Source organism: Streptomyces sp. NPDC058457, from assembly GCF_042720695.1.
Lineage (GTDB): Bacteria > Actinomycetota > Actinomycetes > Streptomycetales > Streptomycetaceae > Streptomyces.
The window spans coordinates 6330-57305 of the sequence record NZ_JBHXLU010000079.1 but is presented as its reverse complement, the minus strand read 5'-3'; the positions used below and the strand labels follow the sequence as shown (position 1 = coordinate 57305).

Annotated in this window: 40 protein-coding genes and 1 pseudogene; 19 read left to right on the top strand and 22 right to left on the bottom strand. The window is 71.2% G+C overall.

Features of this window, described 5'->3' with window-relative positions; translation table 11 throughout:
- A partial coding sequence (locus ACFWPS_RS41015; RefSeq protein ID WP_383715543.1) for a hypothetical protein occupies window positions 1-262 on the bottom strand: 262 nt, incomplete at its 3' end.
- A 120-nt stretch (window positions 263-382) separates the two neighbouring features.
- Between ACFWPS_RS41015 and ACFWPS_RS41010 the strand changes: the two genes are divergently transcribed.
- Window positions 383-832 carry an Lrp/AsnC family transcriptional regulator gene (locus ACFWPS_RS41010; protein WP_383715540.1) on the top strand — a complete coding sequence of 150 codons (450 nt, stop codon included), beginning with the start codon at window positions 383-385 and terminating at the stop codon, window positions 830-832.
- A 343-nt stretch (window positions 833-1175) separates the two neighbouring features.
- The gene (locus ACFWPS_RS41005) at window positions 1176-2603 is read left to right on the top strand and encodes an arabinofuranosidase catalytic domain-containing protein (RefSeq protein ID WP_383715538.1); all 1428 of its coding nucleotides are present in this window, start codon (window positions 1176-1178) and stop codon (window positions 2601-2603) included.
- Window positions 2604-2611: 8 nt separating this feature from the next.
- On the opposite strand, the gene ACFWPS_RS41000 is transcribed toward ACFWPS_RS41005, so the two are convergent.
- A complete protein-coding gene (locus ACFWPS_RS41000; protein ID WP_383715536.1) occupies window positions 2612-4657 on the bottom strand; it encodes an ATP-binding protein in 2046 nt (681 codons plus the stop codon).
- Window positions 4658-4809: 152 nt separating this feature from the next.
- On the bottom strand, window positions 4810-5334 hold the full coding sequence (locus ACFWPS_RS40995; protein ID WP_383715534.1) for a MarR family winged helix-turn-helix transcriptional regulator: 525 nt from the start codon (window positions 5332-5334) through the stop codon (window positions 4810-4812).
- A gap of 48 nt (window positions 5335-5382) precedes the next feature.
- Between ACFWPS_RS40995 and ACFWPS_RS40990 the strand changes: the two genes are divergently transcribed.
- The gene (locus ACFWPS_RS40990; protein WP_383715532.1) at window positions 5383-6303 is read left to right on the top strand and encodes an EamA family transporter; all 921 of its coding nucleotides are present in this window, start codon (window positions 5383-5385) and stop codon (window positions 6301-6303) included.
- On the opposite strand, the gene ACFWPS_RS40985 is transcribed toward ACFWPS_RS40990, so the two are convergent.
- The 5 genes from ACFWPS_RS40985 to ACFWPS_RS40965 form a co-directional block, all read right to left on the bottom strand.
- Window positions 6274-7212, bottom strand: a complete 939-nt coding sequence (locus ACFWPS_RS40985) for an Ig-like domain-containing protein (RefSeq protein ID WP_383715549.1) — start codon at window positions 7210-7212, stop codon at window positions 6274-6276. The two genes, ACFWPS_RS40990 and ACFWPS_RS40985, sit on opposite strands and share 30 nt — an antisense overlap.
- A 529-nt stretch (window positions 7213-7741) precedes the next feature.
- Window positions 7742-8755, bottom strand: a complete 1014-nt coding sequence (locus ACFWPS_RS40980) for an NAD(P)H-dependent flavin oxidoreductase (protein WP_383715530.1) — start codon at window positions 8753-8755, stop codon at window positions 7742-7744.
- A gap of 41 nt (window positions 8756-8796) precedes the next feature.
- Complete coding sequence (locus ACFWPS_RS40975) at window positions 8797-9945, bottom strand: acyl-CoA dehydrogenase family protein (RefSeq protein ID WP_383715527.1); 1149 nt, start codon at window positions 9943-9945, stop codon at window positions 8797-8799.
- On the bottom strand, window positions 9935-12103 hold the full coding sequence (locus ACFWPS_RS40970) for an acetate--CoA ligase family protein (RefSeq protein WP_383715524.1): 2169 nt from the start codon (window positions 12101-12103) through the stop codon (window positions 9935-9937). Before ACFWPS_RS40970 ends, ACFWPS_RS40975 begins: the two co-directional genes overlap by 11 nt.
- 46 nt (window positions 12104-12149) lie before the next feature.
- Entirely contained in the window at window positions 12150-13688 is a 1539-nt protein-coding gene (locus ACFWPS_RS40965; RefSeq protein WP_383715521.1) for an APC family permease, read from the bottom strand.
- A 158-nt stretch (window positions 13689-13846) separates the two neighbouring features.
- On the opposite strand from ACFWPS_RS40965, the gene ACFWPS_RS40960 reads away from it, so the two are divergent.
- The 3 genes from ACFWPS_RS40960 (at window position 13847) to ACFWPS_RS40950 (ending at window position 17995) form a co-directional block, all read left to right on the top strand.
- Window positions 13847-15241 carry a flavin monoamine oxidase family protein gene (locus ACFWPS_RS40960; RefSeq protein WP_383715518.1) on the top strand — a complete coding sequence of 465 codons (1395 nt, stop codon included), beginning with the start codon at window positions 13847-13849 and terminating at the stop codon, window positions 15239-15241.
- Window positions 15242-15270: 29 nt separating this feature from the next.
- A complete protein-coding gene (locus tag ACFWPS_RS40955; protein ID WP_383715515.1) occupies window positions 15271-16158 on the top strand; it encodes a TetR family transcriptional regulator C-terminal domain-containing protein in 888 nt (295 codons plus the stop codon).
- 409 nt (window positions 16159-16567) lie between these two features.
- Window positions 16568-17995: an alkaline phosphatase family protein gene (locus ACFWPS_RS40950; protein ID WP_383715512.1), complete on the top strand. Its 1428-nt coding sequence runs from the start codon at window positions 16568-16570 to the stop codon at window positions 17993-17995.
- 87 nt (window positions 17996-18082) lie between these two features.
- On the opposite strand, the gene ACFWPS_RS40945 is transcribed toward ACFWPS_RS40950, so the two are convergent.
- Together ACFWPS_RS40945 and ACFWPS_RS40940 are read right to left on the bottom strand one after the other, a co-directional pair.
- Window positions 18083-19990 carry an FHA domain-containing protein gene (locus ACFWPS_RS40945; RefSeq protein ID WP_383715510.1) on the bottom strand — a complete coding sequence of 636 codons (1908 nt, stop codon included), beginning with the start codon at window positions 19988-19990 and terminating at the stop codon, window positions 18083-18085.
- Window positions 19991-20480: 490 nt separating this feature from the next.
- On the bottom strand, window positions 20481-21503 hold the full coding sequence (locus ACFWPS_RS40940) for a LacI family DNA-binding transcriptional regulator (protein ID WP_383715507.1): 1023 nt from the start codon (window positions 21501-21503) through the stop codon (window positions 20481-20483).
- 167 nt (window positions 21504-21670) lie between these two features.
- Between ACFWPS_RS40940 and ACFWPS_RS40935 the strand changes: the two genes are divergently transcribed.
- From ACFWPS_RS40935 to ACFWPS_RS40915, 5 genes are all read left to right on the top strand, one after another.
- Complete coding sequence (locus ACFWPS_RS40935; RefSeq protein ID WP_383715504.1) at window positions 21671-22942, top strand: ABC transporter substrate-binding protein; 1272 nt, start codon at window positions 21671-21673, stop codon at window positions 22940-22942.
- Between the two features lie 67 nt (window positions 22943-23009).
- Complete coding sequence (locus tag ACFWPS_RS40930; protein ID WP_383715502.1) at window positions 23010-23915, top strand: carbohydrate ABC transporter permease; 906 nt, start codon at window positions 23010-23012, stop codon at window positions 23913-23915.
- Complete coding sequence (locus ACFWPS_RS40925; RefSeq protein ID WP_383715499.1) at window positions 23912-24823, top strand: carbohydrate ABC transporter permease; 912 nt, start codon at window positions 23912-23914, stop codon at window positions 24821-24823. The genes ACFWPS_RS40930 and ACFWPS_RS40925 overlap by 4 nt, the downstream gene beginning before the upstream one ends.
- Window positions 24824-24825: 2 nt before the next feature.
- Window positions 24826-27474, top strand: a complete 2649-nt coding sequence (locus ACFWPS_RS40920; protein ID WP_383715546.1) for a hypothetical protein — start codon at window positions 24826-24828, stop codon at window positions 27472-27474.
- A 262-nt stretch (window positions 27475-27736) separates the two neighbouring features.
- Window positions 27737-30565: a hypothetical protein gene (locus ACFWPS_RS40915; protein ID WP_383715497.1), complete on the top strand. Its 2829-nt coding sequence runs from the start codon at window positions 27737-27739 to the stop codon at window positions 30563-30565.
- 62 nt (window positions 30566-30627) lie between these two features.
- On the opposite strand, the gene ACFWPS_RS40910 is transcribed toward ACFWPS_RS40915, so the two are convergent.
- The gene (locus ACFWPS_RS40910) at window positions 30628-32091 is read right to left on the bottom strand and encodes an aldehyde dehydrogenase family protein (RefSeq protein WP_383715495.1); all 1464 of its coding nucleotides are present in this window, start codon (window positions 32089-32091) and stop codon (window positions 30628-30630) included.
- Between the two features lie 594 nt (window positions 32092-32685).
- Entirely contained in the window at window positions 32686-34299 is a 1614-nt protein-coding gene (locus tag ACFWPS_RS40905; RefSeq protein WP_383715492.1) for a purple acid phosphatase family protein, read from the bottom strand.
- Window positions 34300-34554: 255 nt separating this feature from the next.
- Here ACFWPS_RS40905 and ACFWPS_RS40900 point away from each other — a divergent pair, with 255 nt between their 5' ends.
- Window positions 34555-35451 carry an RNA polymerase sigma-70 factor gene (locus tag ACFWPS_RS40900; RefSeq protein WP_383715490.1) on the top strand — a complete coding sequence of 299 codons (897 nt, stop codon included), beginning with the start codon at window positions 34555-34557 and terminating at the stop codon, window positions 35449-35451.
- A 102-nt stretch (window positions 35452-35553) separates the two neighbouring features.
- Complete coding sequence (locus ACFWPS_RS40895; protein ID WP_383715488.1) at window positions 35554-36300, top strand: SDR family oxidoreductase; 747 nt, start codon at window positions 35554-35556, stop codon at window positions 36298-36300.
- A 75-nt stretch (window positions 36301-36375) separates the two neighbouring features.
- Here the strand turns inward: ACFWPS_RS40895 and ACFWPS_RS40890 are convergent, their stop codons facing one another.
- Complete coding sequence (locus ACFWPS_RS40890; RefSeq protein ID WP_383715486.1) at window positions 36376-36717, bottom strand: hypothetical protein; 342 nt, start codon at window positions 36715-36717, stop codon at window positions 36376-36378.
- A gap of 473 nt (window positions 36718-37190) precedes the next feature.
- On the opposite strand from ACFWPS_RS40890, the gene ACFWPS_RS40885 reads away from it, so the two are divergent.
- From ACFWPS_RS40885 to ACFWPS_RS40875, 3 genes are all read left to right on the top strand, one after another.
- Window positions 37191-38981, top strand: a complete 1791-nt coding sequence (locus ACFWPS_RS40885; RefSeq protein ID WP_383715483.1) for a CocE/NonD family hydrolase — start codon at window positions 37191-37193, stop codon at window positions 38979-38981.
- Between the two features lie 156 nt (window positions 38982-39137).
- Complete coding sequence (locus ACFWPS_RS40880; RefSeq protein WP_383715480.1) at window positions 39138-39962, top strand: DUF1684 domain-containing protein; 825 nt, start codon at window positions 39138-39140, stop codon at window positions 39960-39962.
- A gap of 96 nt (window positions 39963-40058) precedes the next feature.
- A complete protein-coding gene (locus tag ACFWPS_RS40875; RefSeq protein ID WP_383715478.1) occupies window positions 40059-40745 on the top strand; it encodes a TetR/AcrR family transcriptional regulator in 687 nt (228 codons plus the stop codon).
- Here ACFWPS_RS40875 and ACFWPS_RS40870 read toward each other — a convergent pair.
- The 9 genes and pseudogenes from ACFWPS_RS40870 to ACFWPS_RS40830 form a co-directional block, all read right to left on the bottom strand.
- A pseudogene (locus tag ACFWPS_RS40870) lies at window positions 40742-41444 on the bottom strand (DinB family protein). The gene ACFWPS_RS40875 and the pseudogene ACFWPS_RS40870 sit on opposite strands and share 4 nt — an antisense overlap.
- A gap of 111 nt (window positions 41445-41555) precedes the next feature.
- A complete protein-coding gene (gene paaE, locus ACFWPS_RS40865; RefSeq protein ID WP_383715475.1) occupies window positions 41556-42668 on the bottom strand; it encodes a 1,2-phenylacetyl-CoA epoxidase subunit PaaE in 1113 nt (370 codons plus the stop codon).
- The gene (gene paaD / locus ACFWPS_RS40860; RefSeq protein ID WP_383715472.1) at window positions 42668-43183 is read right to left on the bottom strand and encodes a 1,2-phenylacetyl-CoA epoxidase subunit PaaD; all 516 of its coding nucleotides are present in this window, start codon (window positions 43181-43183) and stop codon (window positions 42668-42670) included. The genes paaE and paaD overlap by 1 nt, the downstream gene beginning before the upstream one ends.
- Window positions 43177-44007: a 1,2-phenylacetyl-CoA epoxidase subunit PaaC gene (gene paaC / locus ACFWPS_RS40855; RefSeq protein ID WP_383715470.1), complete on the bottom strand. Its 831-nt coding sequence runs from the start codon at window positions 44005-44007 to the stop codon at window positions 43177-43179. Before paaC ends, paaD begins: the two co-directional genes overlap by 7 nt.
- 9 nt (window positions 44008-44016) lie before the next feature.
- Complete coding sequence (paaB, locus tag ACFWPS_RS40850; RefSeq protein ID WP_383715468.1) at window positions 44017-44307, bottom strand: 1,2-phenylacetyl-CoA epoxidase subunit PaaB; 291 nt, start codon at window positions 44305-44307, stop codon at window positions 44017-44019.
- Window positions 44304-45275 (bottom strand): 1,2-phenylacetyl-CoA epoxidase subunit PaaA, encoded by a 972-nt coding sequence (paaA, locus tag ACFWPS_RS40845; RefSeq protein WP_383715465.1) that lies wholly within the window; start codon window positions 45273-45275, stop codon window positions 44304-44306. Before paaA ends, paaB begins: the two co-directional genes overlap by 4 nt.
- A 148-nt stretch (window positions 45276-45423) precedes the next feature.
- Window positions 45424-46275, bottom strand: coding sequence for a 3-hydroxyacyl-CoA dehydrogenase family protein (locus ACFWPS_RS40840; RefSeq protein ID WP_383715463.1), 852 nt, complete (start codon window positions 46273-46275; stop codon window positions 45424-45426).
- Window positions 46272-47123, bottom strand: a complete 852-nt coding sequence (locus ACFWPS_RS40835; RefSeq protein ID WP_383715460.1) for an enoyl-CoA hydratase/isomerase family protein — start codon at window positions 47121-47123, stop codon at window positions 46272-46274. The genes ACFWPS_RS40840 and ACFWPS_RS40835 overlap by 4 nt, the downstream gene beginning before the upstream one ends.
- Before the next feature lie 2 nt (window positions 47124-47125).
- Window positions 47126-48346: a thiolase family protein gene (locus ACFWPS_RS40830; protein WP_383715457.1), complete on the bottom strand. Its 1221-nt coding sequence runs from the start codon at window positions 48344-48346 to the stop codon at window positions 47126-47128.
- A gap of 203 nt (window positions 48347-48549) precedes the next feature.
- Here ACFWPS_RS40830 and paaI point away from each other — a divergent pair, with 203 nt between their 5' ends.
- Genes paaI through ACFWPS_RS40815 form a run of 3 tightly spaced genes read left to right on the top strand, consistent with a single transcriptional unit; the run spans window position 48550 to window position 50852 of the window.
- Window positions 48550-48981: a hydroxyphenylacetyl-CoA thioesterase PaaI gene (gene paaI / locus ACFWPS_RS40825; RefSeq protein ID WP_383715454.1), complete on the top strand. Its 432-nt coding sequence runs from the start codon at window positions 48550-48552 to the stop codon at window positions 48979-48981.
- Window positions 48978-50324, top strand: a complete 1347-nt coding sequence (gene paaK / locus ACFWPS_RS40820) for a phenylacetate--CoA ligase PaaK (RefSeq protein ID WP_383715452.1) — start codon at window positions 48978-48980, stop codon at window positions 50322-50324. Before paaI ends, paaK begins: the two co-directional genes overlap by 4 nt.
- Before the next feature lie 42 nt (window positions 50325-50366).
- A complete protein-coding gene (locus ACFWPS_RS40815; RefSeq protein WP_383715450.1) occupies window positions 50367-50852 on the top strand; it encodes a GNAT family N-acetyltransferase in 486 nt (161 codons plus the stop codon).
- Window positions 50853-50976 lie beyond the last annotated feature (124 nt).

Sequence of the window (50976 nt, the reverse complement as noted above, 5' to 3'; positions counted from 1 at the left end):
CGCGGGCCGGCCGGAGCGCGGGTGTTAGGCGCCCGTTCGACAATCTGATGCCGGCGTCGTGGTGTTGCGCCGCGAGGAGGCCCCGCGCGGCACGGGGGGCGGCCTCGCTCCCGGCGTCCAGCCACAGCAGCATGACGAACGGCACCGAGGTCATCGGCAGACCCAGCAGCAGCCCGCCCAGGCGTGGGCCCGAGCGGCGTGCGACGACGGAGACGAGCAGGACGAGACAGGGGGCGAGAGCGGTCCGCAGAAGGATCTCCATGCCTGGAGCCTGGCACCGAATGCGCCGATATTGGCTCGGACTTCGCGGCACTCGACGGCCTGGTGCTGTGGAAAAATCGGCGACATCGTCTGATCACCGAGTTTTCCTGAGGTGGGACCTGTGGACCGTATCGACCGGCAGATCCTGACCGTCCTGCTCACGGACGGCCGGGCGACCTACCAGGACCTGGGCCGCCGGGTGCGGCTGTCGGCCAACACGGTCGCCGACCGCGTGCGCCGGCTGCAGGCGGACGGGTTCGTCCGGGGCTACCGGGCCGAGGTGGACCTCGCGGCGCTGGGCCACGGCATGGAGTTGCTCAGCGACATCCGCCTGCGCGAGGGCACCGACCGCACGGTCTTCGAGAACCAGCTGCACGACGTCCCACAGGTCGTAGCCGCGATGCGGCTGACAGGGGACTACGACTACCAGCTGCGCGTCGCCTGCGCCGACGCCCGCGAGTTCGAGACCGTCGTCGACCGCCTCAAGGCCGACCTCGGAGTGCGGGAGGCCCACAGCCGTCTGCTCCTCCACGAGGTCCCACTCGGCCCGGACCGCCTGGTGAGCTCCTGACGGCGCGCACGGGACCGGCCGCGAGCGGTGCGGGGCGGGGCGGGGCGGGGCGGACATGAACGCCTCGTAGAGGAACCGTTGGTTCGAATTCCACACGCCCCGACACCAGTTCACATCCGGAGCTTGGTCTGAACCAAAAAGGAAACAAATATTGACGCGGCCGAACAGCGTGCGTAGGTTCCCGGCCGAGCCGATCGAAGAGCTGTGTCGCCGCACCCTGAGCGCGGCCCCCACCCCAGCTTCGAAGGGACGTGCCATGCGTGGTTCCCCGTCCGCCTGGATTGTCATGAGCTCGCCAAGCAGTGCATCACGCACAAGAGCGCGCAGATCTCGGGTGGTGGCCGTGCTGGCCTCCCTCGGTCTCGCTCTCGGGCTGCTGCTCGGGTTTCCGGCCGCCTCACAGGCCGCCGGTTCGCTGCCGTGCGACATCTACGCCGCCGCCGGTACCCCGTGCGTGGCCGCGCACAGCGTCACCCGGGCGCTGCTCTCCTCCTACGACGGCCCGCTTTATCAGGTGACGCGTGTCTCGGACGGGGCCACCGCCGACATCAGGCCGTCGGCGCAGGGCGGTTACGCGGACGCGGCGGCCCAGGACGCCTTCTGTGCCGGCGGAGACGGCGGCTGCCGGATCACGAGGATCTACGACCAGAGCGGCCGGCACAACGACCTCACGCCCGGGCCGGCCGGCACCTCCGGGATGGGTGCGGACCGGGGTGCCGACGCGTCCGAGATCGCCGTCACGGCGGGCGGCCACAAGGTGTACGGGCTGTGGGTCTCGCCCGGAGTGGGTTACCGCTACACCGGCGTCGCCTCAGGTGTCGCGGTCAACGGCCAGGCCGAGGGCGCGTACATGGTGGCCAGCGGCACCCATGTCGGGTCCGCCTGCTGCTTCGACTACGGCAATGCCGAGAGCACCCCGGCCGACACCGGCAACGGGCACATGGACGCCGTGTCGATCGCCACCACCTGCTATTTCGCGCCGTGCACCGGGAACGGCCCGTGGGTGGAGGCCGATCTGGAGAACGGCATGTTCCAGGGCGACAACGGCTCCAACACCGCCAACCTGGGCAACGGCAGCACCTTCGTCACCGCCGTGCTGAAGAACAACGGGCAGACCCGGTACGCGCTCAGGGGCGGGGACTCCCGGTCCGGCGGGCTGACCACGTGGTGGGACGGGGCGTTGCCGACCCGGGGCGGCTATCAGCCCATGCAGCAGGAGGGCGGCATCATCCTGGGCATCGGCGGCGACAACAGCAACTGGAACCGGGGCACCTTCTTCGAGGGCGTCATGGTCTCCGGCTATCCCACCGACGCCGCCGAGAACGCCGTCCAGGCGAACATCGTCTCCGTCGGCTACAGCGGCGGGACAAACGTGCCGAACGGTCCGCAGGGGACGATCACCGGGCCGGGCGGCAAGTGCGTGGACGTCGCCGCCGACGACACCGGCACCGACGGCGCCGCCGTACAGCTGTGGGACTGCCAGTCGTACGCCGAGGACCAGTACTGGACGCACAACCCGGACGGTTCGCTGTCCACTCTCGGGCGGTGCCTCGACATCGAGAACAACGGCACGGCCGGCGGAGCCAAGCTCGAACTGTGGGACTGCAACGGCGTCGGCGGCCAGAAATGGGTGCAGCAGGCCGACGGCTCCCTCCTCAACCCCCAGTCCGGACGCTGCCTCGACTCCCCCAGCGGCGCCACCGCCAACGGCACCCGCCTGCAGATCTGGGACTGCAACGGTTCCTCCGCGCAGACCTTCAGGCTGAGCTGAACGGCATGTCATTCCTCGGGCACCGGTCCTCCGTGCGCTCCCCAGGACACGAGTGAGCGCGCGTCGCTCGCGGCCGCTCGCCGGAAGGTCTGGCCGTACCGCCGCAGTCCCATGCGGCGTACGAGCCTGTCCTCACACTCGTTGCGCAGCGCGGCCATCTCCGGTGTGCCGCGCTGCGGGTGGCCGACCGTCTCCCAGAAGCGCGCCGCCGCGCCGAAGGCGTACGCGGCGGCGGGCTCCTCTCCCGCGTCGGCGAGGGCGATGGCGAGGAGATCCATGACCATGGCGACCCCGAAGGAGTCCCCGATGTGCTGCTTGGCGTCGAGGGCGGCCCGCGCGTGGCGTACGGCGTCGTGCGGCCGCCCCGTGAGGAAGGCGATGAGGGCCAATTGGTGTTCCGCGTAGGAGCGGGTCCAGTGCTCGTCCAACGCCGCGCAGAGGTCGCGGAGTTCGAGTGCCTCGTGGCGGGCCTGGTCAAGACGGCCGGAGCCGGTGAGCCCGAAGACGTGGACCAGACGGCACAGTACGGCCGGTGCGGTCAGGTGTTCCGGGCGGGCGAGGGGGGCGGCGGCTTCCGTCGTCTCGACACCGTTCACCGCGGCGAGGGGGCGCCCTTCCAGCAGGTGCAGCAGGCCGTCCAGGTAGGCGGCCCGGCCGAGCCCTTCGGTGTCGAGGACCGCCATGGCGGTGCGCCGGCACGCGGCGGCCATTTCGCGTGCCGCGGCCTGCTCGCCCTGGAGGGTCAGGGTCAGCCCCAGGCTCCACAGTCCCTGTACCCACGTCTCGTTCTGCACCCGGACGGCCGGCACGGTCGCCTTCTCCAGGTACTGGCGGGCCTCGTACAGGTAGCCGGAGCAGACCCAGAAGAAGGTGACGTTGCCGATCATCTCCAGCGCGGCGGCCGGGTCGGTCGCCAGGAGGTGATCGGCCGCCAGCCGGATGTCCGCGTGCAGGAACCCGATCCGCCGGTACCAGCCGCGCTGCGCCGGACCGAACCACTCACGATGGGCCTGCCGGGTCTGGGCGAGCACGTACTGGGCGTGGCGGTCTGCCAGTTCCCGCTCGGTCCCGAGTTCGGCCAGCCACATCCGGCCGTACTCACGCACGGCGTCCAGCATCCGGTACGTTCCGCCCTTCCGGATGACGACGGACTTGTCGCACAGCGAGACGAGAGCCCAGCCGGCGCTGCCCGGCGAGAGCGGGCCGCCGCCGGCCAGCTGTCCCGCGAGCTCGTCGTCGAAGGACGCGGGCAGATAGGAGAGCCGCGCCCACAGCAGCCGCTCCTGCGGGGTGCACAGCTCGTGACTCCAGCCGATGGTGGTGCGCAGGGCCGCGTGCCGGGGCGGCCATCTGCGCTCCGGCGCCCGGGGCAGGTCGACCGCCGCGTACGGGCCCGCGCAGAGCTCCGCGAGCGACATGCTCCGTAACTGCCCGGCCGCGAGCTCCAACGCCAGCGGCAGTCGTTGCAGCTGGTCGCACAGGCTCGCGGCCAGGTGGAGATCGGTGTCGTCCTTGAGCGGGCTTCCGGCCGCCGCGGCCCGGTCGGCGAACAGGGCGACCGCTTCCGCCGCGGAGGCGAACGGCTCGATCTCGATGACCCTCTCGCCGCGGACACGCAGCGGCTCCCGGCTGGTGGCCAGGATGCTCAGGTTCGGGCAGGCCGTCAGCAGGTCGCCGGCCAGGCTGCGGCACTCGGCCGGCAGGTGCTCGCACGAGTCGAGGACCAGCAGTGTCCTGCGGTCGCCGATCCACGCGCAGACGGCGTCCGCCGGCAGCCGTGGGGTGTGGTCGGACAGTCCCAGCGCGTCCGCGACGGTGGCCGCCAGGAGGTGTGCGTTGTACAGCGGGGAGAGATCCGCCCGGGCGACTGCCGCACTCCCAGGGGCCGGCGCCTCGTCCAGGGACACGATCCGCTGGGCGAGCCGGGTCTTGCCGACCCCGCCCGCGCCGCTGAGGGTGACCAGTCTGCTCTCGCCCATCGCGGAGGCGATCAGGCCGAGTTCGGCTGCCCGGCCGACGAAGGAGGTTTCCGCGTCCCACATCATCCACACCATGCCCACATCCTCGTGGGCGCGCTGACGCGCGATGAGCCGGTCAAAGCATTGCCGTGTGACCCGTGCCCCCGGCCCCTACCCTGGAACGAGCACTGCCGTACGCGCGCGAGAATCACCCACCCGGGTGAACCGGCCTCGGCGGGCGGGGCGGGTCACTCGCCGCCGGGAGTGCGTGCATCCTCCAGGCGGGAGAGCCAGTTGGTGAGGAGCGTTTCGAGCTCCCCGGCCTCGGTGGGCGTCAGCAGGTCCACCAGGTGGCGTTCGTTGCGCATGTGGTCGGTGAAGGCGCGGTCGATGAGGTCGCGCCCCGGTGTGGTGAGGGCGACGATGCGGCCGCGCTGGTCGTCGTCGGAACGGCGGCGGGTGACGAGTCCGGCCCGCTCCAGGCGATCGATCCGCTTCGTCATCGCGCCGGTGGTGACCATGGTGTGCGCGGCGAGCTCGCCGGGCGCCCGCTCGTAGGGCTCCCCGGCACGGCGCAGGGCGCACAGGACGTCGAACTCCCCCTCGCTGAGGCCGTAGCGGCCGTAGACCAGGCAGAGCTCCTCGGTGAGCCGGCCGGCCAGGCGGTGCAGTCGGCCGATCACCCCCTGCGGCGTGATGTCGACGTCGGGCCGCTCGCGGCGCCAGTCGGCCTGGATGCGGGCCACGCGGTCGGTCGGTTCACCGTGATTCATGTACCCAGGATAGCCAATATAGCTTCCCAGGAAGCTATATTGGCTTCCATGGAAGCTAATTGGCGTTGGGTGGCGCTCACCGCGGTGGCGCCGGTCGCCTGGGGAGCCAACTACTACGTGACCCACGAGTTCCTGCCGGCCGACCGGCCGCTCTACGGGGCTGCCCTGCGGGCGCTGCCGGCCGGCCTCGTCCTGCTGGCCCTGCGCAGGCAGCGGCCACGCGGCTCGTGGTGGTGGCGGTCGGCGGTGCTCGGGCTGCTCAACATGAGCGTGTTCTTCGTCCTCGTCTACGCCGCCTCGCAGCTGCTTCCGACGAGCGTCGCCTCGACCGTCATGGCCGCGTCCCCGCTGACGATGATGCTCATGGCCTGGCCCCTGGTGTCCGAGCGGCCCCGGGCCGCGCAGCTGGCCTGTGCCGTGGTCGGGCTCGGCGGGGTCTGTCTGATGCTGCTCACGGGGGTGCGGGGCACGAGCGTGCCGGGAGTCCTGGCCTCGGCCGCCGCCATGCTGGTGTCGGCGTTCGGGCACGTCCTCACGAAGCGGTGGAGCGCGGGTGCCGACGTGCTCGCCTCGACGGCCTGGCAGCTAACGGCCGGAGGTCTCTTCCTGCTCCCGGTCGCCGCGGTGGTCGAGGGCGCTCCGCCCGCGCTCTCCGCACCGGCGCTCCTCGCGTTCGGCTACGCCTCCCTCATCGCCACCGCGCTGGCCTTCGTCGCCTGGTTCACGGGTCTTCGGCACCTGTCCGCCGGGACGGTCGGGCTGATAGGCCTGCTCAACCCCGTCACAGGCGTCCTGCTCGGCACGGCGGTCGCCGGAGAGGTGCTGACCGTTCAGCAACTGTGCGGACTGGTCCTCGTCCTGGCCGGAGTCGTCCTGGGCCGAACCAGGCGGGCGGGCGCCCCCTCCGCGGCGGAGAGCCGGCGCCCGTCCCGCCGCGGGTCACAGCGCAGCGGACGTCTGCTGTCCTGACGCGCTGCCGGTGAGCCACTGGTCCCAGCCCAGGTTGAAGTCGGCGTAGCCGTTGTCGGCCGGGGCCTTGCCCCGGGGCGAGCCCGTGATGGTGACGGGGTCGCCCTGCTTGACCTGGCCGTAGAACCACTTGGCGTCCGACAGGGACAGGTGGACGCAGCCGTGCGAGCCGCGGGCGCTGCCGCTGCCCGGATACGGGTCGCCGGTCGAGTAGTGCACGTACGTACCGGACTGGGTCAGGTGGACGTCCCAGGGCAGCGTCAGGTCGTAGAAGTTGGGGCTGCCCTTGTCGCAGCTGATGCCGACGCTGCAGGAGGTCATGTGGACCTTCTCCTGCTTGTCGATGACGGCCATCGTGCCGTCCCACGTCGGGTACTGGGCGCTGCCCGCATTGATCGACAGGGTGCGCACCGCCTGGCCGTTGCGGGTCACCTTCATGGTGTGGCCGGTCACCGAGACGTCCGCCCGCACGTCGTCGCCGATCGTGAAGGTGTGCGTGTAGCCGTGCACGCCGTAGCGTCCGTTGCCGTTGCTGACGCCGGTCATGTCGGCGTCGATCTTCACCTTGGTACCGGAGGGCCAGTACGTCTTCGGCCGCCAGTCGGCGCGCCGGTCGCCCATCCAGTGCCAGGCGCCGACCACCGGCTGCGAGGTGCTTACCTTCATGTGCTTCTCGACCGTGGCCTGTGCCTTCGCCGCCACCGGGTTCGTGAAGATGACCGAGATCGGCATGGCGACGCCGACCGTGGTGCCCGTCTGCGGGGTGATCGTGTCCAGCAGCATCGGCGGACCCGCGGGCTTCGTGGGACTGGGCGAGGCGCTCGCGCTCGGCTTCCCCGACGCCTTCGCGTCGTCCCCGCTCGCCTTGTCGCTGCCGCCCCCGCCGCAGGCTGTCACGCCCACCAGCATTGCGACCGTACCGACTGCGATGCCTATGCCGCCCTTGCGCCGTCCCACGCCTGCCCCACTCATCTCGCTCCGCGGCCTCGACAGGCCCCACTGTCCGTCAGACACCTTCAGCAGGGCATCCAGTTCCGCAGCGGACGTAAAACTTGGATCAAGACGCGGTACGCGGCACCGGACGGGAACCGCGAGGAGCCCGACGCCGGCCGGCCTCTCTCGCTGCCCGCCCCACGTCACGCGAGTCCCGTGTTCGCGATCCCCTCCTGCGTGCGGCCGTCGCCGCGCACGATCTCGGCACGTCCGAGGCCATGCCCACGACGGCCGCCGCGGTTCTGGTTGGCACCCGGGACCCTGGACCCGGGCGACGAGTCCAGCTGCCCGAACGGCGGTCCCGAAGAGCCGGTGCCGGACCTTTTCCCGTCCGGTCCCGTTCGACTCGGCCCAGCCGCACCGCGGCCACGGCGCCGCGGACCTCGGCACCGCGACACGGCCGTCGTCGAGTAGATCTTCGGCCGGCCTGCGCGGTGTGCACCGGTCAGCCGGCCGCGGCCGGGGTCATGTCGGGTGCCGGTGCGAGCTGGCGGTGGAGGCGGCCCCGGATGATGCTCTCGGCATCCGCCACTATGGTGCGGACCACCGTCTCGCAGCTCTCCACGCTGTCGATGAGGCCTTGTGCCTGACCGGCCCACCACATTCCGCCCTCGACATCGCCCTCACGCAGCACCCGCTGCCTGCCGCGTTTCCCGGAGGCGAGTTCGGCGACGTCGGAGAAGACGGCCCCTGGGCGCGCGCCCAGGCGGGCGATGTCCTGCGAGACCGAGTTCCGCGCCACCCGGGCGGTGTTGCCGAACTCCCGGAACACGATCTGGGTGCCGCGCTCGTCGTTCGCGACGATCCGCGCCTTCACGCTGGGGTGGACCGGCGCCTCCTCGGTCGCCTCGAAGCGGGTTCCCATGTTGATCGCGCACGCCCCGAGCGCGAGGGCCGCGACGAGGCCGGCGCCGGTGGCGAAGCCGCCCGACGCGATGACCGGGATGCGCAGCCTGCGGGCGGCGGCCGGGATCAGGACGAGGCCGGGGACGTCGTCCTGGCCGGGATGCCCGGCACACTCGAATCCGTCGATGCTGACGGCGTCGACGCCGAGCGCCTCGGCCTTGAGCGCGTGCCGGACGGCGACGGCCTTGTGCACGACCTTCACCCCGGCCTGTCTGAACGCCGGCAGGTGCGGTGCGGGGTTGCTGCCGGCCGTCTCCACGACCTTCACGCCCGAGTCGATGATGACCGCCCGGTAGTCGTCGTACGGCACCGGTTCGATGGTGGGCAGGATGGTGAGGTTGACGCCGAACGGCCTGTCGGTCAGTTCGCGGCAGCGCGCGATCTCCCGGGCGAGCGCCTCCGGGGTGGGCTGGGTCAGCGCGCTGAGGAACCCCAGCGCGCCGGCGTTCGCGACGGCCGAGATCAGCTCCGCGGTGCCCACCGCGAGCATTCCGCCGCACACGATGGGGTGTTCGACCCCGAACATCTCGGTGAACCCGTTGTGGAAACTCATGTCACTCCTGTTGCCAGAGCAGGATCAGAGGGGCCGTGTGGTCAGAGGCGGCGCGAGATGATCAGCCGCATGATGTCCGAGGTGCCCTCCTCGATCTCCTCGAGCTTGGCGTCGCGCATCCACTGCTCCACCGGGAACTCGCGCGAGTAGCCCCAGCCACCGAGGGTCTGGACGGCACCCCAGGTCACGGCCATCGCGGTCTCCGAGGCCTGCAGCTTGGCCATGGCGGCGAGCTTGGTGGCGTCCGCTCCGGCGTCCATCCGGCGGGCCGCGTGCAGGGTGAGCAGCCACGCGGACTCGATACGGGTCGCCATGTCGGCCAGCCGGAACGCGACGGCCTGGTGCTCGATGATCGGCTTGCCGAACTGGTTGCGCTCCCGGGCGTACTGGAGCGCGTACTCGTAGGCCGCGCGCGCCGCTCCGGTCGCCGCGGCGGCCAGCACGATGCGCGAGATGTCGAACGTCCTCATCAGGCCGCGGAAGCCCTGCCCCTCGTCACCGAGGCGGTCGGACTCGGGGACGAAGACCTCGTCGAAGAAGATCTCGCGGCAGACGATGGCGCGCTGGCCCATCTTGCGCATGGGCTCGCCGAACGTCATCCCCTCGGCACCCTTGCGCAGCAGGAAGGCGGTGACCCCCGAGGCCCTCCGGGTGGGGTCGGTCTTGGCGAAGACCACGTACTGGTCGGCCAGGCCGGCGTTGGAGATCCACGCCTTCTGTCCGCTGATCGAGTAGCCGGCGTCGACCCGGACGGCGGTGGTCGCGATGGACGCGGCGTCCGAACCCGCGCCCGGTTCGGTCGTCGCCAGCGCGGTGTAGAGCGGGTTCGCACCGGCGAGCGGACGCAGCCACTGCGACTTCTGCCGGTCGGTGCCCAGTGCGAGCAGCGGGTCGGCGAAGAACCCGTTGGAGCAGACGAAGTTGCCGATGCCCGGGTCGCCCCAGCACATCTGCTCCTGGACCAGGCACTGGGTCACGACATCGGTGAATCCGCCCCCGCCGTACTCCTCGGGCAGCATGAAGTCGGTGATGCCGACCTTGGCCGCGGCCCGGAAGATGTCCAGCGGCGACTCGACGTCACGCTCGTCGACCTCGCGTCCACGGGGCCGGATCTCGTTCGCGGCGAACTCCCGGCACAGCTCGACGATCGCCCGCTGCTCATCGGTCAGCGGCCAGGGTTCAGTGGACATGCTCACTCGTCTTCTCCTGCTTCTCGGTGGTTTCCCGGTGGCCGTTCACCCCGGAGACTTCCGGTGCGGCTTCTGGTGCGGCTTCGGCTACGACTTCTGGTGCGGAACGGGAGACGACGAGTGCGTCCACGGCCAGGGCGCCCTCGGGCCCGACCCGGATCGGGTTCACCTCGATGTCCACCACCCCGGTGGTGACCGCGATCGCCTCGGACACGGCGACGATCGCGTCGACCAGCGACCCGACGTCGACCGCCGGCTGTCCCCGCCAGCCGTCGAGCAGCCGACGCGAGCGCAGCCGGTCGAGCATCCCGGCCGCCGTGTGCCGGTCGACCGGTGCCAGCTCGACGGACACGTCCCGCCAGAGTTCGGCGTGGACCCCGCCATGGCCCACGGCCACGGTCGGACCGAAGTCACGGTCCCGGCGGGCGCCGATCAGCATCTCGACGACGCCGGGCCGGGTGTCCTGCTCCTCCACGACATACTCGCCCGGGCCGAGCCGCTCGTACATCTCGCGGAACACCGGCGCGGCGGTGTCCGGGTCCAGTCCGGTCCTGACGGCCTGATGTTCGCTCTTGTGCTCGATCCAGCCGGCCTTGAGCACCAGAGGCGGCCGCAGCGACGCACAGGCCTCCGCGAACCCGGCCGCGTCGGTGACCCGTCTCGCCTCGGGCATCGCGATGCCGAGTGCCGTCAGGAACGCGCGAGCCGCCCAGTAGCCGGGCTCCGGGACGGCCGCTACGACCGGCTCGACCGCCGGGGCGGCCGGTCCGATCCGCTCGGTCGCCGGGGCGGGGCGGGGCTGCCCGCCCAGCCGGGTCGCGCGGTGCAGCGCGCCCAGGGCCGCGTCGATGGTGTCGAAGACCGGGACGTGGTGCTCCCGTAGCCGGGTGACCGCGGGCGAGGCGGCGCTCATGCTGTGCACGATCAGGGGCACGCGCGCCGTGTCCGTCCGGTGGAGGCGGCCGAGGCGGTCGATCACGGCGGACTCGGCGTCCACGAGGCTCGGTGAGTCCTCGCCGTAGCAGCCGAGGTATCCCGACAGGACGATCGAGTCGACCTCGCCGGAGGCGGCCACCAGCTCGGCGACCTTCGCGTAGACCTGGAGATCCGCCTCTCCCGCGCCCGCGAGGTCCACCGGGTTGGACACCGCCGCCGCGGCGGGGAGCAGGGCACGCAGGGCGGCTTGCAGCCGGCCGGTGAAGACCTGCGCGCGCAGTCCGTGGGCGGCGGCGAGGTCGGCGGCGATCCCGCCCTGACCGCCGCTGTCGCTGATGACCGCGACCCGGCGCCCGTCCGGCGGATCGGTCGCGTCGAGCACGCGGGCCACGTCGACGAGTTCGCGCGGCGTCGCCACCCGGAGGGCTCCGGCGGCGCGGCAGGCCGCGTCGACGACGTCGAGCGCCGAGGTCATCGACCCGGTGTGGGACCGCGCGAGCCGACGGCTTGCCTCGCTGGCACCGGTGGCGAGCACCAGCACGTGCTTGCCGGCCCGGCGCAGGGCTTCGAGGACGGTGACGATCCGGGTGCCGCCGGCGAAGCTCTCCAGATAGAGCGCCACCGTGGTGGTGTGCTCGTCGGCGACGAGGGATTCGAGTACGTCGGCTGCTCCCACGTCGAGCTGGTTGCCGACCGAGTAGAACCGCGACACGCCCAGAGCGGCCCGTGCGCCGAGGCCGGCGATCTCGGAGCCGAGCTGACCGCTCTGCGAGACGATCGCCAGGCTCCCGGGCGCGAAGTTCCCCCAGGCGAGCCGGAGGTTCGTGGCGGCGTTGAACAGCCCGAGGCTGTTCGGCCCGATCATCCGAGCGCCGGCCCGGCGCAGCATGGCGGCGAGTTCGGCCTCGTCGGCGCCGAGTCCCGCGGTGATCCCGAGGAAGGCGCGGCATCCTTTGGTGAGGGCGTCCCGGACGACCGGGCGGACGTGTTCCGGCGGCACGCACAGGACGACTAGGTCCGGGGTCTCCGGCAGGTCGCCCACCGTCGCGTGGCAGGGCCGGCCGAGGACCTGTGCGGCGCGGCGGTTGACCAGCCGCACCTCCCGCCGGCCGGCTCCCGCGAGGGCACCGGTGGCGAGCCAGTAGCCCCATTTGGCGCGGTCCTCGGTGGCACCGACGACGGCGATGGACGAGGGGTCGACGAAGGCCTGGGGAATGGACACGGGTGGTCTCCCGGATGCGGAGGGTCGTGCGGAAGAGGGTCCGGACTCAGGTGTGGGCCGCGGCGGTCGGCCGGCGTTCGAAGAAGGCGGGGTACCGGCGCCGGCAGATCAGCAGGGCGAGCAGGCCCAGCAGGATCGTCCCGGTGCCGATCGCGAACGTGCCGCCGACGCGGGCGCCCGAGGAGAACGGGAGCGACCAGCTCGTACCGCTGTTGGCGGGATCCCATGCCTGGATCAGGCTCCAGGCTCCCGCGGCGAGCAGGACCGCCCCGCCGATCGCGGGGAACACCACGCTCAGCCAGAGGTCCGCCGCTCCGGCGCGCCGCTCGGTGCGGTGCACCCAGGCCGAGGTGAGCCCGGTGAGGCCGTAGTAGAACGCGATCAGTACCCCGCAGGCGGACACCGCGTCGCCGATGACGAGACCGTGGCCGAGGAAGTTCATCGCGACGTACACCACCGCGCCGATGACCCCGACCGCGATCGTGCCCACGTGCGGGATGCGGAAGCGCGGGTGCACCCGGGCCAGTGCGCGAGGGAGCGCGCCCTGGTCTCCCATCGACAGCATGGTGCGGCTCAGGGTCAGCACGGTCGTCTCGGTCGAGGCGGCCGCCGAGGTGAGGACCATGAGGATCAGCAGGTGCCACAGCACCGAGCCGAGACCGCTCGACCCGAACACCGCGGTGCCGAAGCCGTAGAGAACGTCCCCGGAGTTGTCCGGGTTGTTCAGGCCGATCCCGGTGTCGCCGGTGCCGGCGAAGGAGATCGCGGCGAACGTGGCGACGAGGTACAGCGCCACCAGCAGCACCGTGGACCAGATCGCGGCACGGCCGGGGATGCGGTGCCGGTCGGTGGTCTCCTCGTTGACGGTGAGCGCCGTCTCCCATCCCCAGTAGATGAACAGCATCAGCACCAGCCCGCTGACGAACGCGCTCATGGACGCGCCCTCGAACGGGTTGAGCCAGGACAGGCTCGGCCGCCGGGTCCCGGCCGGCGCGGTGCCGGCGTACACCCGGACGAGGGCCACGACGGACAGCGCCACGAGCATGCCGAACTCCAGGAACAGCAGGGCCCGTTGTACCGCGGTCGCGATCTCGATGCCGCGGTAGCAGACGAGGGTCATCAGTGCGAGCCAGCCGAGTCCGGCGAGCAGCACGCGCCAGTCCGCCGGTGCGGAACCGATGCCTTCCGCACCCGCCAGCAGGAACACGTACTGCCCGGCGACCTGCGCGAGGCTGCCGATCACGAGGACGAAGGAGGCGATGATCGCCCAGCCGCCCAGGAAACCGAGGCTGGGATTCAGTGCCCGCGTGGCCCAGGTGAAGATCGTGCCGCAGTCCGGATCACGCCGGTTGAGCGCGGCATAGCCGAAGGAGACGAACAGGATCGGGACGAAGGCCAGCACCACCACGGCCGGGGCCTGGAAGCCGACGTATCCGACGACGAAGGCCAGCGTCGCGGTGAGGCTGTAGGCGGGCGCCGCGGAGGCCACGGCCAGGATCAGGCTGGTTGCCATTCCGAGCGCGCCGGAGCGCAGGCCCTTGTCCGAGCAGGTCTCGCGCACATGAAGTTGCGAATCTGAGGCCATTGCCACTCCCGATCTAGTCGTCTACGGGTATCGACAACAAAACGCAATGCCTGATTGGCGAGTCAGCCTGACCGTGGCCCGAGTTGCTGTCAAGGTCCGGATCGCAATTTTGTAGGGCCTCTTGACTGAAGAGTCAGCATTGCGACACGGTGGCCGGCGTGACAACACGAGAAACTTCTGCCGTCGACACCGAGGTCGTGGTCGTGGGCGCCGGATACGCGGGGCTGACCACCGCTTGGCGGCTGGCCGACGCCGGGGTCGACGTGGTCGTCCTGGAGGCCGCCGGCCGGGTGGGCGGCCGCGTGTTCAGCCAGGTGAGCCGGTCAGGGGTGCGCCTCGACCTCGGAGGTCAGTGGATCGGGCCGAGCCAGCGGCGGTTCCACGCGCTGGCGGACCGGTTCGGCTGCCGGACGTTCCCGACCTGGGAGACCGGGCGGCACGTCGAGATCCGCGCCGACGGCACCCGCGTGGACTACGCGGGCGGCGCACCGGACGCCGGACCGGGCATCGAGGAGTACGAACGCGTCACCGCCCTGCTGGACGCTCTCGCCCGTACCGTCGACCTCGAACGGCCTTGGTCCACCCCGCGGTTCGCGGAGTTCGACGCCCTGTCGGCCGAGGACTTCTTCCGCGCGGAGACCGCCGACGAGGACGCCCGGCTGCGGCTGGCGCTCACGGTGCAGGGCGTGTGGTGCGCCGAGCCGCGCGAGATCTCCTTCTTCCACGTGCTGTTCTACCTGGCCTCGGGCGGCGGGTACGAACAGCTGATGGAGACCCGCGGCTGCGCACAGGACGCCCGGTTCTCCGACGGGGCGGACGCGGTGGCCCACGCACTGGCGAAGTCGCTGGACGGCAGGATCCGGCTGGGCGATCCGGTGCTGTCGATCCGGCAGACCGCGCACGGGGTGGCGGTGACCACCGGCCACACCGTCGTCCGCGCGAGGCGGGCTGTCGTCGCCGTGCCCCCGGCGGCGGTCGAACGGATCACGTTCGACCCGGTGCTGCCCCCGGGGCGGCGCGGCTGGGTGCGCCACTCGCCGATGGGACGGGTCGCGAAGGTGCACGCCGTCTACGAGGAACCCTTCTGGCGCGCGGCGGGACGCTCCGGGATCGCGACGCTCTACGGCGACAGCCCGGTCGGCGTGGTCTTCGACAACTCTCCCGAGGACGCCTCGCGCGGTGTCCTCGTCGCGTTCGTCTACGGCGACCGGCTCGACCGCTGGGCCGCCGGGACCGACAGCGGGCGTCGCCGCGAGGTGCTGGCCGCGCTGTCCGCGGTGGCCGGTACCCGGGCGGACCGGCCGGTCGACTACGTCGAGAAGATCTGGCCGCGGGTGGGCTGGACCATCGGGGGCTACGAGTGTTTCGTGACCCCCGGTGGCTGGACCCGGTACGGGAGGGACGGGTGGCGGGAGCCGTCCGGACTCGTCCACTGGGCGGGGACCGAGACCGCCTCGGTGTGGAACGGCTACATCGACGGGGCGATCTCTTCGGGTGAGCGCGCCGCAGCCGAGGTCGTCGGCGCGCTGGCGGCTGTCCGGCAACCGGGGTGAACCGCCTTGCCTGACATACTGGCCGGGTTATGACCAGCATCGAGGACCGGCCGGCTGCGGCGACCGCCGATCTGCCGGGGCGCGTCCGGACCGCGATCCGGGCGGCCGCGATCTCCCAGCGCGAACTCGCCCACCGGATCGGAATGGACCCCACCGCCCTGTCCAAGGCGCTGCGCGGGACCCGGCGGCTGCGCGACGAGGAGGTCGCCGCCATCGCCAAGGCCTGTGGAGTCTCCACGGCCTATCTGGTCGAGGGAACCGGTCCGGAGCCCGTACTCCCGCCCGAGAGCGGGCGGGACCGGGCGCAGCCGGTGACGGCGCAGGAGCGGCGGGACCAGATCCTCGAGGCCGCGACCGTGCTCATCGCACGCCGCGGCTATCACAACGTGCGTGTCTCGGACATCGCCCGCTACTGCGGAACCAGTACCGCGACGGTGCACTACCACTTCCCGAGCAAGGAAGCCGCGCTGCACGCCGCGCTCGAGTACTACGCCCAGCGGTTCCGCACCCGGCTCGACGAGGAGTTCGGCCGGGCGAGTTCCGCGCGGGACAAACTGCGCCGCCTGATCGAGGTGCAACTGCCTCTCGCCGCCGACGACATCGACGAATGGTCGGTGTGGATCCAGTTCTGGAACCAGGCGATGCTCGAACCGCGGCTGCGGCCCGCGCAGCGGCGGATCTACTCGGGCTGGTACCGGGTCGTGGTGGAACTGCTGCACGAGTGCCGGTCCGAGGGCCTGGCACCGGAGGCGGACGTCGAGGCACTCGCCGACCGGTTCACCGCGATGGTCGACGGCCTGGCGATCCAGATTCTCGCCAGCTCGACCGAGATGCAGCCGGACCGTATGCGCTCGCTCCTGCTGCGCGCCTTCGAACCGCACCTCGACCTGACTGACCGGCCGTCACCGTCCCCCTGAGGCACCCGATGCCGAGCCGTCGAAGTGCCGGCGGTCTCACCGAGGCCGGCCACACACGACGGGCCGGTGGCAGAGGGAGCAGGAGGAGGCGTCAGCTGGACGCGTGACGTGGCTTCACCTTCGCATGGCGTTCGGGAGAGTGACCAGGCGTGAGGAGTGGAGTGCCGGTCGCGCGAGATTCATGTAGCGGCCACCGTTCCTCAACGCTCGGCAACACCCGTGCAACGAGCAGGTGTTGGGCGTGACGGCTCGGCCAACTCCTTCCGTGCGTTGGCCCGGAGTTCACCAGCGGCACCTGACGCACCGTGGCGCCCGGGGCCCAGAGTGAACGACGGCCCGTCCTTGTGGCCGGGCCGGCCGTCACTCCCGCGAAGGTTCTCCTGTCGGAGAGCCCGAGAACGGAGCACCCATGGCTGAACCGACCCGTCGCAGACTCCTGGGCTCCGCCGCCGGCGCGATCGGCGGCGCCGCGGCCCTCTCCCTTCTTCCCCCCGGCGTCCAGAAGGCCGTCGCCGCCGGACCGCCGAAGTACGGCTCCCTGCACGACATCGAGCATGTCGTCATGCTGATGCAGGAGAACCGGTCCTTCGACCACTACTTCGGCACCCTGTCCGGAGTCCGCGGTTTCGCCGACCCGCACGCGCTGAAGCTGGACACCGGACGGTCCGTCTTCCACCAGCCCGACGCCGTCAACCCCAAGGGCTATCTACTGCCCTTCCACCTCGACACGCACACGTCGAGCGCCCAGGCCATCCCCTCCACCAGCCACGCCTGGTCCGTGCAGCACCAGGCCTGGAACAACGGCAGGATGGACCAGTGGCTGCCCGCCCACCGCAAGGCCGACGGCGTCAACGGCCCCTACGTGATGGGCTACTACACCCGCAAGGACATCCCCTTCCAGTTCGCCCTCGCGGAGACGTTCACCATCTGCGACAACTACTTCTGTTCGGTCTTCGGCCCCACCTGGCCCAACCGCCTGATGTGGATGACCGGGACCATCGATCCCGGCGGCACCCGGGGCGGTCCGGTCATCAGCAACGTGGCGCCCACGCCGTACCGCTGGACGACGTACGCCGAGCGCCTCCAGGCCGCCGGAGTCAGCTGGAAGGTGTACCAGGAGCAGGACGACTACGGCACCAACATGCTGGAGCAGTTCGCGACGTTCAGGAACGCACAGCCCGGCTCCGACCTGTACGAGCGGGGCGTACGCCCGCAGCCCCACGGCACCTTCGAGGACGACGCCCGCAACGACCGGCTCCCGACGGTGTCGTGGATCTGCCCCACGAGCTACCAGTCGGAGCACCCGGACTACCTGCCGGCCGCGGGTGCCGACTACGTGGCGTCGAAGATCGAGGCCATCGCGTCGAACCCCAAGGTGTGGCGCAAGACCGCCTTCATCCTCAACTACGACGAGAACGACGGCCTGTTCGACCACGTGGCGCCGCCGACCCCGCCCGCCGGTACGGCGGACGAGTTCATCGGGGGCCTGCCGATCGGCGGCGGCTTCCGGGTCCCGGCCATCGTCGTCTCGCCCTGGACGGTGGGCGGCTGGGTCGCCTCGGAAGCCTTCGACCACACCTCGGCGCTGCAGTTCCTGGAACGGTTCACCGGCGTCGAGGAGCCCAACGTCAGCGAATGGCGGCGTGCCACCTTCGGCGACCTCACCACCGCGTTCCGCTTCCGCAGCACCCGACCGCGCCCGCCCCGCCTGCCCCACGACACCGCCGAGCGGTTGGAGAGGGCCAAGGAGGAGGTCGCCACCCTCCCCAAGCCCACGCTCCCGCAGAACGACCAGACCTACCCCCGTCAGGAGAAGGGCCACCGCCCGCACACCTGACCGCCCGTGCGCGGGGACGGGACCCGAGGCCGACCCCGCCCGCCGGTACGGGAAGTCCGGCGGGCGGGGTGTCGGGGACCCGGCGTGCTAGGCCTGGGCGGCCGGTTCCAGTGCCTCCACGGCCGCGGCGGCCGCGGACGAGTCCTGGCCGTAGAAGATGTCGATGTCGACCTCCTCGCCGCCCATCGTCAGCGTGTCCCAGGCGCCGCTGAGGACGAGCATGCGCAGGGTGGCGGGCTGGAGTGTGCGCAGGCGTTCCAGGATCGCCTCGTCGTCCGGCATGCCGGACAGACGGGGAGCCAGGCGGGCGCGGATGGCCTGCATGCGCTCCAGCAGCGTCTTGGTGTCCGCCTCGCGGTCGGGCTCTTCGGGGATCCCGTCGATGCCGTGGCCGATGATGTCCTTGATCGCCCAGGTGACGCCCTGGTTGTCGGTGGTGACCATCGCCTTCCACGCCCGGCTCTTGTGCCGGTACTGCAGCATCGACATCGCCGCCTCGTGCCGGAGGAAGTCGGCGTCGCGGAACGACCTTCCGTTCCACGCCCCGTTGAGGGAACGGGCCAGCGAGATGGCGGAGGCCAGACCGCTGTTGAGGCCGCGGCCCGGCCAGAAGTGGATCGCGTTGGCGGCGTCGCCGAGCAGGAAGCCGTAGGTGCCCGGCGAGGTGGTCGTGGGAGGCAGCAACTCGGCCGAGAACCTGGGGCGTTGCACCATGTCCAGCCGGAAGCTCGTGACCGCCGACAGGTCGTCGGCCTCGACGCCGAACAGCAGCAGTCCCTCCTGCACCCGCCGCCACAGGGCCGAGCCCTTGACCAGGGCGGGCAGGAACAGCGTGCCGTGCGTCGAGCACTGGAAGTCGCCGTACTCGTCGCGGTCCATCAGGCACGGCCGGGAGGCGATGCACTCCTCGAAGACGCGGCGGACCGGGTCCAGGCCGATCACCTCGGCGGCCTCGGCATCGGTGAGCCGCATGTTGAGGAAGCCCTCACCGCGCAGCGAGTTGAGCAGGAAGCGGTTCTGGGCGACCGTCATGAGGACCGCCATGGGGTCGGTCAGGCCGGACTTCACGCGCAGGCCGAGGACCACGTCCTGGAGGTGGCGGCCGTCCAGGGAGTAGATCGACTCGTCGGCCTTGCCGAACCGGGCGGCGAAGTGGTCCCTGGTGCGTGACCGTCCGCCGTCGCAGATCGCGAGCACGTGCTGGCTGGCGAGCGCCTCCTGCTCCTTCGCCGCGTCGAACCGGGCGGGTATGAGGCGTATCCGGTCCCGCTTCTCGTTGGCCAGCTCCAGCAGCCGGTCCTCGATGTAGGCGATGCGCATGTTGCGCGGGCTGTGGTCGCCGACCGAGTCCGGACCGGAGGGCCACATCTCCGTGTAGTGCTCCGGGTCGAAGAGGCGCGCCTGCACCTCCTCCGGCCAGGCGAGGTACTGGCGGCTCTGCACGGTCACCACCTGCTGGCGCCGTACGTTGCCCTCGTCCTGGCTCTTCCAGACGACGGTGCGGCCCTGCTTGCGCCACCTGCCGTCGTAGACGGTGATCTTCACCTGGGGCCCGAGGAAGTGCTCCAGGAGCAGGGCCAGGGACAGCCCGACGGGGCCGCCGCCGGCGACGGTGACCTGCAGTACGGGTCCCTGTTCGCCCTCCTGACCGGCGTGCGTGACGGACCTGGGCAGGGAGAGCGCCATCAGCGTCTCCATCGCGTCCGCCACCTCGAAGCGGAACTCCTGGTCGCCCAGGCTGATCTCGTCGCCCGGCTGCAGCAGCCGGGACTCCACCTCGTCCCCGTTGACCAGGGTGCCGTTGCTGCTGGCCAGGTCACGCAGGACGTAGCCCTTGTCCTGGTCGAAGACGATCTCCGCATGGAAGCGGGAGACACTGAGGCTGGAGATGACGACAGTGTTCTCCGAGTTACGTCCGAAGGTGACGCGGGTGTCCAGGATCGGGATGCGTTCTCCCGCCAGCAGACCTTCGAGCCCGACGAGCACCGGTGCCACGGCACTTCCTTCCAGGAGTGGATGACATCAACATCGTTGCGGCACCACCGGACACTGCCACGCACGTCCACGCCGGGCGGCAGTCAACCGGCGGAACAGCAACACGCTTGACATATGGCCGAACCGTGAAATCGATCAGGTGTGACGGCGCCACGGTTCTCCTGGCGGCGTCCGGCTTTTTCTCACCAATCGCCCCCAACTGGGAGCCTATACTTGCTCAGCCAAGTATTTCCAGTGGGCGCCATGCTGCGATCTCGTCTCGGCGCAGCGGGAGTTCACCACTTTCGGCCAGTGGCCCGCATCCGAGCGCGCCGGAAGCCCTGCCCGTTCGGCGGCCGGGCCGTAGAGGCGGTCGCCACGGGCGCCGGTTCCGAGGGTTCCGGGGCCGTCCGCACGACCGTCGCCATATCGTTCTCCAGCTCGTTTGGAATAACGTTATCGCAGGGGCGGCGCCCCGCACAGGGTCCGGCGAGGCACCGCGGCCCCGGGCTCAGGCCGGGATCTCCCCGGAGCCCCGGACCTTCAGGGTGACCGGGACGATCACCGACTGCACCGGGCGGCCGGGGTCGGCGATGCGGGCACGGAGCAGTTCCACGGCCGTCTGGCCGATCACGGCGGTCTGCTGGGCGACGACCGTGAGGGCGGGCTGCAGGAGGTCGGCCAGGGGCACCTCGTCGAAGCCGACCAGGGCCAGGCGGGCGGCGGCCTGCGGGCCGAGCTGCCGCAGGACCGTGAGCGTGGTGTCCATGTTGCCGGTGACCAGGGCGGTCGCCGGCTCCGGGCCGCGCAGTGCGGTGTCCAGGGCGGCGGCCACCCGCTCGGGGGTGATCTCCCCCGGGTGCACCAGCCCTTCCACGCCTTCGCCGTGGGCCCGCAGGGCGGCCCGGAAGGCGGCGGCGCGCTCCCGGCCGGAGAAGACGCGTTCGCTGTCGCCGATGTACGCGATACGGCGGTGCCCGTGCCGGTGCAGGTGGTGGAAGGCGATGCCGATGCCGGAGGCGTTGTCGGACATGACGCAGTCGACGGAGATCCCGCTCATCGGACGGTCCATGGCCACCAGCGGCATGCCCGCGTCCAGTTCGGGCTGGAGGTAGGCGTGGTTCTCGCCGAACGGCTCGACGATGATGCCGTCGAGGCGTTGCCGGCACATGGAGATCAGGATGTCGCGTTCCCTGGTCTCGTCGAAGTCCGTGGAGGCGGCGAGAAGGGTGAGGCCCGAGTCGCGGGCGGTGCGCTCGATGGCGGCAAGTTCCGGGTTGACCTCGGCGATCCTGCGGACCGCGGCGCCGATGGTGCCGGTGACTCCGGTGCGCAGCTGCCGGGCGCGCTCGTCCGGGGCGTAGTTCAGCGCGGCGATCGCGGCCTCGACCTTGGCGACGTACTCCGGCCCCACCGTGGGGTCGTTGTTGACCACCCGGGAGACGGTGCGCAGGGCCACCCCGGCCTCGCGCGCCACGTCGACCATCGTCGGGCGCCTGGGCCGTCCCCCGCTCTCACGCCGTGCTCGCGTCATCCGGCAGCTCCTCCTCGAAACATCGGACCGATATCAGACCGGCCCTTGACACATTCCCGCAACGCGCTTCTATCCTCGCGATAACGTTATCCCGAAGGATGTCGCGGCGTCGATCCTCTCCGGTCCGCCCCGTCCGCCGGGCCGCATCGTCCTTCCAGGAGACTTCCATGAGGCGCAAACGTCCGACTGTTGTCTGCCTCGCCGCGGCACTCGCCCTCACCGGATGCTCCGCGGCGTCGACCGGGAGCGCGAAGGGCGGCAGCTCCCTGACCTACCTCACCTTCGAAACCCCCAGCCTGACCGCCGGGTTCTGGGACACCTCGATCGCCAGCGCCGAGAAGAAGGTGCCGGGCGTGACGGTGAAGAAGATCGTCGCGCCGAGCACGGACCGGGACGCGTACGCCAAGCAGCTGCAGGCGTCGGGGCAGTTCCCGGATCTGCTCCAGTCGATCACCCCGTCGACGTTCGCGACGGCCGGGCTGCTCAAGCCGTACGACCAGAAGTGGGTGGACGCCAACTTCCTGCTGCCGCAGGGCAACGCCTACAAGGGGAAGGTCTACGTCCCGCCGACCAACTCGCAGATCATCCCCGAGGTCTTCTACAACAAGAAGCTGTTCGCCAAGGCGCACGTCAGCGCGGCGCCGAAGACCTGGCCGGAGTTCATGGCCGTGTGCGCCAAGCTCAAGGCCGCCGGCATCACCCCGGTAGAGCTGGGCGGCGGCGACCCGTTCGCGGCGTCCATGCCGCTGGTGGGCATCCTCTCTGCCGACGTGCTGGGCAAGGACCCGAACTGGCTGAAGAAGCGCTACGCCGGCCAGGTCCACTTCACCGACGCCGACGTCAAGGCCGCGGTGACCAAGTACCGGACGATGGTGAAGAAGGGCTACTTCGAGGACGGCGCCCTCGGGGTCAAGTACGCCGACTCGATCACCAACTTCACGTCCGGCAAGACCGGGATGTACATGATGGGCAGCTGGTTCCTCGGTTCGGTGCCCAAGGACCACGCCGACGACTTCGGCGCCTTCCTCACCCCCACCGAGGACGGGTCGCTCGTGGTGCCGTTCTCGGTGGGCGGCTCCATGGCGATCAGCGCCAAGACGAAAGATCCCGCCAAGGCGACCGCGTTCGCCGAGGCCTGGTCACTGGACCCGGCCAACTACAAAGCCCTCATCGAGGGTGACGGCGCGTTCCCGATGCTCAAGAACAAGACCCTGGACGACTACGGCGTCAACGTCACCAAGGTCTTCAAGGACTCGTACTCCTACGTCACCCAGAAGAACAAGAAGGTCTCGTCGTTCGGCTGGGCGACCAACGACGACTCCATGCCCTCCGGCCTCAACAACGCCTTCTACTCGGCCAGTCAGGCGCTGTTCTCCTCCGACGACGTCGAGGGCCAGCTGGCCGAGCTGGACGCCGCCTGGGACTCGGCGACCAAGTAAGCCACCTCGTCGGCCCCGGTTCTGCCCGCGGGTTCCGGGGCCGCAGATCTCCTCCGAGGAAAGAGCCATGACCACCCGAGCCGTGTCCATTCGAATCCGCCCGCGCCGTGGCGACCCCGCCCTGGGGTCGATCGCGTTCGTCGCGCTGGGCCTGTACGTCCTGTTCATCGTGGTCCCCGTGATCATGAGCGCCTGGAAGAGCCTCACGAACGAGAACCCGCTGCTGGCTCGCGCCGACTTCGTCGGTCTGTCCAACTACCGGGAGATGGCGCACGACAGCGCCCTGGCCGGAAGTCTCGGCTTCACCCTCCTGCTGGCCGGCGCGGTGACGCTGGTGGCCAACGCCGCCGGCATCGGGTTCGCGCTGCTGCTCAACAGAACGTCGCTGAGCTTCCGGCTGATGCGGACCGTCGCGTTCCTGCCGCAGGTGCTGTCCGGTGTCATCGTCGGATACGTCTGGCGCTACATCCTGGCCCGGGACGGCATCCTCGACAACGTCCTGGTGTCGCTGGGCGTCATCGACCAGCCGATCACCTGGCTGGGCAGTCCGCACCTCGCCGTGCTGTCCGTCGGGATCGTGGCCGCCTGGGTGCTGACGGGGTTCACCACCGTCGTCCACCTGGCCGCGCTGCAGTCGATCCCGGTCGAGCTGTACCAGGCCGCGATGGTCGACGGAGCCGGCCGCTGGCAGCGGTTCCGGCGCATCACGTTCCCGATGCTGGCCCCGGGCACCACGATCAGCGTCACCATCTCGCTGATCACGATGCTGAAGCTGTACGACATCATCGCCGTGCTCACCTCCGGCGGCCCGGCCGACTCCACGCAGTCCACCGCCCTGTACATCATCCAGCTCGCCTTCACGGACGACCGCTACGGCTATGCCTCGGCCGTCGCGATGCTCCTGCTCGTCGTCTCGATCGTCATCGCGCTGTCCGTGACCGCCGTGCTGCGCCGCCGGGAGGTGGACCTGTGAGCACGTCGACCTCGCAGCGGCCCGCCGTCCGGCGGCGGGCAGCGATACCGGGCGCCGTTCCCGTACCGGGTCGGGACCGTCGCCGCGCCTGGACCTCGCGGGGACACCTGGTGGCGGCCGGGCTGCTCACGCTGGCCTTCGTCAGCCCCGTCTACCTGACGGTCGTCAACGCCTTCAAGTCGCAGGACCAGATCATCCGGAACCCGGCGGCGCCGCCCGCCCCGCCGACGACGGGCAACCTCACGGACGCCCTGGCCCGGCCCGACCGGATCGTCCAGATCGGGCTCACCAACTCCGCGGTCACGGTCGTCGCCTCGGTGCTGTTGATCATCCCGCTGGGCGCGGCCCTCAGCTTCTGGCTCTCCCGGCGCCCGGCCGGGCTGCGCCGGATCGTGCTGGCGTGCTTCGGCGCGGGCCTGATGATCCCGCCCGCGGTGGTGCTGCTGCCGACCATCCGCATCCTGGCCTTCCTGCACCTGGACCACACCTATGCGGGGCTGGTCCTGGCCAACGTCGGCGGCGGCTACCTGTCGTTCGCGGTGTTCGTGTACTCCGGCTTCCTGCGGTCGATCCCGGCCGAGATCGTCGAGGCCGCGACCGTGGACGGCGCCCGGAGCCTGCGGGTCTGGTGGACGATCGTCATGCCCCTGCTGCGCCCGGCCACCGCGACCGTCGCGATCTTCCTGTCGCTGTGGATCTGGAACGACTTCATGAACCCGCAGTTCATCCTCGGCCCGCTGCACGGCCAGACGATCACCACCGGGATCTACCAGTCGGTCGGTCAGTTCTCCACCAACTACGCCCAGTTGTTCGGCGTGATGCTGCTGGCGGCGGTCGTTCCCGTCGCCGGATACCTAGCGCTGCAGAAGCAGTTCATCGCCGGACTGACCTCGGGAGCCACCAAGTGACCATGGAAACCGCCGCCGGAGCCGTGGACATCGGCCGGACCGGTGTGCCGGACCTGGAGGACGTCGCCGGGCACTGGGTCGGCGCGGACGAGATCGCGCACCTGCCCTCGCTGCGCAACCAGCAGGGGCAGGCGCACGTCAACCACGATCTGACCTCTCTGTCCTGGCTGGCCGCGCCGCCGTTCACGTTCGGCTACCACACCGGTGAGCTGCACGTGGACGGCGTGGTCCCGGCCGCGCAGCGCTTCCTGTGGAAGCCGTGGGGCGTACTGCGCGAACACCGCCGCCCGGACGGGCTGCTGCTGACCACCGACACCCGGATGGCGCTCTCCCGGGACCTGCTCCTGTGGCGGATCGAGGTCACCAACGAGAGCGACGAGGCCAGGACGGTCGAGCTGGCCCAGGACCTCTTCGCGATGGCCGCCCACGCGGAGGTCGGATACGGCTGGCTGTACGACGGGCCGTGGAACCACGGTATGCACCACGACTACATGGCGCTGGAGCGCATCCGGGCCACCACGGGCGGCGGGGAGCAGCACTACCTGCTGTCCTCGGCGGCGCGGCGCCTCAGGCTGGGCAGGCCCCGCGTTCCGGGGATCCAGCGCGACGAGGACCACGGTCCGATGCTCCTGGACGACGCGCTCCCGGCGCACGTCAGCCACGACAAGGAGCCGGAGCCGCGGGCCGGCGTGGCCGGGGCCGTACGCAGGCTCGGGGTGGCGGGGGCCGACGGCGGTGTGATCCTGCGGGCCGACGGGACGATCGCGCTGACACCCGACGGCGAGACGAACCTGGACCCCTTCGTGCTCTCCCCCGGCCTGACGATCGAGTTCGAGCTGCGGCTCGACGCGGCGGGGCAGTCCGGGACCGTCCTCACCCACGGCAACCACCCCGACTCGCTCCAGATCGGCGTCGAGGACGGCCGGCTGTGGCTCGGCGTCACCGGGGAGCGGGAGCTCACCGACACCGCACTCGCCGCCGGGATCTGGCACCGCGTCCGTATACAGGTGGCGGCGGACGTGGTCGTGCTGTGTCTCGCGGGTGCCGAGATCGCCCGTACCCGGCACTGGACCGAGTCGCGCCGCTGGGTGTCCCGCGCCGAGGACGGCACGGTCGCCTTCGCGGACTCCCGGTCGCCGGCTCGTGCCGCCTACGCCTTCGCCGGGCCGTCCGGCGAACCGCGGGCCGCGGGCGCCGGCCGCCGGGTGACCTGGACCTGCCGGATCGAACCCGGCGGGAGCGTGGTCATCGGGATCGCCTGCGCGTACGGGACCGACGCCGGCGCCGTCGCGGCACAGGCCCGTGGCGCGGCCGAGGACTTCGAGACGACGATGCGGGCCGGGCGGGACGGCTGGCGCCGGCTCTGGGCCGCCATGTTCACCCCGGGCAACCCCGACTTCTCCGGGCACCTGCCCACCTTCACCACCGAGGACGCCGGCCTCGCGCGCACCTACTACATGGGGGCCCTGCAGGCGCTGTACATGCGCACCACTCGGATCCGGCCCGGTGAGCCGGTGTTCCTCACCGGCGGCCCCCGGCTAGGGCCGACCACCACCTACTTCTGGGACCACTGCGAGTGGAGCCGGCTGTACGCCCTGCTGGAACCGGCCGGCCTGCGCTCCTGGCTGCTGCGGGTCCTGGCCGGGCCCTACCGTGACTCCTTCGGCGTGGAGAACCTCGGCGGCGGGCCGCTGGGCAACGCCTACAGCTCCACCGACTACGCCCTGTTCAGGCTCATCGAGCACTACGTCTGCATCACCGGTGACCTCGCCTTCCTCGACGAGACGACCGGCGGGGCGACCGTCCTCACGCATGCGGAGCGGCTCGGGCTGGGGTGGCGCGAGCGGCGCAGCGCGGCCACCGGGGGCGTGCTGGCCGACTTCGGCGCCGATCCGTGGCAGCTGCTGGAGTGTGTGCCCACCTACACCGGTGTCGTCGCCTCCTTCAACGGCGCCTACGTCGCCTCGACGCGCTCGCTGGCCGGGCTGTACCGGCGGCTGGGCCGGCCCGGGGATGCCGAGCGGGCCGAGGCCGAGGCCGGTCGGCTGGCCGAAGCGGTGCTGGACCTGTACGCCGGGTCGGGCCGCTGGCGGATCCTCCGCCCGGACGGGACCGACACGATCGGGCACTGCCTGGACTTCGGTCTGGTCGCGGCGGCCCTGCACCGTGAACTCCCGGAGCGGGTACGGCGGGAGATGGCCGACTTCGTCACCGGCCGTCTGCTGGTGGGCGGTTGGATGCGGGCGCTGAGTCCCGACGATCCGATCGCCGCCGCCTCCGACCGTCCCGACCACGGCGCGGCCGGTGCCTTCGCCGCGTGGCCCGGCGTCACCGCCCACGGCCTGGCGCGCCTCGGTCACCGCAACCGGGCGATCGCTCTCCTGCGCGACCTCTCGTCGGCCGCCTCGGGCGGGCTGTGGGGGCAGGCCATGGAGATCGTGACCGGGCCGGACGGCACGCACCGGGCCCGGGTGGCCGAACGCGGTACCTCCGTCCGCGACAACATCGCGGGCGCGGCCGGAGCCGAGGCGGTGCTGTCGGCCCTGTTCGACATCAACCCGACGTTCGGGACCGGCCGCACCGCCGGACTGCCCGCCGCCCTGTCCGTCGAGGGCGTCGGGACCCTCACGCATCTCGGCCCGGCCGTCTGACCCGGGCTTCGCCCCGCTGTCCCGGGCGGGCCTCGCCGACTTCCTCACCGGGCTGCCCGAGCCCGGGGCCGCCGCCGACGCGGTCACCGTCGTCGGGCCGGGGCCCCTGCTCGGTGCCGCCGGTCCCGCCACCACCAACGGCCGGGCGGCCATGCCACACCCCGCTGGAACACCCCCGCCCAAGCGGAGCGGGACACCGCAAGAGAAAGGTCACCGCACAGTGACAACCTCACCCCGCCACCGGAGACGCATCAGCGCCCTGATGGCCACGGCCCTCGTGGCCGTCGGCCTGACCACCCTCCAGAGCGGCGCATCCGCCGCCGCACAACCCCTCGGCGATCCCACCACGGCCCAGGCCCTGTCCACCGTGGCCCGGTTCCAGGGCGTCTGGAACTCACCGCCCACCAGTCTGGCGAACGGCGAGACCGCCGACGCCCCGCTGCTGGGCAACGGCGATGTCGGCGTCGCGGTCGGCGGCTCCGTCGACGACCAGACCTTCTATCTCGGCAAGAACGACTTCTTCTCCACCGCCACCAACGGCATCGAACCGCTGGGCCGGATTGTGCTGTCAGTCCCGGGCCTGGCGGGCTCGGCCTATCACGTCGTACAGAACATCGCGCAGGCGCAGGTCGAGGGCACCTACACGCTCGGCGGCGAGCAGCTCTCGTCCACGAGCTGGGTCTCGGCGACCCGGAACCTGTTCGTCACCAGCCTGCGGCTGTCCGGCTCGCACCCGCAGCAGGCGACCGTCACCGTGCAGGACGGCCTGGGGAAGACGCCGGCGACGACGGGCAAGGACGGCGTGCTCGACGCCGACGTGCAGGCCGGCACCATCGACGCGCCGGGCAACCCCCACGCGCGGATCGCGACGAGCGTGCGCGGCACCGCCGCGAGCGTGTCGGGCAACCGGGTCAGCCTGACCCTCAAGCCCGGTGTGACCTACACCGTCGCCGCGGCGATTCAGAGCAGCCATGACACACCCCGCTACCAGTCCGTCGCCCACGCGACGGCCACCGCGCTGACCGGCGGCTCGCTGGCCAAGCTGTACGCGGCCCACGAGTCCTGGTGGCGGGAGTACTGGTCCCGGTCGTTCGTGCAGATCCCCGACCAGGCCGTGGAGAAGAGCTGGTACGGCTCGCTCTACCTGCTCGGCTCGGTCTCGCGCGCCGGGAAGTACGCCCCGGGTCTGTGGGGGAACTGGATCACCGGGGCCATGAACTGGTACGGCGACTACCACGCCAACTACAACTACGAGGCGGCGTTCTATCCGGCGCTGTCGACCAACCACATAGCCCAGATGGGTTCCTACGACGACCCGATCCTGGACTGGATGCCCAGGGGCAGGGCGAAGGCCGCCGCGGCCGGGTACCAGGGTGTCCTCTATCCCGTCGGTATCTCGCCCAACGGGACCAGCGCCGCCGACGACCTGTACAACCAGAAGTCCGACGCCGTGAACTTCGCCAGCGACATGGTCATGAAGTACGAGTACACCCGCAGCGCCTCCTACGCGCGCAAGGTCCTGCCCTACCTCGAACAGGTCGGGCTGTTCTGGCAGCACTACCTGACCTGGGACGCGGCCACGGGCACGTACAACATCGAGAACGACGCGCCGCAGGAGGGCGGCGTCTACCCGCAGACCAACAGCATCCTCTCGCTCGGCCTCGTGCACCTGCTGTTCCAGGGCCTGATCGACATGAGCAAGGACCTGCACATCAACGACCCGCTCGTGCCCACCTGGCAGCACATCGACCAGAACCTCGCGCCGCTGCCCACGATGTCGAGGAACGGCCAGACCGTCTTCCGGCAGACCTCCGAGGGCTCCGGCTGGGTCGGTGACGGCAACGACGTCGCCGTCCAGGCCGTCTACCCCGGCCTCCAGGTGGGACTGAACGACTCCGCCGACCTGCTCCGGACCGCGCAGAACACCGTCGCACAGCTGAACAACTGGCACAGCGACAACTCCCCGGCCACCCTGTACGCGGCCGCCGCGGCGATCGGCTACAACCCCAGCACGCTGATGGACGAGCTGCACGCCGAGGCCACCGCCTACTCGTACCCGAACATGGCGGTGCACCACTACGGCGGCGGCGTCGAGAACCTCAACGTCACCACCTCGGGCCTCGACGAGATGCTCCTGCAGTCCTACCAGCACGACATCAGGGTGTTCCCGAACTGGCCCGCGAACTCCAACGCCAAGTTCGGCGGCCTGCTGGCCTACGACGACTTCCTGGTCTCCAGCAGCATCCGCGGCAACGCCGTCGAATACGTCCGGATCACCAGCCGGTCCGGCCGGAACCTCACCTTCACCAACCCCTGGCCCGGCAGGACCATGGAGTACTACGCGAACGGCGTCCACAAGGGAACCCTCTCGGGCACCACGATCAAGCTGCACACCACGGTCGGCGAGACCATCGACCTCGCCCCGGCAGGAACCAGCCAGGACACCATCAGGCACGAGCTGTCCCAGCCGGCCAAGGCCGCGACGACCAGCTCACTGACCACGGGCTTCGAGACCGGGCAGACCCAGCCGACCTGGACCGACACCGTGGACAACGCCGACACCCACGGCGACGGCAACTACGGCGTCACCGGCCTGTGCTGCGGCCTCACGGGTCCCCAGGCGGCCGTGCGCACCGGCGAACAGGCCCACACGGGCGACGCCGCGCTGATGTACTCGGGCTACGCCAACGGCGGTTCGTACGACCACGCCTACCTGCAGGTCTACGGCTTCAACGGCGCGCCGCTCACCGTCCGCGACGACACCACGCTCAGCTACTGGATCTTCCCGCAGTCCGACGCCACCACGCCATGGGTGGACGCGGGTTCGGACAACAGCACCTGTGTCGCCGTCGACCTGGTCTTCACCGACGGCAGCGCCCTGCGGGACTCCGGCGCCACCGACCAGTCAGGCAACGGGATACATCCGGCCCAGCAGTGCGGACACCTCACGCCGGACACCTGGAACCACGTGACCGTGGACCTCGGCGCGGTCAAGGCGGGGCAGGCGGTCGGCAAGGTGCTCCTCGGCTTCGACCACTCGGGGGCCACGGGTGGTTACCGCGGCTACGTCGACGACGTGAGCATCGGCTGACACCGCGGATCCGAGGGTGGGCCGGCGGCTGCCGTCGGCCCACCTCAGCGGTGCGCCGGCGGTCAGACGGCCTCGGGAAGGGTCACGTGGACGTAGGTCTTGTTCTCCTGGAACTCGGCGAGGGACAGCGGTCCGCGCAGCCGGCCGATGCCGCTCTGCTTGAAGCCGCCCTCGGGGAAGCCCTCGTCCAGCACGAACCAGGAGTTGGTCCAGACGGTGCCCGCCCGTACCGCGCGGCCGACCCGCCGGGCGCGGTCCCCGTCGCGGGTGAAGACGGCTGCCGACAGGCCGAACTCGGTGGCGTTGGCGCGGTGCACGGCCTCTGCCTCGTCGCCGAAGACCTCGAAGGTGGCCACCGGTGCGAAGACCTCCTCCTGGACGAGGACGGCGTCGAGGTCGGAGATCTCGATCAGGCTGGGACGGTAGAACGCGCCCGCGGCGAGCGGTCCTTCGGTGACCGGTCCACCGCGCACGACAGCCTTGCCGCCCTGTTCGAGGGCCTCCTCGACGAGGGCGTCGACCCTGCGGACGGCGTCGCGGTCGATGAGCGGGCCCATCTGCGAGCCTTCGTCGTCCCCGGGACCGACGACGACCGACTCCAGGGCGGCACTGAGCCGTTCGCGGACCTGGTCGGCGATGGCACGGTGCACGAGGATGCGGCTGCCGGCCATGCAGAACTGACCGGCTCCCAGGGTGAGGCCGAGGGTGAGCAGGGGCAGGGCGTGGTCGAGGTCGGCGTCCTCGAAGAGGATCATGGGGGTCTTGCCGCCCAGCTCCATGTTCATCCGCTTCAGGGTGGCCGCGCCGGTGGCGACGATCAGCCGGCCGATGGCGGTGCTGCCGGTGTAGCTGACCGCGTCCACCTCGGGCGAGGCGACCAGGTGCGGCGCGCCGGTGTTGCCGGACTCGGTGAACATGTTGACCACCCCCGCGGGCAGCGAGGGCACCTCGGAGATGATGCGCGCCATCAGCGCGTTGGTCAGTGCGGTCTGTCCCGGCATCTTCACCGCCACGGTGTTGCCCGCGGCCAGCGCGGGGCCGAGCGAACGCAGGAACAGCGCGACCGGCGAGTTCCACGGCACGATGATCGCCACGACGCCCAGGGGCTCGCGCAGGCTGCTGAACCAGGTGTGCCGGTCGGTCTGCGCGAACGCCCCCGTGTCGGTGGTCATGCTCGCGATCGCGTAGCTCAGGGCGCCGGCCGAGAACCGCGCCTCCAGCCGGGCCTCGCGGAGCAGTTTGCCGTTCTCCGCGCTGAGGACCTGGGCCAGTTCCTCGGCATGCGCCTCGAAGGCGGCCACCATCTCGGTGAGCGCCGTACGGCGCAGGTTCCGGTCCGTCGACCAGGCGGTCGAGTCGAAGGCGTGGCGGGCCGCGGCCACGGCCGCCGCCGCTTCCGCGCGCCCGCCGTCCGCGTACTCCCCCACCGTCTCGCCGTTGGCCGGATTGACCGACTCGGAGACAGCGGCCGAGCCCTGCCACTGCCCGCCTATCCAGTGCCGGGCCGTCCCGTCGTTGTCGTACATCGCGTCACTACCTCCAAAGCGCGGGGCGTCACACGGATTTGTGTGGCCCTCCCGGCGAGAGACTAGGAGCCAAGTACTTGCTTTGTAAAGCAAGTCTTGGTGGGATGTGTCGAGACAGGAGGGCGGCTCATGACGACGGACCAGGGGCCCGGTGGGAATCCACCGCGCGGGCGGGACAAGCCCGTTGCGGAGTACGTCGACAGCCGGATGTGCGGCCGATCATCCTGGGGAGAGCGACTCGGCGACCGGCCGGGACCGGAGCCGCAGGACTGGGGTGTGAAGGTGACGGACGGACCCGCCGACGGTCTCGCCGAGCTCGTCGCGGGTCTCAGAGCGGGCGGACGGGCTCGGCGACGTTCTGCGTATCGGGGCGGCCGCCGCGGGCGTCTGCGCGGTGGTCGCGCTCCTGACGGTCCGGCCGGAGACACCGGTGCCGGAGACCGTCGTCGTGGCGGCACCGGCACGAACCCGGCGGTGCGGCGGACGGGGTGGATGTGACGGACGGGGTCGAGGGCGGCTACGCGAGCCCCGAGCCGGAACGTGGTGCGGGCCGGGCGGTCGCCGCCCGGCCCGCGTTTCCCGCTGGTCGTGCGATCAGCCGGCGTGGCCGTCGGAACGCTTGCGGTGCAGGCTGAAGGTCTCGAAGACCGACAGGTCGCCGTTCGGCTTGTTCACGTTGTAGTACGTGACATGCATCCGGGTGGTGTCACCGGCATGCCTGCCGGGGTCGACGGTGAAGGCAGCGAAGCCGTAGGGGTGTTCGACGTCCCGGACGCCCACCCACACCGCCTTCTCCTGCACGTAGGTGGAGGTGCGCTTGCCGTTCGACCCGGCGGTCGACGACACGGCGGTGATCACCTTGCCCGTGCCGTCCTTGAAGAACTTCTGGTTCGTGGTGCCCGAGACACCGCCGCCGCCGAGGATCATGTGCACGGTGCCCAGGTCGGCGTCGATGTCGTCGGTGGCCTGGGAGACCGGGTTGGGCGTGAGCGTCTCGCTGCCGTTCACGACGCCGCGCACGGCCAGCGAACGCTCGTAGTTGTGCTCGTGGCCGCAGAGCACCAGGTCGACGCCGTACCGGTCGAACAGCGGGCCGTACTTCTCGCGCAGGCCCAGGTCCGCGCCGTTGGCGTCGGAGGAGCTGACCATGACCTGGTGCATGGCCACGACCACCCAGTCGACGTCCTTCGAGGAGCGCGCCGCCTTCAGTTCCTTCTCCAGGAAGGCGAGCTGGCGGCCGCCCGAGTAGCCGCTGATGTAGACGTCGCCGCCGTCCTGGAGGCAGTTGTCGTCGTTCTGGAGCACGATGACCCGGACCGAACCGGCCGTGAACGCGTACCACAGGTTGGCGAGTTCGGCGTCGGTCTCGGTGGAGGGCAGCGAGAAGTACGTCTGGAAGGCGCCCAGGCCGAGCGGGCCGTTGGCCTTCTCGATCTCGTGGTTGCCGGCCGCCGGCATCCAGGGCCTGAAGCGCGCCGAACGGGTGTTGTTGGTGAAGAAGTTGTTCCAGGTGCGCACCCGGTCGACGTCCAGGTTGGCGTAGCAGAGGTCGCCGTTGAGCAGGTGGAACAGCGGGGCGACCTGCTCGATGCCGGTGACGATGTCCTTCGTCGCGGGCGTCGAGTTGGCGTCCAGGCCGACGGTGCCGTCGGCCGCCCAGGTGACCTGCGGGGCGGACTGGTCGCCGAAGCTGGTGAAGGTGACCGGCCGGCGGCCCTGCGGAGCCGTGCGGAACGTGCCGCTGTCGGGGGTCGCCCCCTCGTGCGTGGCGAGGTAAAGGTAGTCCGTGTCCGGGTTGAGCCCCTTGAGCGGGGCGTGGTGGACGTAGACGGTGCGGTTCGAGGTGCCGTCGACGTAGGTGACGGTCTGGGCCTTCTTGCTGGAGCCGAAGCCGTGCTCCAGGGTGCCGTAGCGCACGACGGGCTTGGTCACCGGACGGTCCGTGATCCAGGACACCGTCATCTGGGTGCGGGGGTCCGCCCCGAAGGTCAGGTGCAGGCCCTGGACGGGCGGCGCGCCGGAGGAGTCCGCGGTGAGGTGGAAGGCCGGAGCGGCGAGCGGGGCGGCCTGTGCCGTACCCGCCCCCAGCAGGCCGGTGGCGGCGGCTCCCGCCCCCGCGGTCCCCAGCAGACCCAGCGCGTGACGACGGCTGAGTCCCTCCTGGCCCCCCGCCGATCTGTCCTCTGTCGACTCTGTGTGTGTGGTCATGACGCCCTCCCGACGTGCAGCTGAGCAGACAACGACCGCACCCTGACCCAGCCCAACTGCCGCCACATGAACACCACATGACCACCCGGCCATCACACGTCAGGCATCAGCCCGACAAGACCGACACGTGCCCGCGCCTTTACCGGCCGCCGACTCTTCCTTGACCTCCGCAGCGCCGCCGACACCCCGGCCGGACATGCGCCGGCCGGCGCCGGGGCGGCTTGTAGCATGCTGATCCGACTCTGGAGGACATGGATGCGCGCCGGTGACCACGCCGACTCCCTTGACCGGGCGACCAAGGAGTTCATCGCGGCGCGTCCGCAGCTCTTCGGTATCGCCTACCGAGTGATCGGCAGCGCCGCGGAGGCCGAGGACATCGTCCAGGAGGCGTGGGTGCGGTGGCAGAACACCGACCGTGCCGGTGTCCGTGAACCGGCCGCGTTCCTGGCCACGGTGACCGCCCGGCTGGCGATCAACTTCACGCAGTCGGCCCGGGTGCGCCGGGAGTCGTACGTCGGACCCTGGCTGCCCGAGCCCGTCGACACGAGCGGGGATCCGCAGCTGGGCGCGGAGCGCGCGGAGGCCCTCGACATGGCGGTCCTCTTCCTGCTGGAGAAGCTCAACCCGGTGGAGCGGGCCGCGTACGTGCTGCGGGAGGCGTTCGACTACACGTACCGGCGGATCGCGGACATCGTGGAGACGAGCGAGGCCAATGCCCGCCAGCTGGTGAGCCGGGCCCGCAAGCGGCTGACGGCGGAGCGCAGGGAACCGGTCGGCTCCGCCGAGCACCGGCGCTTTCTCGAGGTGTTTCTCGCCGCGGCGCAGAACGGCGATCTGCCGGTGCTGGAGGAGGTCCTCACCGAGGACGTGGTCAGCTATGCCGACGGTGGCGGTATGCGCGGGGCGTCGAAGATCCCCGTGTTCGGGCGGCCGCACGTCTCCCGGTACCTCGTCGCCTTCGCCCCGCGCTTCTGGCCGCAGTCGGAGGTGCGCTGGGTCGAGGCCAACGGCAGGCCTGCCGTCCTGGTCTCGGCCTCGGGGACCCCGGTGGCCCTGCTGTCCGCCGATGTGTCGGCGCGCGGCATCGAACGCCTCATGTGGGTGATGAACCCCGCCAAGCTGGCTCCCTACGTGGCGTCGCTGGACGGGTGAGGCTGCCGTTCTCCCGGCTTCTCGGGCCGCGTGTCACACGCGAGGAGGCTGCCCGGTCTCTTCGAGTGGAAGCACCAGAAAGATCCCGAGAGGAATTCCGTCATGAAGGTCGTAGTGATCGGTGGCACCGGGCTCATCGGCTCGAAGCTGGTCCGCAGGCTCGGCGAGCAGGGGCACGAGGCGGTGGTCGCCTCGCCGAGCACCGGTGTCGACACCCTCACCGGCGAGGGCCTGGCCGAGGCCCTGGAGGGCGCCCCGGTCGTGGTCGACGTGTCCAACTCCCCCTCGTTCGAGGACCAGGCGGTCATGGACTTCTTCCGGAGCTCCACGGCCAACATCCTGAAGGCGGAGGCCGAGGCCGGCGTGGGACACCATGTGGCGCTGTCCGTGGTGGGAACCGACCGGCTCCAGGGGAGCGGGTACTTCCGGGCCAAGCAGGCCCAGGAGGATCTGATCAAGGCGTCGGGCATTCCGTATTCCATCGTCCACGCGACCCAGTTCTTCGAGTTCGCGAAGGGGCTGGCCGACGGGGTCACCGAGGGCGACACCGTGCGCCTGCCCGCCGGCCGGATCCAGCCCATCGTCTCCGACGACGTGGCCGCGGCCGTGGGACACGCCGCGGTCGGCGCCCCGGTGGACGGCGTGGTGGAGGTCGCCGGCCCGGACGCGTTCGAGCTGGAGGAGTTCATCCGCATGGGGCTCGCCGCCCAGAACGACTCCCGCAAGATCGTCACGGACCCGCGGGCGACGTACTGGGGTGCCGAACTCCAGGAGGACACGCTCCTGCCGGGTCCGGGCGCGCGCCTCGGCGAGGTGCGGTTCGCCGACTGGCTCGCCCGGCAGCAGTAGGCGGCGAAGGGGCCCGGCGCGCATGCCGGGCCCCTTGGATTTGCTCCCCTGCCTACGGCCTCTTCGCTCCCCTGCCTACGACGCGCCGACCAGCACCACGGTGACGCAGATCGCCATCGCCGCGGTGATCAGGAGCATCGCGGTCAGCGTTCCGCGCAGCCAGTGTCCGAAGCGGGCCTGGTGCCGGTGTTCCACCGCGCTGACGCTGGCGGCGATGTGCTCGGTCACCATGTGGGCGACATAGGTCTGTTCCTGGAGATACCAGCGCTCGATGTCCGACTTCTGCTCCTGGGTCAGCCCCGGTTCCCGTGCGACGAAGTCCGAGACGCGCCGGCGTGCCGCTCGTAGATGGGCCTGCTGGTACAGGAAGTCCTGGATGTCGGTCAGGCCGCGGGCGGCCTCCTCGCTCGTGTCCATGGTGTGCTCCACAGGTGAGGCGGCGGCTGTCCGGCCGGTCGCTGTGGTGCTCGGGCGCGGTGTACGCGCATCAGCGCCGGGAGGGAGAGCAGCGCGCACGTGCGTATCGAGCCGGGACTGGTCGGGGCCGGCGGTCTCGCGAACGCCGTGGTGGGAGCTGGAGCAAACGGTGCGAAAGACCAGCGTGACAAGTTCCGCACGCGGCCGCAAGGGTGTCGGCACCGCGCCGGGTGCCGCGCGCCGTCTCCGCCCACCACCTCCGCCGGCTCTTCGCCGGGCCGGGCGTGGCCACCTCAAGGCGGAGAGATTATCTCCACTTAAGCTCGGACGGAAGCCTCCGGACGGCCGCACTTCTCCCTTTCTTGCGGACCTTGACAGCCCCCGTGCGCGCTTCACAAACTACCGACCATTCGGTCGATGACCCATGGCCGTGGCGCGGCTCAGACGGAGATCCCCCATCGCAAGGAACCCGTATGACGAAGAGCAAGGCCCGTTACAGGTTCAGTTCGTCCCGCACCGTCTCGGTGCTGACCGGCAGTTCGGCCGCGCTGGTGCTGGTGGCCGCAGGGCAGACGGCGACCGCGACCGCGCAGCCCCTCGCGTGGCAGCCGCCCGCGGCCTCGTACGCGGTGAGCCAACCCGTGCACACCACGGTGGCCATGGACGACGGTGTGCGGATCGCCGTAGAGATCGTCTACCCGACGGACCCGGACACCCGTGAGCGCGCGTCCGGCACGTTCCCGGTGCTGCTGACCCAGAATCCGTACGGCACACAGCGCTCCGACCCGGCGGACAACGGCGCCTACTTCGTCCGGCGGGGCTACGTCTACGTGGCCTCGGCGGTCCGGGGCACGGGGGACTCCGGCGGACAGGTCGACTGGTTCGGTGACCGGCAGGGCGAGGACGGCGCCGAACTGGTCGACTGGGCGGCCCGCACCCTGCCGGGGTCCGACGGCAAGGTGGGACTGGACGGCTGCTCCTATCTCGGGGTGAACCAGTGGTTCACGGCGGCGGCCGTGGGCAAGGAGTCCGCGCTCAAGGCCATCGCGCCGTTCTGCACCGACTCCGACTTCTACAACGACCTGACGGCCGACGGCGGCATCCCCACCTCCTTCGTGGCCGCCGTCGGCCGGGCCGAGCCCCGCGGTCCCGAGGACGATCCGGCCACCGACCCGCAGTCCGTGACCGTCGCCCAGCAGGCCGACGGCGGCTCACGCGCGTACGACGACGCCTACTGGCAGGACCGGAACGTCCAGAAGCTCATGCCGCGGGTCGTGCGCAACGGGATTCCGGCGGTCAGCGAGGCCGGGTGGCAGGACCTGTTCCCCGGCGGGAATCTCGGCGCCTACGTGGCCGCGCAGAACACCTACTTCGGCCGGCCGGCGACCGCTCCGATCAGGGCGGGCGAACCCGTCACCGGCCGGTACCAGGCGATCGTCGGTCCCTGGACCCACGGCGAGCACGTCGACGAGGCGTCGCTGCAGGCCATTCGGCTGGAGTGGTTCGAGACCTGGCTCAAGGGCGCGCCGACCGGCATGGCCGACACGTCGACGCCGCTGCACCTCTTCGAGAACGGCGCAGGCTCCTGGACCGACAGCGCCGCCTGGCCGCTGTCATCGCGGGCCCGGACCTACTACTTCGGCAACGGATACCTCACGGCGGCCAGGCCGGCGGGGCGAGCGGCCGACCGGCTCTCCTGGGCCGCGTCCAGCACTCCGGACGGCACGCTGACCTACACCACCGCACCGCTCACCCGGGCGGCGCTGCTCGACGGTCCGGCCGACGTGACCGTCTACGCCGAGGCGACCACGACCGAGACCGAACTGTCGGCGACGCTGAGCATCGTCGCGCCGGACGGAACGGTGAGCAAGCAGGCCGACGGCGTGCTGCTGGGCAGCCGGCGCACCGTGGACACCGAGCAGAGCTGGTACGGCGCGAACGGGACGCTGCTCAAGCCCGCCCACCCCTTCACCCAGGCCTCACAACGGCCCGTGACCCCCGGCAGGACGACCCGGTACGACATCTCGCTCCTGCCCAGCCTCACGAGGATCCCGGCCGGCTACCGCATCCGCGTCTCACTCACCAGCGGGCCGCCCGCCGACTTCCACTACCCCGTCTCCCCCACCTCACGACAACTGGCCGACCTCGCCGGCGGCGTGTACACGGTCGAGCGTTCCGCGGCCGCCGCGTCGTTCGTGAACCTGCCCCTGACGTCCCCCGGCACGGCACACCCGAGCGACAGCTCCTGGGGGCCGGCGTCCTGAACGACCGGGCCGCGGCCCGGGTCCCGGCGCCGGGACCCGGGCCCCGTGTCACACGACTGACAAGAAGCTGTCACACGTGGACCGGAATGCGGGTTCGCCCACCCCCGTTCTGACTGGCACGGCAGTTGACGAGCCTCGCCCGACGAAAGAGGACGCATGACGACTGAGGCCACCACGACGGATTCCCAGGTCTTCACCGAGAGCTGGCAGGACTGGCACCGCGCCCAGGAGGCCCGGATCTCCGCCCCGCACGGGTTCCTGGCCATCACCGGTCTGCACTGGCTCGACGACCGGCCGCAGCGCTTCCCCGACGCTCCCGGCGCCTGGCGCACCGGCCCCCACGGGGTCGTCGTCACCCTGGACGAAGGAGAGGAACTGGTCGTCGACGGAACGCCGGTCCGGGGCGAACACCGCTTCGGCGTACTTGCCGAGCGCACCGGCGTCGACGCGGTCTGGGGCGACGCCGTCATCGAGGTCGCCAAGCGCGGCGGCAACGACATCGTGCGCCCCCGGCACCCGGACGCTCCGCTGCGCACCGCCTTCACCGGAACACCCGCCTACGCTCCCGACCCGCGCTGGGCCGTGCCGGGCCGGTACGTCCCCTTCGACGAACCGCGGCCGACCACCGTGGGCGCCGCGGTGGAGGGCCTTGAGCACGTGTACGACGCCCCGGGCCGGGTCGAGTTCGAGCTGGCGGGCCTGCAGCTGTCCCTGACCGCGTTCCCGGGACGCGGTCCCGGCGGTCTGACGGTGCTGTTCACCGACGCGACCTCCGGGGTCACCACCTACGCCGCCAACCGGGTCCTGACCGTCGAACCGCCCGCCGCCGACGGCACGGTGGTCCTGGACTTCAACCGCGCCGCGAACCTGCCGTGCGCCTACACGGACCTGGCCACCTGCCCGCTGCCGCCGGCCGAGAACCGGCTGCCGGTGGCGGTCGAGGCCGGTCAGAGGATCCCGCGCGAGCGCGGCGGTTCCTGACCCGGGCGGCCGTAGCGAGGGGGCGGCGGGCCCCGCTCCCCGCCGCCCGGACGACGGCCGCTCGGCACACATGATCCACAGGGCTACGATGTGCCCATGGCCGAGCGTTCCCCGGAGAGCACGTCGAAGGAAGGCGAGCGCCCCCTGCGACGCGACGCCGCCCGCAACCGGGAACGGATCCTGCTGGCGGCGCGGGAGGTCTTCGGCCGGCGCGGGCTGGCGGTGACCCTGGACGACGTGGCCAAGCACGCCGGAGTCGGCGTCGGCACGATGTATCGCCGCTTCCCCACCAAGGAGGCTCTGGTACGGGCCGTGTTCGAGCAGGACCTCGCGATGCGGCAGGAGTCCGCGGAGCAGGCCCTCGCCCATCCCGATCCCTGGCAGGGGCTCGTCGACTTCCTCATGACGATGACGGCCGATCTCGCCGAGAACCGCGGCCTGCACGAGGTGGTCATGCTGGGGAGCCACAGCTCCGAGCCCTTCGAGACGGCCCGCGGGGGCCTGCTCCCCTACCTGGAGGCGCTGATCCGGCGGGCCCAGGACAGCGGGCAGCTGCGCGCGGAGGTGACCGCCTCCGACATCCCCGTCATGCAGCAGATGCTCAGCGCCGCCGCCCAGTTCACCCAGGGCCGGCGGCCCGACATCTGGCGCCGTTACATCGAGATCCTCCTGAACGGCCTGCGGCAGCGTCCCGACGACCCTCCGCTGACGACACCCAGCCTGAGCAACGAGCTGGTGGAGCAGGTGATGGGCCTGGTGCGGCCCGCGCCCCCGAAGGACTAGGCGCGAGAGGGGCCGCGGGCCTGCCACAGGTCGCGGAGCAGGGCGATCTCGGCCATGTGGTGGATGAATTCGAGGTTGGTGCCGGACACTACGTCGACGAAGGGTTCGTCTGGGTCGGAGCCGTACGGGTACTGGGAGAAGCCGACGGTGTCGAGCTGTTCGTCGGTGACGTCGGCGACGCTGTCGCGCCAGCGGTCCACTGCCGCCCAGAACCGGTCGAGGGCCAGGGCGGCGCTGGGGGTGAAGTCGACCATCTGCCGCGGATCCCGGCGGCGTTCGCCGAAGGTCCATTCCCATCCGCCCGCGAAGCCCGAGTGCAGATGTCCCAGCCGCCACGCGATCGTCGTCACCGCGGTCCGGTCGGGCTCCGTCGGGCCCGTGTGGTCGAGGATCTGCTCGACCCGTTCGACGCTCACGCTCCAGTCGTCGGCGATCTTGGCGACGGTCATGCCCGCCGCGGCCTGCCGGGCGATCTCGGCGTACTCGCCGGCCGGGATGTCCGGGGCGCCCAGGTCGAGCACCCAGTCACCCGGACCGTACGCCCGGGGCGTCCTCGCCTCGGCGCGGTGCCGGATCGCCCAGCAGCCAGGTACCGGTTCCCACAGGTACTCCTCGTCGCCGAGGCCCGTCAGACGTACCTGTGCCCTCCCTTGCCCAGTCGAACTGGTCGAGCAGCAAGCCCAGTCGGCCGGTCCCCATGCCTGGCTCCCTCCGCGGTCACCTGTCCCGCCACGCGTCAGGCGGAGGGTAACGGCTCCCCCACGGGATGCGCGACGCAATTCCGGGGCCGTGGGCGGAGGCCGCGGGCCGTCAGCTGTCGTAGTCGACCGTCAACGACTCGGAGACCGGGTAGGACTGACAGGTCAGGACGTAGCCGGCGTCCACCTCGGCGGGTTCCAGGGCGTAGTTGCGGCGCATGTCGACCTCGCCGTCCGTGATGCGGGCCCGGCAGGTCCCGCACACGCCTCCCTTGCAGGCGAAGGGCAGGTCGGGGCGGATGTGTGCGGCGGCGTCGAGGATGGTGCTCTCGCGGGGGAGCCGTGCGGTGGTGGAGCGGCCGTCCAGGGTGACGGTGACCTCGCTGGCCGGACCGGTCGCCGCCGCCTCCTCGTGCCGGACGGGCTCGATCGGCTCGTCGGCGAAGAAGAGTTCCTGGTGGATCCGGTGGGCGGGGACGGCCAGTTCCGCGAGCACCTTCTGCGCGTCGAGGACCATGCCGTACGGGCCGCACAGCCACCAGTGGTCGGCGCCCTCGATGTCGACCAGGCCGTCGATGAGCGCGCCGAGCCGGTCGCCGTCGAGGCGGCCGGAGAGGAGCTCGGCCTCGCGGGGTTCGCGCGACAGGACGTGGGCGAGCTGGAAGCGGGTGCGGTACTCGTCCTTCAGGTCGGCCAGTTCGTCGGCGAACATCACGGTGTCGGTGCGGCGGTTGCCGTAGAACAGCGTCACCTTCGAGCGGTCGTCGGCGGCCAGGACCGACTCGGCGATGGACATCATGGGGGTGATGCCCGAGCCGGCCGCGATGAGCACGTGGTGGCCGGGGACCGTGAGGTCGGGGGTGAAGGCCCCGGTCGGGGCCATGACCTCGATGGTGTCGCCCGGCCGTACCTCGCGGACCAGCCAGGAGGAGAAGAGTCCGCCGGGCACCTCGCGGACTCCGATGCGGGGCGGTGCGCCTGCCGGGGAGCAGATCGAGTAGGAACGCCGCTCGTCGCGCCCGTCGATCTCGCGGCGGAAGGTGAGCGACTGGCCGGGGCCGAAGGCGAACTCCTCCGCCAGGGCCGCGGGGATGTCGAAGGTGACCGCCACCGCGTCCTCGCACAGGGGCTGGACGGCGGCGACCCGCAGGGGATGGAAGGCTGGGCGGCGCCGGCGGGCTGTCGTCGCGGGGGCACCGGCGGTCGGTGCCGTCAGCTCTGCCATCAGATCTCCTTGACGTACTCGAACGGCTCCCGGCAGCTGAGGCACCGCCACAGCGCCTTGCAGGAGGTGGCCGCGAACCGGGAGGTCTCCTCGGTGGCGGCCGATCCGCAGCGGGGACACGGAACCGTGCGCCGGGCCGGCGACAGGTCCAGCGGGACGGGACCCGCGGGGCGCCGCGGCGCGGTGTTGGGCGGTGCGATGCCGTGTTCGGCGAGTTTGCGGCGCCCTTCTGGGGTGATCCAGTCACTGGTCCACGGCGGGTCGAGGACCGTGCGGATCTCCACGCGGCCGAAGCCGGCGTCCCGCAGCCGGGCGGCGACCCCGGCGCGCATCTCGGCCATGGCGGGGCAGCCCGAGTAGGTCGGGGTGAGGTCGGCGACCACCGTCCCGTCCGGCCGGGCGGTGACGTCCCGCAGCACGCCGAGGTCGGCGAGGGTGAGCATGGGAAGTTCCGGGTCGGGCACCTGTTCGGCGATGTGCCGGGCCCGCCGGACGTCGGTCAGGACGGTCACCATGTCGCCTCCGGGTGGGCGCGGGCCACGCTCTGCAACTCGGCCAGCAGCGGGGCGAGATGCTCGGTCCGGTCGCCGTCGCGGCCCTGCCCGGGCACCGGCGGGGCACTCGGCATGGGGAGTCCGGCCGCGTCGAGGACCTGGTGGAGATCCGCCAGCACCGCGTCGCGCACGTCGTGGGCGGCGAACAGTTCCTCCCAGTAGGGAGCCTGCGCCTCCAGGGCCGTGAGCATCCGCGCGTGGGACTCCTCGGTGCCGTCACCGAGCCGCACGACCCACTCGGCGGCGTACTGCCGGTGGTAGGCGAGCTCCTTCACTCCCTTGGCCGCGATCGCCGCGAGCACCGGGTCGGGTGCGGAGGCCAGTTCGGTGAAGTGGGCGAGCCGCCAGCTGGCGAACACCAGGAGCCGCAGGACGGAGAAGGCGAAGTCGCCGTTGGGGAGTTCGGCCAGGCGTACGTTGCGGAAGTCGTCCGGGTCGCGGAAGTAGGCGTAGGCGTCCTCGCCGCGCCCGGTCCCGTCGACCTGCCCGCAGCGCGCGTACAGCAGGCGGGCCTGGCCGAGCAGGTCGAGCCCGATGTTGGCCAGCGCCACCTCCTCCTCCAGCTCGGGGGCGCGGGTGACCCATTCGGCGAGCCGCTGGGCCAGGACCAGGGCGTCGTCGCCGAGCGCCAGGCAGCCTGCGGCCAGTGCGGCGGCGTCGACGCCCTCGGGTACGGCGGTGTCGACGCCGTGCAGCGGGTCCTCGAAGCCGGTGCCGAACGCCCAGCGTGCGTCGCTGTCGTCGTGGCCCTCGGCCAGGCTCAGGTAGACGTGGTCGTCGCTCATCGCCGGCTCCTAGATGTGCGGGACATCGTCGGGGATGTCGTAGAAGGTCGGGTGCCGGTAGACCTTGTCGGCGCTGGGGGCGAAGAAGGGGTCCTTCTCGTCCCGGGTGGAGGCGGCGATGTGCTCGGAGCGCACGGCCCAGATGCTGACGCCCTCGTTGCGCCGGGTGTACAGGTCGCGGGCGTGGGTGAGGGCCATCTGGTCGTCCGCCGCGTGCAGCGAGCCGACGTGGACGTGGTTGAGGCCGCGCTTGCCGCGGATGAAGATCTCGTACAGGGGCCAGTTCTCGGAGTCGCTCATGCCACTGCCTCCTCGCGGGCTCGGGCGGCCTGCTTGGCGGCGTGGGCACTGGCGGCCGCACGCACCCAGGCACCTTCCTCGTGGGCGGCCCGCCGGCGCTCGATCCGCTCCGCGTTGCACGGGCCGTTGCCGCTGATGACTTCCTTCAGCTCGGAGAAGTCGGGGGTGCCGAAGTCGTGGTGGCCGCGCTCCTCGTTCCAGCGCAGCTCGGGGTCGGGCAGGGTCACGCCGAGCTTGGCCGCCTGTGGCACGGTCATGTCGACGAACCGCCGGCGCAGTTCGTCGTTGCTGTGCCGCTTGATCTTCCAGGCCATCGACTGGGCGGAGTTGGGCGAGTCGTCGTCGGGCGGGCCGAACATCATCAGGGACGGCCACCACCAGCGGTCCACCGCGTCCTGCACCATCTCCCGCTGGGCGCCGGTGCCGCGCATCATGGTCATCAGCAGTTCGTAGCCCTGCCGCTGGTGGAAGGACTCCTCCTTGCAGATCCGCACCATCGCGCGGGCGTACGGGCCGTACGAGCTGCGGCACAGCGGCACCTGGTTGCAGATGGCCGCGCCGTCGACGAACCAGCCGATGACACCGACGTCCGCGTAGCTGAGCGTCGGGTAGTTGAAGATCGACGAGTACTTCTGGCGGCCTTCCAGGAGGCGCTCGGTGAGGTCCGCGCGGTCGATGCCCAGGGTCTCGGCGGCCGAGTACAGGTACAGGCCGTGGCCGGCCTCGTCCTGGACCTTGGCGAACAGGATCGCCTTGCGGCGCAGCGAGGGCGCCCTGGTGATCCACTCGCCCTCCGGCTGCATGCCGATGATCTCCGAGTGCGCGTGCTGGGCGATCTGCCGGATCAGCGTCCTGCGGTAGCCCTCCGGCATCCAGTCCCGCGGCTCGATCCGCTGGTCACGCGAGATCGTCGCCTCGAAACGGGACTCCAGATCCTGCTCGGCGTCCCTGCCGGCCGCTTCAGTCATCTCCACCAACTCCCAACCGACCATTCGTTCGGTTCATCATAAGGTGCGCCCTCCCCGGTCTGGCAAGAGTCTGCGCCGATCAGTGCGGTGAGCAGCACGCCTGCCGTGTACCGAAGGGCGGGTACCGCGCCACGCCGGCCCGCAGCGGTCACCATGTGTAGAAGCCCTGCCCCGTCTTGTGACCGAGTTCGCCGCGGGCCACCTTGTCGCGCAGCAGCTGCGGCGGTGCGAAGCGGTCGCCGAGGGTCGCGTGCAGGTACTCGGCGATGGCGAGCCGTACGTCGAGTCCGACCAGGTCGGTCAGGCGCAGCGGGCCCATGGGGTGCTTGTAGCCGAGCCGCATGGCGTCGTCGATGGCCTCGGGCGCGGCGACGCCCTCCTCGACCATGCGGATCGCCTCCAGCCCCAGGGCAAGGCCGAGCCGGCTGCTGGCGAAGCCGGGCGAGTCCTTGACGACCACCTCCTGCTTGCCCAGCGCCCTGGTCCACGCCAGGGCGGCCTCGACGGCGTGCGGGGCGGTGCCGGGGGCGACGACGATCTCGACGAGCGCGGAGGCGGGCACCGGGTTGAAGAAGTGCATCCCGAGGAAGCGGTCCGGGCGCCGGAGGACGGCGGCCAGGTCGGTCACCGAGAGGGAGCTGGTGTTGGTGGCCAGCACGGTGGTGTCGCCCACGGCCTCCTCGGCGGCCTTCAGGAGCCGGGCCTTGAGCGCCGCGTCCTCGGGTACGGCCTCCACGACCAGCTCGGCCTCCGGCGACAGGTCCGCCACCGTGGGTACGACGGTCACCCGTCCGGCCACCTGTTCCGCGGCCTCGGCCAGATGACCCCGCTCCGCGGCCCGCCGCAGGCTGCCGCCGATCCGCTCCAGCGCCCCGGCGGCGGCCTCCGCCCCGCTCTCCACGACGGTGACGGCCGAGCCGGCGGTGGCGAAGGACTGGGCGATCCCCGCGCCCATGCGGCCGCCGCCGATGACCGCGACGGTCCTGGGTGCCGACGTCATGCGCGGCTCCTCTCCTGCTCCGCGGTGTCCGACGCGCTCTCGGTCGCGGTCTCGGACGTGTACTTGGACGTGTTTCCGGATGCGTTCTTGGATGCGTCCTTGGATGTGTTCTTGGATGTGTTCTTCTCCAGGAAACGCGTCATGCGCTCCCTCTTGTCCCGGCCCTCGAAGAGCACGGCCTGTGCCAGGTCGTCCGCGACGGGGTGGGCGCCGGGCGAGTCGACGACGAGCTTCGTCAGTCGCAGGGCCGTGGCCGAGGACCGGGCCATCCGGTCGAGCAGCGCATGGGCCGCCGCCGTCAGCTCCTCGGCGGGGACGACGTCGATGACCAGGCCCGCGGCGAGCGCGGCCCGGGCGTCGAGATTGCGGCCGGCGAGCAGGATCTGCTTGGCGACCGACTCCCCGACCAGTTCCGGCAGCCGCCAGCAGGCGCCGGCCGCCGCGAGGATGCCGAGACCGGGCTCGGGGTTGCCGAAAACCGCACCGGGGCCGGCGATCCGCAGGTCGCAGGCGTAGGCCAGCTCGGCCCCGCCGCCCAGGGCCCAGCCCTCGACGGCAGCCAGGGTGGGCATGGGCAGCCGCCGGACACGTTCGAAAAGCCGGCTGTTGATGCCCTGCAGCGCCTGGTCCCGGCCGCGCTCCAGCAGTTCGGCGATGTCGGCGCCGCCCGCGAAGACCCCGCCGTGGCCGGTCAGGAGCAGCAGCTTGGGATCCCGCTCCAGCCGCTCGCAGACCTGGTGCAGTTCGCTGATCATCCGGCCGCTGATGGCGTTGCGGGCCTCGGGCCGGTGCAGGGTGACGACGACCCGGTCGGCTCGCTCGTCGACCAGCAGGCTGTCGTACGACATGGTCACACCCGCTCCACGAGAAGCGCGACGCCCTGGCCCACTCCGACGCAGAGCGTGGCCAGGCCATGGCGGCCGTTGTCCCTTTCGAGGCGGCCGAGCAGGGTGAGCAGGATGCGGGCGCCGGAGCAGCCGAGCGGATGCCCGAGGGCGATGGCGCCGCCGTCGGCGTTGACCTTGTCCTCGTCGAGCTTGAGGCGGCGGATCACCGCCAGCGCCTGGACGGCGAAGGCCTCGTTGAGCTCCACGGCGTCCAGGTCGCCGGTCTGCCGGCCGGCGCGGGCCAGGGCCTTCTCGGTGGCGGGGACCGGGCCGAGACCCATGAGGTTGGGCTGGACACCGGCGGAGGCCGAGGCGACGATCCGGGCCCGCGGGGTGAGGCCGTACCGCTCGACCGCCTCGGCACTCGCCACCACCAGGGCGGCCGCGCCGTCGGACAGCGGTGAGGAGGAGCCCGCCGTCACGACGCCGTCCGCGCGGAAGACGGTGCGCAGGGAGCCCAGCTTCTCCAGGGTGGTGGAGGGGCGGGGGCCCTCGTCCCGGGTGACCTCGCCGTCGTGCACCGGTACGGGCACGATCTCGCGGTCGAAGCGGCCCGCCTCCTGGGCTGCCACGGCCCGCTGGTGGCTGCGCAGCGCGAAGGCGTCGGAGTCGGCGCGGGTGATGCCGTCGAGGGCGGCGACCTCTTCCGCGGTCTCTCCCATGGCGAGCGTGACCTTGACCGTCTCGGGTCCGGCGTCCCCGGGCACGGCGCGGTCGGCGGCGGTGAAGCGCGGGTTGGTGAACCGCCAGCCCAGGGCGGTGTCGTGCACCTGCCCCGGCTTGGCCCACGGGGTGCCGGGCTTCTCCATGACCCAGGGCGCCCGGGTCATGGACTCCACTCCCCCGGCGACCACGAGGTCCGCTTCGCCGGCGCGGATCGTCTGGGCCGCGGAGGCCACGGCGGTCAGGCCCGACGCGCACAGCCGGTTGACGGTGTAGCCGGGCACGGTGTGCGGGAGTCCGGCGAGCAGCACCGCCATCCGGGCCACGTCCCGGTTGTCCTCACCCGCCTGGTTGGCGGCTCCCAGGACGACCTCGTCCACGGCCTCACCGGGGACACCGGAACGCCGGACGGCCTCGCCGACGACGAGAGCGGCCAGGTCGTCGGGCCGTACGGAGGCCAGGGCGCCGCCGTAGCGGCCCTGCGGGGTGCGGGCCCCGTCGATCAGGTAGACGTCGGGCATCGGGCGGTCTCCTCGGCTTCGGGTGGACGGGGCGCCGCGGCTGCGGGACGGCGCGGCACGCGGTGGCGAAGGCGGCGTCGGACAGGGGGGGCGGGCGCTTCCGCGGCCTGCAGTCCGCCTCTTGACATGCAGGTGTGTTGCTGGATTACCTTGGCCGAACCGCACGCTAACCGAATGTTCGGTCGGTTCACAAGGTGGTGGAAATGACGACCCAGGTACCCGGGACGACACCTGGCCCCGTCGAGACGATGTTCGCCGCGGACGAGGCGTCCCGGCGGCTGGGGATCGAGTTGCTGGAGCACGGCGAGGGGACGGCCGTACTGCGGATGACCGTGACCGCCTCGCAGGTCGACGGAGACCGGATCGCCCACGGCGGCCATGTGTTCCTGCTCGCCGACACGGCGTTCGCCTGTGCCTGCAACAGCCATGGGCCGGTGACGGTCGCCGCCGGCGCCGACATCGACTTCGTCGCGCCCGCCTACGAGGGCGATGGGCTGGTCGCCACCGCACGCGAGCGCGTCCGGTTCGGCCGCAGCGGTGTCTACGACGTGAGTGTCGTGCGTGGCGACGAGGTGATCGCGGAGTTCCGCGGCCGCAGTCGCATCCTGCGCGCGCAGAAAGAGGAGCCGCAATGAGCAGCGAAGCGACCGTGTCCGAGCCCAGGGGCACCCGCCGGGGAGAACCGCTTCCCGAGGCCCTGCTGGACGACGCCGAGCGGATGTCCCGCGAGGAGGTCCGGGCGCTCCAGCTCACCAGGCTGCGCACGACGCTGCGGCACGCGTACGACAACGTGGAGCTGTACCGCAAGAAGTTCGACGCGGCCGGCGTGCGCCCGGACGACTGCCACACCCTCGCCGATCTCGCCCGTTTCCCCTTCACGACCAAGGCGGACCTGCGGGACACCTACCCCTTCGGCATGTTCGCCGTGCCGATGTCCGAGGTGCGGCGCGTGCACGCCTCCAGCGGCACCACCGGCCGCCCCACCGTGGTCGGCTACACGGACAACGACCTGTCGATGTGGGCGGACGTCGTCGCCCGTTCCATCCGGGCCGCCGGCGGCCGTCCGGGGCACAAGGTCCATGTCGCTTACGGCTACGGCCTGTTCACCGGCGGTCTGGGCGCCCACTACGGCGCCGAGCGCGCCGGCTGCACCGTGATCCCCGCCTCCGGCGGCATGACCGCCCGCCAGGTGCAGATCATCCAGGACTTCCGGCCCGAGATCATCATGGTCACGCCCTCCTACATGCTGACCCTGCTCGACGAGTTCGAGCGCCAGGGCGTCGATCCGCGCTCCACCTCCCTGAAGGTCGGCATCTTCGGCGCGGAGCCCTGGACGGAGGAGATGCGCCGCGAGATCGAGGAGCGCATGGACATCCACGCGGTCGACATCTACGGGCTGTCCGAGGTCATCGGCCCCGGGGTCGCGCAGGAGTGCGTGGAGACCAAGGACGGGCTGCACGTCTGGGAGGACCACTTCTACCCGGAGATCGTGGACCCGCTGGGCGAGGAGGTGCAGGCCGAGGGCGAGAGCGGCGAGCTGGTCTTCACCTCGCTCACCAAGGAGGCGCTGCCCATCATCCGTTACCGCACCAGGGACCTGACGCGGCTGCTGCCCGGCACGGCACGGCCCGGCTTCCGCCGGATCGAGAAGATCACCGGCCGCAGCGACGACATGATCATCCTGCGTGGGGTGAACGTCTTCCCCAGCCAGGTGGAGGAGATCGTGCTGCGGACGCCGGGTGTGGCCCCGCACTTCCAGATCCAGATCAGCCGGCGCGGGCGGATGGACCACATGACGGTCCGGGTGGAGGCGCGGCCGGACGCCGCCCCCGCCGACCGTGAGGCCGCCGTACGGACCATCGCCCAGGGCATCAAGGACGGCGTCGGGGTCTCCGTGGAGGTCGCCGTCGTCGAGCCGGAGACGCTGGAGCGCTCGGTCGGCAAGATCCGCCGGGTGAAGGACCTGCGCAAGGCTTAATGCGTTGGCGGGCCGGCGGCCGGGGTGCCTACCGTCCTCCCCATGCCCGAACTCCAGTTGCTCCGCCCGGACCACTTCCCGGCACTGCTCGCCTTCGAGCAGGAGAACCGCGCCTATTTCGCGGCGACGGTCCCTGATCGCGGCGACGACTACTTCGCCCGGTTCGACGAGCGGCTCCGGGCGCTGCTGGCCGAGCAGGAGGCCGGGATCTGCTACTTCCATGTGCTGGTCGAGGCCGCGGGCGAGGTACTGGGGCGAGTCAATCTGGTGGACGTCGAGGACGGCGGTGCCGACCTGGGGTACCGGATCGCGGAGCGGGCCGCCGGGCGGGGCCTCGCCACCTGGGGCGTACGGGAGGTGTGCCGACGCGCCGTCGACGCCTACGGACTGACCACCCTGCGGGCCGCCACCACCCTCGGCAACACGGCGTCCCGGGCCGTCCTGGCCCGGACCGGATTCACCGTGACCGGGGAGACACGGCTCTCCGGGCGGCCGGGGCTGACGTATGTGCTCCGCCTTCAGCCCTGAGCGCTGCGCTGGAATTGCCGACATGAGCCGTCGTGCGTCCGCGGCGCCGTCGTGGCTGGTCGCGCCCACGCGGCGGTAGCCGCACATGCAATGCAGCCCCGCGCCCCGATCGGGGGGCTAACGA

Excerpts from the sequence above, each read along its gene's own strand:
- ACFWPS_RS41000 (WP_383715536.1), bottom strand. The coding sequence starts at position 4,657 with ATGGTGTGGATGATGTGGGACGCGGAAACCTCCTTCGTCGGCCGGGCA.
- ACFWPS_RS40995 (WP_383715534.1), bottom strand. The coding sequence starts at position 5,334 with ATGAATCACGGTGAACCGACCGACCGCGTGGCCCGCATCCAGGCCGAC.
- ACFWPS_RS40990 (WP_383715532.1), top strand. The coding sequence starts at position 5,383 with ATGGAAGCTAATTGGCGTTGGGTGGCGCTCACCGCGGTGGCGCCGGTC.
- ACFWPS_RS40985 (WP_383715549.1), bottom strand. The coding sequence starts at position 7,212 with ATGCTGGTGGGCGTGACAGCCTGCGGCGGGGGCGGCAGCGACAAGGCG.
- ACFWPS_RS40980 (WP_383715530.1), bottom strand. The coding sequence starts at position 8,755 with ATGAGTTTCCACAACGGGTTCACCGAGATGTTCGGGGTCGAACACCCC.
- ACFWPS_RS40975 (WP_383715527.1), bottom strand. The coding sequence starts at position 9,945 with ATGTCCACTGAACCCTGGCCGCTGACCGATGAGCAGCGGGCGATCGTC.
- ACFWPS_RS40965 (WP_383715521.1), bottom strand. The coding sequence starts at position 13,688 with ATGGCCTCAGATTCGCAACTTCATGTGCGCGAGACCTGCTCGGACAAG.
- ACFWPS_RS40955 (WP_383715515.1), top strand. The coding sequence starts at position 15,271 with ATGACCAGCATCGAGGACCGGCCGGCTGCGGCGACCGCCGATCTGCCG.
- ACFWPS_RS40950 (WP_383715512.1), top strand. The coding sequence starts at position 16,568 with ATGGCTGAACCGACCCGTCGCAGACTCCTGGGCTCCGCCGCCGGCGCG.
- ACFWPS_RS40940 (WP_383715507.1), bottom strand. The coding sequence starts at position 21,503 with ATGACGCGAGCACGGCGTGAGAGCGGGGGACGGCCCAGGCGCCCGACG.
- ACFWPS_RS40935 (WP_383715504.1), top strand. The coding sequence starts at position 21,671 with ATGAGGCGCAAACGTCCGACTGTTGTCTGCCTCGCCGCGGCACTCGCC.
- ACFWPS_RS40930 (WP_383715502.1), top strand. The coding sequence starts at position 23,010 with ATGACCACCCGAGCCGTGTCCATTCGAATCCGCCCGCGCCGTGGCGAC.
- ACFWPS_RS40920 (WP_383715546.1), top strand. The coding sequence starts at position 24,826 with ATGGAAACCGCCGCCGGAGCCGTGGACATCGGCCGGACCGGTGTGCCG.
- ACFWPS_RS40915 (WP_383715497.1), top strand. The coding sequence starts at position 27,737 with ATGGCCACGGCCCTCGTGGCCGTCGGCCTGACCACCCTCCAGAGCGGC.
- ACFWPS_RS40910 (WP_383715495.1), bottom strand. The coding sequence starts at position 32,091 with ATGTACGACAACGACGGGACGGCCCGGCACTGGATAGGCGGGCAGTGG.
- ACFWPS_RS40905 (WP_383715492.1), bottom strand. The coding sequence starts at position 34,299 with ATGACCACACACACAGAGTCGACAGAGGACAGATCGGCGGGGGGCCAG.
- ACFWPS_RS40900 (WP_383715490.1), top strand. The coding sequence starts at position 34,555 with ATGCGCGCCGGTGACCACGCCGACTCCCTTGACCGGGCGACCAAGGAG.
- ACFWPS_RS40895 (WP_383715488.1), top strand. The coding sequence starts at position 35,554 with ATGAAGGTCGTAGTGATCGGTGGCACCGGGCTCATCGGCTCGAAGCTG.
- ACFWPS_RS40890 (WP_383715486.1), bottom strand. The coding sequence starts at position 36,717 with ATGGACACGAGCGAGGAGGCCGCCCGCGGCCTGACCGACATCCAGGAC.
- ACFWPS_RS40885 (WP_383715483.1), top strand. The coding sequence starts at position 37,191 with ATGACGAAGAGCAAGGCCCGTTACAGGTTCAGTTCGTCCCGCACCGTC.
- ACFWPS_RS40880 (WP_383715480.1), top strand. The coding sequence starts at position 39,138 with ATGACGACTGAGGCCACCACGACGGATTCCCAGGTCTTCACCGAGAGC.
- ACFWPS_RS40875 (WP_383715478.1), top strand. The coding sequence starts at position 40,059 with ATGGCCGAGCGTTCCCCGGAGAGCACGTCGAAGGAAGGCGAGCGCCCC.
- paaE (WP_383715475.1), bottom strand. The coding sequence starts at position 42,668 with ATGGCAGAGCTGACGGCACCGACCGCCGGTGCCCCCGCGACGACAGCC.
- paaD (WP_383715472.1), bottom strand. The coding sequence starts at position 43,183 with ATGGTGACCGTCCTGACCGACGTCCGGCGGGCCCGGCACATCGCCGAA.
- paaC (WP_383715470.1), bottom strand. The coding sequence starts at position 44,007 with ATGAGCGACGACCACGTCTACCTGAGCCTGGCCGAGGGCCACGACGAC.
- paaB (WP_383715468.1), bottom strand. The coding sequence starts at position 44,307 with ATGAGCGACTCCGAGAACTGGCCCCTGTACGAGATCTTCATCCGCGGC.
- paaA (WP_383715465.1), bottom strand. The coding sequence starts at position 45,275 with ATGACTGAAGCGGCCGGCAGGGACGCCGAGCAGGATCTGGAGTCCCGT.
- ACFWPS_RS40840 (WP_383715463.1), bottom strand. The coding sequence starts at position 46,275 with ATGACGTCGGCACCCAGGACCGTCGCGGTCATCGGCGGCGGCCGCATG.
- ACFWPS_RS40835 (WP_383715460.1), bottom strand. The coding sequence starts at position 47,123 with ATGTCGTACGACAGCCTGCTGGTCGACGAGCGAGCCGACCGGGTCGTC.
- ACFWPS_RS40830 (WP_383715457.1), bottom strand. The coding sequence starts at position 48,346 with ATGCCCGACGTCTACCTGATCGACGGGGCCCGCACCCCGCAGGGCCGC.
- paaI (WP_383715454.1), top strand. The coding sequence starts at position 48,550 with ATGACGACCCAGGTACCCGGGACGACACCTGGCCCCGTCGAGACGATG.
- paaK (WP_383715452.1), top strand. The coding sequence starts at position 48,978 with ATGAGCAGCGAAGCGACCGTGTCCGAGCCCAGGGGCACCCGCCGGGGA.
- ACFWPS_RS40815 (WP_383715450.1), top strand. The coding sequence starts at position 50,367 with ATGCCCGAACTCCAGTTGCTCCGCCCGGACCACTTCCCGGCACTGCTC.